The organism is Pseudomonas sp. MWU349, assembly GCF_017947325.1.
Lineage (GTDB): Bacteria > Pseudomonadota > Gammaproteobacteria > Pseudomonadales > Pseudomonadaceae > Aquipseudomonas > Aquipseudomonas protegens.
Window position 1 is genome coordinate 508163 of record NZ_JAFEVP010000002.1, and the last position, 57671, is coordinate 565833.

The window sequence follows — 57671 nt, forward strand, 5'->3', positions numbered from 1 at the left end:
CCGCAGGTAGGCCTTGATGGCGTCTTCCGGGCAACTGTAGTCCGCGGTGGCGTGGACTTCGATCGCCTCCAGTTGTTGGTCTTTCCACAACGCGAAGCGCGCGTTGGTGCCACCGATATCACCGACCAGGGCCAGTTTCACTTGAGCGTCTCCAGGGCAGAGGTAAAGGCGCTGGCGCCCTGCTCTGCCGAGCTGAAGGCCATGCGCATGAAGGCGAAGAGTTCGCGGCCGGTGCCAACGTTGTTGCCCAGCAGGCCCTTGGCCGGTTCCCGGGCGGCGAATTCTGCGGCGTCTACCTTAAGCTCCAGGGTGCCCTTGACGCCATCCACGCGGATGATATCGCCGTCCAGCACCCGGGCCAGCGCGCCACCCACCTGGGCTTCCGGGCTGACATGGATCGCCGCCGGAATCTTGCCCGAAGCGCCGGACATGCGCCCGTCGGTGACCAGCGCCACCTTGAAGCCGCGGTCCTGCAGCACCCCGAGGAACGGGGTCATCTTGTGCAGCTCGGGCATGCCGTTGGAGCGTGGGCCCTGGAAGCGCATCACCGCGACGAAGTCCTTCTCCAGCAGCCCGGCCTTGAAGGCATCGGCCAGGTCCTGCTGGTCCTGGAACACCACGGCCGGGGCCTCGACGATCTGGTGCTCCGGGGCCACGGCGGAAACCTTCATCACGCCGCGACCGAGGTTGCCTTCCATGACCCGCAAGCCGCCTTCCGCAGAGAACGCCCGGGCCACCGGGCGCAGGATGTTTTCGTCCAGGCTTTCGATCGGGCCGTCACGCCACACCAGCTTGCCGTTGTCCAGGAAGGGTTCCTGGGTATAGCGGCTCAGGCCGCGTCCGGCCACGGTATTGACGTCTTCGTGGAGCAGGCCGGCTTCCAGCAGTTCACGGATCAGGAACGACATGCCGCCCGCCGCCTGGAAGTGGTTGATGTCGGCCTTGCCGTTGGGATAGACGTGGGACAGGGTCGGCACCACCTCGGAGAGGTCGGCCATGTCCTGCCAGGTCAGCTGGATGCCCGCCGCCTGGGCGATGGCCGGCATGTGCAGGGTGTGGTTGGTGGAACCGCCCGTGGCGTGCAGGGCAACGATGGAGTTGACCAGCACGCGCTCGTCGACGATCTCGCCGATCGGCATGAAGTTGCCGCTCTGCTTGGTCAGGCGGGTGACCTGCTGCGCCGCCTCATGGGTCAGGGCGTCGCGCAGCGGCGTATTGGGGTTGACGAAAGAGGCGCCCGGCAGGTGCAGGCCCATGACTTCCATCAGCAACTGGTTGGTGTTGGCGGTGCCGTAGAAGGTACAGGTGCCGGGGCTGTGGTAGGACTTCATTTCCGACTCCAGCAGTTCCTCGCGGCTGGCCTTGCCTTCGGCGTAACGCTGGCGCACGTCGGCTTTCTGCTTGTTGGAAATGCCCGAGACCATGGGCCCGCCCGGAACGAAGATGGTCGGCAGGTGACCGAAGCGCAGGGCGCCCATCATCAACCCCGGGACAATCTTGTCGCAGATGCCCAGCATCAGCGCGGCATCGAACATGTTGTGAGAGAGGGCCACCGCCGTAGACAGGGCGATCACTTCACGGCTCGGCAGGCTCAGTTCCATGCCGGCCTCGCCCTGGGTCACGCCATCGCACATGGCCGGGGTGCCGCCGGCGAACTGGCCCACCGAGCCGATCTCGCGCAGGGCACGCTTGATCTGTTCGGGGAAGACCTCGTAAGGCTGGTGCGCCGACAACATGTCGTTATATGACGAAACAATTGCCACGTTGGCCGCGTTCATCATCCGCAGGCTGTGCTTGTCGTCGGCGCCACAACCGGCCACGCCATGGGCGAAGTTCGCACATTGCAGCTTGCCCCGCTGCGGGCCATCGCTGGCGGCATCGCGGATCAGCGCGAGATAGGCCTGGCGAGTGGCGCGACTGCGGGCGATAAGCCGTTCGGTGACCTCAAGAACGCGGGGATGCATGTGTAGAACTCCAGGCTAACGGATGTGGCGACCTGTTTGTCTATGCTGATCAGACGCGCCACCGCTCAGGGACAGCGGAGGATGTTTCTGACCATTTGGACCAGTTGATTCAGGTCACTCGTTGTAGATAAGACAAAATATTGCCATTAAAAAGGCTTGTTTTCTATTTCTATGCGAATAATCTTGTAATTCCAACAACAAATTCAACGACAGGCGTTTGCACATGACTCTTCGAATCGCAATCAATGGTTTTGGCCGTATCGGCCGTAACGTCCTGCGCGCACTTTATACCCAAGGCTATCGCCAGGATCTGCAGATCGTCGCTATCAACGATCTCGGAGACAGCGCTATCAATGCCCACCTGCTCAAATACGACACCGTACACGGCACTTTCGACGCCCAAGTCGAACACGATCAGGAAAGCCTCACCGTGAATGGCGACCGCATCGCCGTCAGCGCCATCCGCAACCCGGCCGAACTGCCCTGGGCCGCGGAGAAGATCGACGTGGTGTTCGAATGCACCGGCCTGTTCACCGACCGCGCCAAGGCTGCCGCCCATCTGACCGCCGGTGCCCGAAAGGTCATCATCTCGGCCCCGGCCAAGGGCGCCGACGCCACCGTGGTCTACGGGGTCAACCACGACATCCTGCGCCAGTCGCACCAGATCATCTCCAACGCCTCGTGCACCACCAACTGCCTGGCCCCGGTGGCCCAGGTGCTGCACCGCGAGCTGGGCATCGACAACGGCCTGATGACCACCATCCACGCCTACACCAACGACCAGAACCTCACCGACGTCTATCACAGCGACCCCTATCGCGCCCGTTCGGCCACCCAGAACATGATCCCGAGCAAGACCGGCGCTGCCGAAGCGGTGGGCCTGGTGCTGCCGGAGCTGGCTGGCAAGCTGACCGGCATGGCCGTGCGAGTACCGGTGATCAACGTGTCCCTGGTGGACCTGACAGTGACCCTCAAGCGCGACACCACCGCCGAAGAGGTCAATGCGTTGCTCAAGAGCGCCAGCCAGCACTCGACGATCCTCGGCTACAACACCCTGCCGCTGGTCTCCAGCGACTTCAACCACAATCCGCTGTCGTCGATCTTCGACGCCAACCACACCAAGGTCAGCGGTGGCCGGTTGCTCAAGGTGCTGGCCTGGTACGACAACGAGTGGGGTTTCTCCAACCGCATGCTGGATAACTGCCTGGCCCTGTGCAACGCGGAATAAAACGGATATTCGTCGATGATCGGTATCAGTTTCACCCACAAGACCATGGCCGCGCGCAAGCGCATCGCCCTGGTCGCCCATGACCACTGCAAGGCGTTCCTCCTGGAGTGGGCCGGGCGGCAAAAGGCGCGCCTGGCCGAGCACGAGCTGGTTGCTACCGGTACCACCGGCCTGTTGCTGAGCAGGCACCTGGGGCTGTCGGTGGAAAGCATGATCAGCGGCCCCCTGGGCGGCGATCAGCAACTGGGGGGCGCAGATTGCCGAGCAACGGGTCGACATGCTGGTGTTCTTCTGGGACCCCTTCGAACCCCAGCCCCATGACCCGGACATCAAGGCTCTGTTGCGGGTCGCGGCGGTGTGGAACATTCCGGTGGCCTGTAACGAGTGCAGCGCCGACTACCTGCTCAGCAGCCCATTGATGAACCAGGCCCATGAGCACCGGATTCCCGACTATCAGGCCTACCTGGCCGGCCGAGGATAATTCACGCAAGGCTTGACCATTGACGTAGATGACAATCATTATCATCTGCTGAAAAAATGGATCAGGCCTTGCTGTGAGTCAATCGCACTTCAACCACGTCTTCCTCACCCAACGCATTTCTCTGCTGCGAACGCTGGAGCGGATGGTCAACAACCACAGCACCGCCGAAGACCTGCTGCAGGAGACCTACCTGCGCGTAACCCGGGCCCTGAGCGAGCGGCCGATCACGCACCTTGAACCCTTTGTCTTCCAGACCGCACGCAACCTCGCCCTGGATCACCTGCGGGCCCGGCGCATCCAGGGCCGCACCCTGCTCGAAGACGTACCGCCGGAGGTGGTGGAGAATGTCGCCGCGCCCGTCAGCAGTGCCGAAGACGCAGCCCACGCCGAGCAGATGCTGGAACGCCTGAACCTCAGCCTCGGCCAGCTCAGCCCGCGCCAGCAGCAGATCTTCATCCTCAGCCGCCTGCACGGCCACAGTTACCAGGAGATCGCCGACGAGCTCGGGGTTTCACTGAGCACGGTGCAAAAGGAATTGAAACTGATCATGGCCATCTGCATTGGCGTCGCCGAACGTCTCGACGGCCAGTGAGTCTCAACCGCTGAGCAGAATGACTGCGGCAGCCCCGAGCCTTTGTTAACCTTGGCCGGCTTTCGCTCTCTCTTGAAAAAACAGCCGCGCACAGACGCAGCCGAGGAACACCCGTGACGGATTTTCACAGCGCCGAGCCGCCCACCCCTGCCGGCGCGCACTCAAGCACCCTGGCCATGGATCAGGCACTGGATTGGCTGATCGAGCTGGAACATCCGAACGAGGAACAAGTGCGCCAGTTTCATCAGTGGCTGGCGGCTTCACCGCTCAACGCCCAGGCCTTCGAAAAGGCCCAGGCGATCTGGAATGGCCCGCAAGTGGCGCAATGCGCCCTGACCCTGGCAGCACCACCGAAAGTCTCGCGCCTGGCGCGCCTGCGCCCCCACTGGAAACCCCTGGCCACCGCCGCGGTGCTGCTACTCGGATTATTCAGCTTCAGCAACCTGCCGCTGCGCCTGCAGGCCGACCACCTGACCCAGGTCGGCGAGCGCCAGCGCCTGCAGCTCGAAGACGGCTCCAAGGTGCTGCTCAACACCAACTCGGCCTTTTCCAGCGACATCAACGATCACCAGCGCGTGGCCCGGCTGTACCAGGGCGAAGCCTTCTTCGAGATCCCCGGCAATCGCGGCCTGCCCCTGGAGCTGGATGCCGGCCCGGTCAAGGCCAGCGTGCGCGACACCACCTTTGCCGTGCGCTACCTGGACGGCGTGGCCCAAGTCCAGGTGCAGCGCGGTGACATCGACCTGCGCGCCACCCACGCCGACCAGCGCCTACGCCTGCGCGCCGGGGAAAGCGTGCGGGTCGGGCCCCAGGGCTTCGACCAGCCGGCCAGGCTCGACGCCGACAAGGAACTGGCCTGGGTCCAGGGCCGCCTGGTGTTCGAGAACTGCCCCCTGAGCCAGGTCCTGGCCGAACTGCGGCGCTATTACCCGGGCTGGATCGTCAACAACAACGAACACCTGGCAAAGGTCGCGGTAACCGGCAACTACCGCCTGGATCAGCCTCTGGACGTGGTGCGTTCCCTGGCCCACATCACGTCGGCACGGCTTTCCGAGTTCCCGGCACTAGTGATTCTCAACTGAGAACAATTATTTTTACGCGATCTCTACGGGTCGTACGTCTCGTTATAGCCAATGCAACTGATTCGCATTTTTAATGTGTATCTGCACCTATAAAAGTTTCGTGCGACCCGGAGCGCTCTCGATGTCCCCTCGCCTCAACAGCCGATCCCCTGTTCCCTGTGCCCGCCTGCAAAACTGCACCTTGTCGCTGCTGACCGCAGCCATCCTGCTGGCCGGCGCCCACGCTGCCCCCGTGATGGCCGCCGATGCCCCGGCCTCCTCCAGCCAGCGCATGGGCAACTACAACTTCGCTATCGCCCAGCAGCCGCTGGTATCGGCGCTCAACGCCTTTACCGCGGTCACCGGCTGGCAAGTGGGCCTGCCAGCGGAGCTGGGCAGCGGGGTGTCGTCCCCGGGCGTGCGCGGCTCGCTGCCACCGGAAAAGGCCCTGGATCGGCTGCTCAGCGGCACCAACCTGAGCTACCGCAAGCTGGGCAACAACAACATCGTTCTGGAAAAGCGCAGCGCAGCCAATGTGGTGAACCTGCAGCAGGTGACCATCAGCGCCACCCGTCAGGAGCAGGACATCAACTCGGTGCCCAGCACCGTGAGCGTGCACACCCGGGAAGAACTCGACCGCCAGAACGTCAACACAATCAAGGAACTGGTGCGCTATGAGCCCGGAGTTTCGGTAGGCGGTGCAGGCCAGCGTGCCGGTATCAGCGGCTACAACATCCGTGGTATCGACAGCGACCGGATCCTCACCCAGGTGGACGGCGTGGAAGTGCCGGATCACTTCTTCAGCGGCCCTTATGCCAAGACCAACCGTAACTACGTCGACCCGGAAATCGTCAAGCGCGTGGAAATCCTGCGTGGCCCGGCCTCGGTGCTCTACGGCAGCAGCGCCATCGGTGGAGCGGTCAGCTACTACACGCTGGACGCCGACGATATCATCAAGCCCGGCCAGGATTTTGGCGCGCGCCTGAAGACCGGCTACAGCTCGGCGGACGAAAGCTGGCTGAAATCCGGCACCTTTGCCGGGCGGGTCGGCGAATTCGACGGCCTGTTGCACTTGAGCCAGCGTGATGGCCACGAGACCGAGTCCTATGGCAGCAACAACGGCACCGGCCTGAACCGCACTGCCGCCAACCCGGAAGACGCCCGGACCACCAACGTACTGGCCAAGCTCGGCTGGAACTATGCGGACGACGCACGCCTGGGCCTGACCTACGAAAAGTACAAGGACGACCGCGACACCAACCAGAAAAGTGCGGTGGGTGGCCTGTTCCTCAATGGCGTTGGCCAGAACTGGTATCGCTCGCGCGTCGGCAACGACACCATCACCCGCGAACGCTTCGGCCTGGAAAACAGCTTTGCCCTGAACTCGCCGATCGCCGACCAGATCAAGTGGAGCCTGAACTACCAGATCGCCAAGACCGACCAGACCACCTCAGAGCGCTACAACCCGGTGTCGATCTTCAGCCCGGTGGCGCGTGACGTGCAGCGTGAGCGGAAAACCCTGTACCAGGAAAAACAATGGGTGTTCGACGCTCAGCTGGACAAGGCCTTCGCCCTGGGTGAAACCGATCACCAGTTGACCTACGGCACCACTCTCAAGCAGCAGAAGGTCACGGGCTCGCGCTATGGCACCGCCCGCTGCCTGGCCGTCGGTGCCGGCTGTACCGCGGTTGGTGCGCCGAGCCCTTCTGCCGGTGACAGCGTGAAGAAGTCCAGCGACTTCCCGGACCCGACCATCAACACCTACAGCCTGTTCGTCCAGGACCAGATCAGCTGGAACGCCTGGACCTTCACACCGGGCCTGCGCTACGACTACACCCGGCTCAAGCCCAAGCTGACTCAGGAGTTTCTCAACGTTGCCAACTCAACCGGTGCCTTCCCGGTCAGCGACGATGAAAAGACCTGGCACCGCGTATCGCCCAAGTTCGGCCTGACCTACGCCTTTGACGAGCATTACACCGGTTACGGCCAATACTCCGAAGGCTTCCGTACCCCCTCGGCCAAGGCACTCTACGGTCGCTTCGAAAACCTTGCGGGCGGCTATGTAGTGGAACCCAACTCCAACCTCAAGCCGGAAACCAGCAAGAGCTACGAAACCGGCCTGCGCGGCAACTTCGACGCGGGCTCCTTCGACGTCTCGGTGTTCTACAACCAGTACCGCGACTTCATCAATGAAGACGCCATTACCGCCGGTGCACTGTTGTCGGTCATCCAGAGCAACAACATCAAGCACGCCACCATCAAGGGCGCGGAAGCCAAGGGCCGCCTCAACCTCGACGCCTTTGGTGCTCCACAAGGGCTGTACAGCATCGGCTCGGTGGCCTACGCATACGGTCGCAACAACGACAACGGCGAACCGATCAACAGCGTCAACCCGCTCAAAGGCGTGTTCGGCCTGGGCTATGACCAGGACAACTACGGCGCCCTGCTGAGCTGGACCCTGGTCAAGCGCAAGGACCGGGTCGACGACAGTACCTTCAAGGCTCCGGACGGGCGTGTTACCAGCAGCCAGTTCAAATCCCCGGGCTTCGGCATTCTCGACCTCAGCGGTTTCTACAAGGTCACCGATGACCTGACCGTGAACGCCGGCCTGTACAACCTGACCGACAAGAAATACTGGAACTGGGACGACGTGCGCGGCTACGACAGCGTCGGTGAAGCCGGCCAGACCGCACCGGCCAACCTCGACCGCCTGACCCAGCCCGGCCGCAACTTGTCGGTCAACCTGGTGTGGGATATCTGACGCCTGGACACCTCACTGCCCTTTTTCATCCAGGGCAGTGAGGATTTTTTACTGTGTCGCGTCTTCTTGTTCGTCTAGTCACTAAGTGCCTCTCATTCTCAAGGACATCTGCATGACCTCCCAGGATTCCTCCCAGCGTCACCACCTGCGCTCCCAACGCCTGAACCAGATCACCCACGAGCCGCATTCCAAGCTCGACGCCCTGGTCAAGGCCCATGCGCCCTTCGAAACCCAGGGTGCATTCGCCCGTTTCGTGGTGGCCCAGTACCTGTTCCAGTCGGAACTGGTGGACCTGTACAACGATGCCGAACTGAACAAGATCGTCCCGGACCTGGCCGAGCGCTGCCGCGCCGAAGCCGCCAAGGCTGACCTGGCCGACCTGGAAACCGAGGTTCCTGCACCAGTGGCCGGTGCCGTCAGCAACCCAAGCCAGGCCGAAGCCCTGGGCTGGATCTTCGTCTCCGAGGGCTCCAAGCTCGGTGCCGCGTTCCTGATCAAGCGCGCCGTGGGCCTGGGCCTGAGCGAAACCTTCGGTGCCCGTCACCTGGGCGAACCGGCCGGTGGCCGCGCCGAAGGCTGGAAAACCTTCACCCGCATCCTCGACAGCCTGGAGTTCACCGCCGAAGAAGAAGCCGCAGCGGAAAAAGGTGCCCTGGATGCCTTCAACCGCTTTACCGTGCTGCTGGAACAGGCTTACTCCGGCGCCGCACAACCGGCCTGACCCGCGTAGTTGCGGGCAGGTGGCGCGCCAAGGCGTGCCCCTGCCCGCAGCGGTATTTTGTCGGCCGGCGCCATTCCCGGATTGAGCCGTACGCCGCGTTACCTCATCATCGAAACCATGACCCCCACTCGCCCCTCCTCGTCGAAGATTTCCCGCCTGCTGTTTGGCGCGCTGGCCTATGTCAGCCTGGCCATCGGCCTGATCGCCATCGTCGTACCCGGCCTGCCAACCACCGAGTTCATCCTGCTGGCTGCCTGGGCCGCTACCAAGAGCTCGCCGCGGCTAAGCGCCTGGATGGAGAACCATCGCCTGTTCGGGCCGATCCTCCACAACTGGCGCAACGGCCGGATCGTCAGCCGCAAGGCCAAGGTCAGCGCCACGGTCAGCATGCTGCTGTGCGCCGGGCTGATGCTGACCCTGCTCAACCATCACTGGACGATGTATGCCGCCATTGCCGGCATGACCCTGGGCAACCTGTGGATCTGGTCACGCCCCGAAGCCCTGCCGCAAACCTCTTGACCTGCGCCCGCTGGCAGCTATGCCATCGCCCCTGAGGCCATATATGTCAAGGGCATGACCGTTCGTCGGCAGCCCCTCACGCAAAGGCCGCCCGAGCCGATGTTCCGGGCATAGCGCTGAATGGACTTGGCGACCGGAGTCATCCGATTCCGTGCTTTCCATCCGTCCTTTCGCGAGATCGCCCCCATGTTCGACTCTCTCTCCATTCGCCTGAAAATAGTGCTGTTATCCGGATTGTGCCTGTTGGGCGTAGTGGCGTTGATCGTCGGCATGAACCTGTACCAGAGCCAGCAGAACAACCAGCTGGTCAACACCTCCAGCACGCGGATGCTCACCGCCGGGGTCCAAGAGTTGCTGCAGGCCAAGGCCGCCGACCAGGCAGTCCGGGTGCAGAAGACCTTCGGTGAAAGCAACCTGGTGATCACCGCCCTGGCGGACCAGGTACGCGACCTGCGTGACATGGCGAGCAAGCGCGGCCTGGGAGCTGCGGCACTGCGCGAAGAGCTCAACCACAGCCTCAAGACTGCCTTCGAGCGCAATCCCAAAGTACTCGGCATCTGGCTGGCCTACGAACCCGACGCCCTGGATGGCAAGGACAGCGACTTTCTCAATGACGCAGCCCGTGCCTCCAACGAACGCGGGCGCTTCGCCACCTACTGGAGCCGATCCGGGGGCCAGCAGTTGAACACCGTGATGGTGGAGGACGACCTGACCAAGACCACCCTCAACCTCAGCGGCACCCCCTACAACGTCTGGTACACCTGCCCCCGCGACAGCCGCCGTACCTGCCTGCTGGACCCCTACGCCGACACCATCGGCGAGGACAAGAAACAGGTGCTGATGACCACCATCTCCCAGCCCTTGCTGGTGGACGGCAAGGTCATCGGGGTGATTGGCGTCGACATCGCCCTGGACTCCCTGCAGGCCGCGGCCGGCGAATCCCAGCGTTTTCTGTTCAACGGTGCCGGGCACATGATGATCGTCGCCGGCAGCGGCTTGCTGGCAGCGGTGGGCGCCGATGCCAGCCAGGTTGGCAAGAACATCAGCGAAACCCTCGGCGCCCAGGGCCAGGATATCCTCGCGGTGCTCGCCGGCAGCCAGAACAAGGTCCTGCAACAGGGTGAACTGATCCGCGCGGTCTACCCCTTCAGCCCGATTGCCGATGCCAAGCCCTGGGGCGTCACCATCGACCTGCCGCAACAGGTGCTGCTGGCAGACTCGGTAAAACTGCAAGGCCTGCTGGATGAAGCCCAGACCAGCGGCACCGTGAAAACCGTACTGGTGGCCGTCGGCGCCGGCCTGCTGGGCCTGCTGCTGATCTGGCTCAGCGCCTCGGGCGTGACCCGGCCGATCAACAGCGTGGCGCAGATGCTCAAGGCCATCGCCAGCGGCGACGGCGACCTGACCCAGCGCCTGGACTACAGCAAGAAAGACGAACTCGGCGAACTGGTGGGCTGGTTCAACCGCTTCCTCGACAAGCTGCAACCGACCATCGCCCAGATCAAGCAAAGCATCACCGAAGCCCGGGGCACCGCCGACCAGTCTTCGGAAATCGCCCGCCAGACCAGTGAAGGCATGCAGGTGCAGTTCCGCGAAATCGATCAAGTGGCCACCGCCTCCAACGAAATGAGCGCTACCGCCCACGATGTCGCCAACAGTGCCTCCAATGCCGCCCAGGCCGCCCGCGGCGCGGACCAGTCGGCCAAGGACGGCATGAGCATCATCGAACGCAGCACCCGGGACATCAGCCTGCTGGCCGACGAGGTGAGCAAGGCGGTGGGGGAAGTCGAAGCCCTGGCGGTGAGCAGCGAACAGATAGGGTCGGTGCTGGAAGTGATCCGCAGCATTGCCGAGCAAACCAACCTGCTGGCCCTCAACGCCGCCATCGAAGCGGCCCGCGCCGGGGAAAGCGGTCGCGGCTTCGCGGTGGTGGCCGATGAAGTGCGCAACCTGGCCAAACGCACCCAGGACTCGGTGGAGGAAATCCGCGTGGTCATCGAGCGCATCCAGAACGGCACCCGGGATGTGGTCAACACCATGCACGCCAGCCAGAGCCAGGCGCAGAACAATGCCGGGCAGATCCAGCAGGCAGTCCAGGCCCTGGGCAAGATCAGCGACGCGGTCACCGTGATCAGCGACATGAACCTGCAGATCGCCAGCGCTGCCGAGCAGCAGAGCGCGGTGGCCGAAGAGGTCAACCGCAACGTCTCGGCAATTCGCAGCGTGACCGAAACCCTCACCGAACAGGCCAGTGAGTCGGCCCAGGTCAGCAGCCAGCTCAATGCCCTGGCCACCCAGCAAATGAAACTCATGGATCAGTTCCGCGTGTAAGCGCAGCTCTGGCGCCAGCCGCGGCCGATGACCAGGGGTGATCGACAGCCGCGGCAGTTTCAGGGTGCAATGCCCTCCTCTGATTCGCGGAGTGGGCCATGACCGAGTTACTCGCATCCATCCAGGCCGCGCTGGGCCTGGCGCCCTCAAGCATCCGGCAAACCGGCCAGGGCGCCCTGCCCTCGGCCTTCGCCGTGACCGACCTGGCCAGCGCCAGCATTGCCGCTGCCGGGCAGGCAGTCGCTGAACTCCTGTACAGCCGGACCGGGCGCCTCCCTGAGGTCAGCGTCGACCGGCGCCTGGCCTCGTTCTGGTTCGCCGGCTCGATCCGCCCCCACGGCTGGAGCCTGCCATCACCCTGGGACCCGATTGCCGGCGACTACCCCAGCCGTGATGGCTGGATTCGCCTGCACACCAATGCCCCCCAGCACCGGGCCGCCGCCGAACGGGTACTGGGAGTGGTGACCGAACGCTCGGCCATGGCCGCCCAGGTGGCCAGCTGGAACGCCCTGGAACTGGAACAGGCGATAGTCGACCAGGGCGGTTGTGCCGCGCAGATGCGCAGCTGGGCACAGTGGCAGGCCCACCCCCAGGGCCAGGCGGTAAACAGCGAACCCCTGGTGCACTGGCTGCCCCAGGCCGATCAGCGGCACAAGACCTGGATGGGGCGCGTCGACCGGCCACTGGCTGGGCTCAAGGTACTGGACCTGACCCGGGTCCTGGCCGGCCCGGTGGCCAGCCGCCTGCTGGCGGGGCTGGGCGCCGAGGTGTTGCGCATCGATCCGCCACACTGGAACGAGCCGGCCCTGGAGCCGGAGGTGACCCTGGGCAAACGCTGCGCGCGCCTCGACCTGCACGACCTTGAACAGCGTGCCCTGTTCGAAGGCCTGTTGGCGCAGGCCGACCTGCTTCTGCATGGCTACCGCGCCGATGCCCTGGAACACCTGGGTTATGACGCCCAGGCACGCCAGAAAATCGCTCCGGGGCTGATCGAAGTCAGCCTCAATGCCTACGGCTGGAGCGGCCCCTGGCGCAACCGCCGGGGCTTCGACAGCCTGGTGCAGATGAGCTGCGGCATCGCCGAAGCCGGCATGGCCTGGAAAGCCGCGGACAGGCCTGTACCACTGCCGGTCCAGGCCCTGGATCACGCCACCGGTTACCTGATGGCAGCCAGCGCCCTGCGGGCACTGACCCGGTCCCTGAGCGGCGAGCAGGGCGCATCGGCGCGCCTGTCCCTGGCCCGCACCGCCCAATTGCTGATTGATCATTCCCCATCAGCGACCGCCGAAACTCCACTGCGCGCCGAAGACGACAAGGACCAGGGGCTGGTGCTGGAACAGACCCCTTGGGGGCCGGCGCGGCGCCTGCGGGTGCCGTTGCACATCAATGGAACGCCGGTGCAGTGGAGTTGCCCGGCCACCGCCCTGGGCGCCCATCGCCCCAGATGGTGGTGAAGGCCCTGGCTGCCAGTTGATCCCGCAGAGACCAGCGAACAGTTTCAGCCCATGGCCGCCCACAAATGCTGCGCCGCATAACCGCGCCACGGCCGCCAGGCCTCGGCTCGGGCCAGCAGTTGGCGGGCATTGGGCCGCAGCCCCTGCAGACGTGCCACAGCGTTGAACAGGCCTACGTCCGCCGCCGGAAAGGCATCGCTCTCGCGCAACTGGCGCAGGGCGATGTAGTGCGCGGTCCAATCGCCGATTCCCGGCAATTGCAACAGGCGCTCCACCCCCTGTTGCAGGCTGGCCCTGGGTTCGAACAGAAGTGGATCGTCGAGCAAGGCCTGGGCCACGGCAGACAAGGTGCGTGCCCGGCTGCGGGGCATCCCCAGGTCGGCCAGGCTGGCAGTGGCCAGCACCTGGGGCGTGGGAAACAGGTGGGTCAGACCGGGCCACTGCGGAGCGGGACTGGCCAGGGGCCGGCCATGCACCGCCACCAGCTTGCCCGCCAGGCGGATCGCGCCCTGCACGGTGATCTGCTGGCCCAGCACGGCGCGAATGGCCAGTTCAAAACCATCCCAGGCCCCGGGTACTCGCAGGCCCGGGCGTGCCGCCAGCAACGGCGCGAGCAGCGGATCACGGGCCAGATGGCGGTTGATCAGGGGCAGGTCCGCGTCCAGATCGAATTGCCGGCGCAAGCGCGCCTGCACCTGGGGCAGCAGGGCCTGCTCGGCCCTCTGCAACTTCACCTGCAAATAGCCGGCAGGCCCCGGGCAGACACTCAAGATGCCTTGCCGCCCCTCCAGCGCGAAGGTGCGGGCATAAGTATCGCCTTGCACCACCTCCAGGCCTTCGATGGCGCGGGCCCTGAGAAAGCCCAGCATCGCCGGCCAGTCGTAGGCGCCCTGGTAGGGCAGGTGCTGAATCACAGCGCCAGCAGGCCGCTGTACAAGCCATAGGCCGCCAACGAGGCGCCGATGACCACGGCCGTGAAGATCAGCTTTTCCAGCGGGGTGAACAACGGCTCGCCCTGCTCATGCTTGGCCTTGGCGAACAGGATCACCCCAGGCGCATACAGCAAGGCCGACAGCAGCAGGTACTTCAAGCCGCCGGCGTACAGCAGCCAGATGGCGTAGCTCAGGGCCACGGTGGCGATGAACAGGTCCTTCTTGCGTTCCCGGGAGGCCTGCTCGTAGGTTTCCCCGCGGCCGCTGAGCAACACCGCATAGGCTGCCGACCACAGGTAGGGCACCAGGATCATCGACGATGCCAGGTAGATCAGGCTGGTGTAGGTGCCGGCCGAGAACAGGGTGATCAGCAGAAAGATCTGGATCATCACGTTGGTCAGCCACAAGGCATTGACCGGCACATGGTTGGCGTTTTCCTTCTTCAGGAAAGCCGGCATGGTCCGGTCCCGGGCAGTGGCGTAAAGGATCTCGGCGCACAGCAAGGCCCAGGACAGCAAGGCCCCCAGCAGGGAAACCGCCAGGCCGATGCTGATCAGCAAGGCGCCCCAGGGGCCGACGATGTGCTCCAGCACTGCAGCCAGGGAAGGGTTCTGCAATTGCGCCAGCTCCGGCTGGCTCATGATCCCCAACGACAGCACGTTGACCAGTACCAGCAGCGCCAGCACCCCGAGAAAACCGATCACCGTGGCCCGCCCGACATCGGCGCGCTTCTGCGCCCGGGCCGAATACACGCTGGCGCCCTCGATGCCGATGAACACGAACACCGTGACCAGCATCATGTTGCGCACCTGGTCCATCACACCGCCGAAATTCGGATTGCTGCGGCCCCAGATATCCCGGGTGAAGATATCCGCCTTGAATGCCACGGCAGCGATGACGATGAACATCACCAGCGGCACGATCTTCGCCACCGTGGTCAGCTGGTTGATGAAGGCCGCCTCCTTGATCCCCCGCAACACGAGGAAATGCACGGCCCACAGCAGGACCGAGGCACAGCCGATGGCCACCGGGGTATTGCCCTGGCCGAACACTGGAAAGAAGTAGCCCAGGGTGCTGAACAACAGGACGAAGTAGCCGACGTTGCCCAGCCAGGCGCTGATCCAGTACCCCCAGGCGGAAGAGAAGCCCATGTAGTCGCCGAACCCGGCCTTGGCATAGGCATAGACCCCGGAATCGAGCTCCGGCTTGCGGTTGGCCAGGGTCTGGAAGACGAAGGCCAGGGTCAGCATCCCCACCGCGGTGATGGCCCAGCCGATCAGCACCGCTCCGGCATCGGCCCGGGCCGCCATATTCTGCGGCAGCGAGAAGATCCCGCCGCCAATCATGGAACCCACCACCAGGGCGATCAATGCACCGAGTTGCAGCTTCTGCGCCGGTTGTGACATCCCTACCTCTTCTTCAGTGAGTCGATCTGGCGACTAAAGCTACACGCTATTAAATAACTTCTACAAATTTGCGTCTAACAGTAACAGTCAATTATTTATCCTTTATGCAACGGGACTCTGGACACCTCGCAGAAGGCCCTGAATAACCGACTGTTTTGTTATGTATATGCACTAAATGCCATCACTACCAAGTGATTAATCAATGCCGCTGAGAGATTTGCACATTCCTCAAAAGGGTCTAGTTTCAAACGTCGTCGGCAATGAGAACCGCTACTGACAAGGAGATCGAAACACGTCTGGAATGCCCCTCTCCGGGCAGCATCCTACCTCCCGTAACAAATCTTAAGTCATTCATTCACAACGGAATGCAGTAATGAACTGATCTGAGTCAGCTGTTCGGATTGCAAGCAGATTTACTCTGACGTCTCTCTTCTCCTGCATTGGAGTCATGCAATGTCTGAATCCCCCGGTAAACTAAGACTGGGCGCCTTAGTCGCCCTGGTAGTGGGTTCCATGATTGGCGGCGGGATCTTCTCCTTACCGCAAAACATGGCCGCCAGCGCCGATGTTGGTGCTGTTCTTATTGGTTGGGCAATTACCGCTGTTGGCATGTTGACCCTGGCCTTCGTCTTCCAAACTCTAGCCAATCGCAAACCGGACCTGGATGGTGGCGTCTACGCCTACGCCAAGGCCGGGTTCGGCGACTACATGGGCTTCTCTTCCGCCTGGGGGTACTGGATCAGTGCCTGGCTGGGCAACGTCGGCTACTTCGTCCTGCTGTTCAGCACCCTGGGCTATTTCTTCCCGATCTTCGGCGAGGGCAACACCCCCGCGGCCGTGATCGGCGCCTCTGTTTTGCTCTGGGCCGTGCACTTCCTGGTGCTGCGCGGCATCAAGGAAGCGGCCTTCATCAACCTGGTGACCACGGTTGCCAAAGTGGTGCCGCTGCTGCTGTTCGTGCTGATCGCCCTGTTCGCCTTCAAGCTGGACATCTTCACCGCCGACATCTGGGGCGTGAAGAATCCGGACCTGGGCAGCGTGATGAACCAGGTGCGCAACATGATGCTGGTCACCGTGTGGGTGTTCATCGGCATCGAGGGCGCGAGCATCTTCTCGTCCCGGGCGGAGAAACGCTCGGATGTGGGCAAGGCCACCGTCATCGGCTTCATCACCGTGCTGCTGTTCCTGGTGCTGGTGAACGTACTGTCCCTGGGGATCATGACCCAGCCGGAACTGGCCAAGCTGCAGAACCCGTCCATGGCGGCAGTGCTGGAACATGTGGTGGGCCACTGGGGCGCGGTACTGATCAGCGTCGGCCTGATCATCTCGCTGCTGGGGGCGCTGCTGTCCTGGGTGCTGCTGTGCGCGGAGATCATGTTCGCCGCGGCCAAGGACCACACCATGCCGGAGTTCCTGCGCCGCGAGAACGCCAACCACGTACCGGCCAACGCCCTCTGGCTGACCAATGCCATGGTGCAGATCTTCCTGGTCATCACCCTGTTCTCGGCCAGTACCTACCTGTCGCTGATCTACCTCGCCACCTCGATGATCCTGGTGCCCTACCTGTGGTCGGCGGCCTACGCAGTACTGCTGGCCGTGCGCGGCGAAAGCTATGAACAGGCCCTGGCCGAACGCAAGAAGGACCTGATCATCGGCAGCATCGCCCTGCTCTATGCGATCTGGCTGCTGTATGCCGGCGGGGTCAAGTACCTGCTGCTCTCGGCCCTGCTCTACGCCCCCGGCGTGGTGCTGTTCGCCAAGGCCAAGATGGAACTGCACAAACCGATTTTCACCAACGTCGAGAAGCTGATTTTTGCCGCAGTAGTCATAGGCGCCCTGGTGGCGGCCTACGGACTCTACGACGGCTTCCTGACCCTATAGCTCTAGCAATACCCCGATTGTTTTGTCTCTGGAGGATCACAGTAATGACCACGGAAAAAGTTAAGTACGGCGTACATTCCGAAGCCGGCAAACTGCGCAAAGTCATGGTTTGTTCCCCAGGCCTGGCCCATCAGCGGCTGACCCCGAACAACTGCGATGAACTGCTGTTTGATGATGTGCTGTGGGTGGCCCAGGCCAAACGCGACCACTTCGACTTCGTCACCAAGATGCGTGAGCGGGATATTGATGTGCTGGAAATGCACAACCTGCTGACCGACATTGTCGCCATCCCCGAAGCCCTGGACTGGATTCTGGAGCGCAAGATCACCGCCAACCAGGTCGGCCTGGGCCTGGTCAACGAAGTCGGTTCCTGGCTGCGCAGCCTGGAGCCGCGCAAGGTCGCCGAGTACCTGATCGGCGGTGTATCGGCCGATGACCTGCCCACCAGCTTCGGTGGCAAGACCATCGAGATGTTCCGCGACTTCCTCGGCCACTCCAGCTTCATCCTGCCGCCGCTGCCCAACACCCAGTTCACCCGCGATACCACCTGCTGGATCTACGGTGGCGTGACCCTGAACCCGATGTACTGGCCGGCGCGACGTCAGGAAACCCTGCTGACCACCGCCATCTACAAGTTCCACCCCGAGTTCACCAACGCCGACTTCCAGATCTGGTACGGCGACCCGGACCAGGAACACGGCAACGCCACCCTCGAAGGCGGCGACGTGATGCCCATCGGCAACGGCGTGGTCCTGATCGGCATGGGCGAGCGCTCGTCGCGCCAGGCCATCGGCCAACTGGCGCTGAACCTGTTCAAGCACAAGGCCGTGGAACGGGTAATCGTCGCCGGCCTGCCAAAATCCCGCGCGGCGATGCACCTGGACACCGTGTTCAGCTTCTGCGACCGCGACCTGGTCACGGTCTTCCCGGAAGTGGTGAGCCAGATCGTCGCCTTCAGCCTGCGCCCTGACGAAAGCAAGCCCGGCGGCATCGATGTGCGCCGCGAGGAGGGCAGCTTCCTCGATACCGTGGCCAAGGCCCTCAACCTCAAGGCCCTGCGCGTGGTGGAAACCGGTGGCAACGCCTTCGCCGCCGAGCGCGAGCAATGGGACGACGGCAACAACGTGGTGGCCGTGGAGCCCGGCGTGGTCATCGGCTACGACCGCAACACCTACACCAACACCCTGCTGCGCAAGGCCGGGGTCGAGGTCATCACCATCAGCGCCGGCGAGCTGGGCCGGGGCCGTGGCGGCGGCCACTGCATGACCTGCCCGATCATCCGCGACCCGATCGACTACTAAGCCTTTAGACGACCAGCAGTCCGACCGCGCCTATCCGGCGCCGGTCGGGCCGATTACCGAATCCAAGGAGAATCATCATGGCGTTCAACATCCACAACCGTAACCTGCTGAGCCTGGAACACCACACCCCACGTGAGCTGCGCTACCTGCTGGACCTGTCCCGCGACCTCAAGCGCGCCAAGTACACCGGCACCGAGCAGCAGCACCTCAAGGGCAACAACATCGCCCTGATCTTCGAAAAGACTTCGACTCGTACCCGTTGCGCCTTCGAAGTGGCGGCCTATGACCAGGGCGCCAACGTCACCTACATCGACCCCAACTCCTCGCAGATCGGCCACAAGGAAAGCATGAAGGACACCGCCCGAGTGCTGGGGCGCATGTACGACGCCATCGAGTACCGCGGCTTCAAGCAGGAAATCGTCGAAGAACTGGCGAAATTCGCCGGGGTTCCGGTATTCAATGGCCTGACCGATGAATACCACCCGACCCAGATGATCGCCGACGTGCTGACCATGCGTGAGCACGCCGACAAGCCGATCCACGAGATCAGCTACGCCTACCTGGGCGACGCGCGCAACAACATGGGCAACTCTTTGCTGCTGGTGGGCGCCAAGCTCGGCATGGACGTGCGCATCTGCGCGCCCAAGGCCCTGTGGCCCCATGACGACCTGGTACAGCGCTGCAAGAAATACGCAGAAGAAAGCGGTGCCCGTCTGACCCTCACCGAAGATCCGAAAGCCGCGGTCAAGGGCGTGGACTTCATTCACACCGACGTCTGGGTCTCCATGGGCGAACCGGTGGAAGCCTGGGCCGAGCGTATCGAGCAACTGCTGCCCTACCAGGTCAACGCCCAGCTGATGAAAGCCACCGGCAACCCGCGGACCAAGTTCATGCACTGCCTGCCGGCTTTCCACAACAGCGATACCAAGGTCGGCAAGCAGATCGCCGAGCAGTATCCGCACCTGGCCAACGGCATTGAAGTGACCGACGACGTGTTCGAGTCGCCCGCCTGCATCGCCTTCGAGCAGGCGGAAAACCGCATGCACACCATCAAGGCGATCCTGGTTTCGACCCTGGCCGACCTGTAATCCCCCTCCAGTACCGGCGCCGCCCAGGCGGCGCCGGCACCGGACTCTAGAAGGACTGCATTATGCGTATCGTCGTTGCACTGGGCGGTAACGCCCTGCTCCGCCGTGGTGAACCCATGACCGCGGACAACCAGCGCGCCAACATCCGCATCGCCACCGAGCAGATCGCCAAGATCCACCCCGGCAACCAACTGGTAATTGCCCACGGCAATGGCCCACAGGTCGGCCTGCTGTCGTTGCAGGCAGCGGCCTACACCCAGGTTTCGCCCTACCCGCTGGACGTGCTCGGTGCCGAGACCGAAGGCATGATCGGCTACATCATCGAACAGGAACTGGGCAACCTGCTGGACTTCGAGGTGCCGTTCGCCACCTTGCTGACCCAGGTGGAAGTGGACGCCAAGGACCCGGCATTCAAGAACCCGACCAAGCCCATCGGCCCGGTCTACAGCAAGGAAGAAGCCGAGAAGCTGGCCAAGGAAAAAGGCTGGGCCATTGCCCCGGATGGCGACAAGTACCGCCGGGTGGTGGCCAGCCCGAAACCCAAGCGCATCTTCGAGATCCGTCCGATCAAGTGGCTGCTGGAGAAAAGCAGCATCGTGATCTGCGCCGGCGGTGGCGGCATCCCCACCCTGTACGGCGAGGACGGCAAGCTCAAGGGCATCGAGGCGGTGATCGACAAGGACCTGTGTTCGGCGCTGCTGGCCGAGCAGCTGGAGGCGGACCTGCTGGTGATCGCCACCGACGTCAACGCGGCGTTCATCGACTTCGGCAAGCCAACCCAGAAGGCCATCGGCCAGGCCCACCCGGACGAAATGGAGAAGCTGGGCTTTGCCGCCGGCTCCATGGGGCCGAAGGTCCAGGCCGCCTGCGAATTTGCCCGGCACACTGGCAAAACCGCCGTGATCGGTTCACTCTCGGACATCGAAGCGATCGTCCAGGGCAAGGCCGGCACCCGCATCAGCACCGCGCAACCTGGCATCCGTTACCTGTAAGACGCTTGCAGTGAAAACTCGGGGCAGGCCCGGCGCCTGCCCTCCTTTCAAAGCCCTGGAGGAGAGAAGCCTATGGCCATGTTTGAGCCCGGTCACCTGCACATCGAGCGCCATGCGCTGAACAAGGACGACTTCAGCTACAACCTGTGCATTGACTACGAAGTGGCCCACGACCCCAAGGAGGGCAAGGGCATGCTGTTCACCCTGCACGGCACCATCGAAGACAAGTCCCTGAAGGAGCAGTTCTTCCTGGCCAAGGACCTGGCCTTCGACTTCGCCCGCCACGCCACCCGTATCGCCCAGCAGCACGGCCTGCCCAAGAGCGCCAGCATTGCCTCGATGCACAAGTACTACGACGAAATGTTCGAGGACGTACGCAAGCAACTGGACGTCAAGCCCGGCGACCCGGTGAAACCCGAGCACCTTGCGTAACCCCCGATCCCGTGCCGGCGAACTGACCACGGCCCTGCATCGCTGCCCGGCCCGCCTTCGCCGGCTAGCCGGCTCCTGCGGCATGCGTGACGATTTCGACTAAGCCCCCGCCCCAAGGCATACTGGCCACCCTCCGCTTTGCAGAACCGTCAGTCACCCCATGCGTATCCACGTCAGCTTCATCGACCGCGTCGGCATCACCCAGGAAGTCCTGGCCCTGTTGGGCGGGCGCAACCTCAACCTGGATGCGGTGGAAATGGTGCCGCCCAACGTCTATATCGATGCCCCGACCTTGAGCCCCCAGGTGCTGGAAGAACTGCGCGATGCGCTGTTCAACGTACGTGGCGTGCAGGCGGTGACGGTGGTGGACATCCTTCCCGGGCAACGTCGGCACCTGCAACTGGACGCCCTGCTGGCGGCCATGACCGATCCGGTGCTGGCCCTGGACAGTGCCGGCAAAGTGCTGCTGGCCAACCCGGCGCTGATCGCCCTGTATGGCCGCGAACCGGCCGGGGAAAGCGTTGCCGAGCTGTTTGCCGACCCCGCACTGCTGGAGGCCCTGCTGGAAAACGGCTTTCGCCTGCCGCTGCGGGAGATCACCGTCAATGGCCAGACCCTGCTGCTGGACGCCACCCCCATTACCGACGCCGGCGCCCTGCTGACCCTGTACCCGCCCAACCGCATCGGTGAACGGCTCTCGGCCCTGCATCACGACCACGCCGAAGGCTTCGATGCCCTGCTCGGCGAATCACCGGCGATCCGCACCCTCAAGGCCCGGGCGCAGCGGGTCGCAGCGCTGGACGCGCCGCTGTTGATCCAGGGCGAAACCGGCACCGGCAAGGAACTGGTGGCCCGCGCCTGCCATGCCATCAGCGCCCGCCATAGCGCACCGTTCCTGGCCCTGAACTGCGCGGCACTGCCGGAAAACCTGGCCGAGAGCGAACTGTTCGGCTATGCCCCCGGCGCCTTTACCGGCGCCCAGCGCGGCGGCAAGCCGGGGCTGATGGAACTGGCCAACCAGGGCACGGTGTTCCTCGATGAGATCGGCGAGATGTCGCCCTACCTGCAGGCCAAGCTCCTGCGCTTTCTCAATGACGGCAGCTTTCGCCGGGTCGGTGGGGATCGCGAGATCAAGGTCAATGTGCGCATCCTCAGCGCCACCCACCGCGACCTGGAGAAAATGGTCAACGAAGGCACCTTCCGCGAAGACCTGTTCTATCGCCTCAACGTGCTGAACGTGGAAGTGCCACCGCTGCGCGAACGCGGCCAGGACATCCTGCTGCTGGCCCGCTACTTCATGCAGCAGGCCTGCGCGCAGATCCAGCGCCCCGTGTGCCGGCTGACGCCGGGGACCTACCCGGCGCTGCTGGGCAACCGCTGGCCGGGCAACGTGCGGCAATTGCAGAACGTGATCTTCCGTGCGGCGGCGATCTGCGAGAGCAACCTGGTGGACATCGGTGACCTGGACATTGCCGGCACCTCGGTAGCCCGCCAGAACGATGCCGAAGTCGCCAGCCTGGAACAGGCCGTGGAAGCCTTCGAAAAGGAACTGCTGGAAAACCTCTACGTCAGCTACCCCTCGACCCGGCAATTGGCCAACCGCTTGCAGACCTCCCATACCGCGATAGCCCATCGCCTGCGCAAATACGGCATTCCCAACAAGGCCTGAGCTTGCGCCTGCCGCCCTGAAAGCGACCTCCATCTGTACTGAAAGCGCTACAGTGGAACGATTTCGCTACAACGCCTTGCAATCGCTGCCGTGCAAGGCTTTGATCCTCAAAGCCTTTTTTCCGCACCCCGCGCTGTAGCGTTTTCGCTACGGTCGTGACATTCCATCCTCTACAAAAAAACCTCAACCCCTTGATTTACAACGGCCAAATAAATATTGGCCGTGTTCTTGCTATGGACATTGCCATTCGGCTCGGCGCTGTCCGAGCCTTCAATCGCGTCCACCAGACGAGTCTGGCCCCTGAGGAGTTTCCATGAGCGAGTTGCGTTTTACTGAAGATCACGAATGGCTGCGTACCGAAGCGGATGGCAGTGTCACCGTCGGCATTACGGCTTTCGCCCAGAACGCCCTGGGCGATGTGGTGTTTGTGCAACTGCCGGAGCTGCAGGGCTACGACAAGGGCGCCGAAGCCGCCACCGTGGAATCGGTGAAAGCCGCCAGCGGCGTGTACATGCCCCTGGACGGTGAAGTGATCGCCACCAACCCGGCCCTGGAAGACAGCCCGGAACTGGTCAACGAAGACCCGCTGGGCGAAGGCTGGTTCTTCCGCTTCATCCCTGCCGATGCCGCTGCCGTTGGCCAATTGCTGGACCAGGACGCCTACGACCGCCTGATCAAAGCCAGCGCCGAAGCCTGAGGAGCCGCCATGACCGTCAACCTGAGCACCGCCAACGAATTCATCGCGCGCCACATCGGCCCGCGCCAGGGCGATGAGCAAGCCATGCTCAATAGCCTGGGCTTCGATTCCCTGGAAGCCCTGAGCGCCAGCGTGATTCCCGAGAGCATCAAGGGCACCAGCGTGCTGGAGCTGGGCCAGGGCCTGAGCGAAGCCCAGGCCCTGGCCTCGATCAAGGCCATCGCCGCCAGGAACCAGCTGTTCAAGACCTATATCGGCCAGGGCTACTACAACTGCCATACGCCATCGCCAATCCTGCGCAACCTCTTGGAAAACCCGGCCTGGTACACCGCCTACACCCCGTACCAGCCGGAAATCTCCCAGGGTCGCCTGGAAGCCCTGCTGAATTTCCAGACCCTGATCAGCGACCTGAGCGGCCTGCCGATCGCCAACGCCTCGCTGCTGGACGAAGGCACCGCCGCCGCCGAAGCCATGACCTTCTGCAAGCGCCTGAGCAAGAACAAGGGCAGCCACGCCTTCTTCGCCTCGCAGCATTGCCACCCACAGACCCTCGATGTGCTGCGCACCCGTGCCGAGCCCCTGGGGATCAACGTGGTGGTGGGCGATGAGCGCAAGCTGACCGACGTCAGCCCGTTCTTCGGCGCCCTGCTGCAATACCCGGCAAGCAACGGTGACCTGTTCGACTACCGCGAGCTGACCGAGCGTTTCCACGCTGCCAACGCCCTGGTGGCCGTGGCCGCCGACCTGCTGGCCCTGACCCTGCTGACCCCGCCGGGCGAGTTCGGCGCCGACGTGGCCATCGGCAGTGCCCAGCGCTTCGGTGTGCCCCTGGGCTTTGGTGGCCCGCATGCGGCCTACTTCGCCACCCGCGATGCCTTCAAGCGCGACATGCCCGGCCGCCTGGTGGGCGTCTCGGTGGACCGTTTCGGCAAGCCGGCCCTGCGCCTGGCCATGCAGACCCGCGAGCAGCATATCCGCCGCGAGAAGGCCACCAGCAACATCTGCACCGCCCAGGTCCTGTTGGCCAACATCGCCAGCATGTATGCCGTGTACCACGGTCCCAAGGGCCTGACCCAGATCGCCCAGCGCATCCACCACCTGACCGCGATCCTGGCCAAGGGCCTGGTCCAGCTGGGCCTGACCGTGGAGCAGGAAAGCTTCTTCGACACCCTGAGCCTGCACACCGCTGGCCGCACCGCTGCGCTGCACGACAAGGCTCGCGCCCAGGGCATCAACCTGCGGGTGATAGACGCCGAGCGCCTGGGCCTGTCCCTGGACGAAACCACCACTCAAGCCGACGTTGAAACCCTGTGGAGCCTGCTGGCCGACGGCAAGCCCGCGCCGGACTTCGCGGCACTCGCGGCGGCGGTCACCAGCGCCATCCCCGCTGCCCTGGCACGCCAGTCGGCGATCCTCAGCCACCCGGTATTCAACCGCTATCACTCGGAAACCGAGCTGATGCGCTACCTGCGCAAGCTGGCGGACAAGGACCTGGCCCTGGATCGCACCATGATCCCGCTGGGCTCCTGCACCATGAAGCTCAACGCCGCCAGCGAAATGATCCCCATCACCTGGGCCGAGTTCGGCGCGCTGCACCCCTTCGCCCCCGCCGAGCAAAGCGCCGGCTACCAGCAACTGACCACCGAACTTGAAGCCATGCTGTGCGCTGCCACCGGCTACGACGCGGTGTCGCTGCAGCCCAACGCCGGTTCCCAGGGCGAGTACGCCGGCCTGCTGGCCATTCGTGCCTATCACCAGAGCCGTGGCGACGAGCGCCGCGATATCTGCCTGATTCCCTCCTCGGCCCACGGCACCAACCCGGCCACTGCCAACATGGCCGGCATGCGCGTGGTGGTCACCGCCTGCGACGCCCGCGGCAACGTCGACATCGAGGACCTGCGGGCCAAGGCCATCGAGCACCGCGAGCACCTCGCCGCACTGATGATCACCTACCCGTCCACCCACGGCGTGTTCGAAGAAGGCATCCGCGAAATCTGCGGCATCATTCACGACAACGGCGGCCAGGTGTACATCGACGGCGCCAACATGAACGCCATGGTCGGCCTCTGCGCCCCGGGCAAGTTCGGTGGCGACGTGTCCCACCTGAACCTGCACAAGACCTTCTGCATTCCCCATGGCGGTGGCGGCCCGGGCGTCGGCCCGATCGGCGTCAAGTCGCACCTGGCGCCCTTCCTGCCCGGCCACGCCGCGCTGGAAAACAAGAAAGGCGCGGTCTGTGCCGCTCCGTTCGGCAGCGCCAGCATCCTGCCGATCACCTGGATGTACATCAGCATGATGGGCGGCGCCGGCCTCAAGCGCGCCTCGCAGTTGGCGATCCTCAATGCCAACTACATCTCGCGCCGCCTGGAAGAGCACTACCCGGTGCTCTACACCGGCAGCAACGGCCTGGTGGCCCACGAATGCATCCTCGACCTGCGTCCGCTGAAAGACAGCAGCGGCATCAGCGTGGACGACGTGGCCAAGCGCCTGATCGATTTTGGCTTCCATGCGCCAACCATGTCCTTCCCGGTGGCCGGCACCCTGATGATCGAGCCCACCGAAAGCGAATCCAAGGAAGAGCTGGACCGCTTCTGCGACGCCATGATCCGCATCCGCGAAGAAATCCGCGCGGTGGAAAACGGCAGCCTGGACAAGGACGACAACCCGCTTAAGAACGCCCCGCACACCGCGGCCGAACTGGTGGGCGAGTGGTCCCATCCGTACAGCCGTGAACAGGCGGTATACCCAGTGGCGTCCCTGGTGGAAGGCAAGTACTGGCCACCAGTGGGCCGGGTCGACAACGTGTTCGGCGACCGCAACCTGGTGTGCGCCTGCCCGTCGATCGAAAGCTACGCCTAAGGTAGCCGCAAGCTAGTAGCCTCAAGCTGCAAGAAAGAGCCGATCGGCTTCCGACTTGCAGCTTGTGGCTTGCCGCTGCCTCCATAACAAGAAACCGGAGAACCAACATGTCCCTGAGCGTGTTCGACCTGTTCAAGATTGGCATCGGCCCCTCCAGCTCCCACACCGTCGGCCCGATGCGCGCCGCCGCGCGCTTTGTCGAAGGCCTGCGCCGTGAAGACCTGCTGAAGGCCACCACCTGCGTCAAGGTCGAGCTGTACGGCTCGCTGGGCGCCACCGGTAAAGGTCACGGCAGCGACAAGGCGGTGCTGCTGGGCCTGGAAGGCGAGCACCCGGACACCGTGAATACCGAAAACATCGCCGCACGCCTGCAGGAAATACGCAGCAGCGCGCGCCTCAACTTGCTCGGCGAACACAGCATTGCGTTCAACGAGAAAGAACACCTGGCCATGATCCGAAAGCCCCTGGCCTATCACCCCAATGGCATGATCTTTCGTGCCTTCGACAACGCCGGTTTGCAGATCCGCAGCCGCGAGTACTACTCCGTTGGCGGTGGTTTCGTGGTTGACGAAGATGCCGCCGGAGCCGATCGCATCGTTGAAGACACCACTCGCCTGACCTTCCCCTTCAAGACCGCCAAGGAACTGCTGCAACATTGCGCTACCTATGGCCTGTCCATCAGCCAGGTGATGCTGACCAATGAAAGTGCCTGGCGCCCGGAAGCGGAAACCCGCGCCGGCCTGCTGAAGATCTGGCAGGTGATGCAGGACTGCGTGGATGCCGGCTGCCGCAACGAAGGCATCCTGCCCGGCGGGCTCAAGGTCAAGCGCCGTGCCGCGGCCCTGCACCGCCAGTTGTGCAAGCACCCGGAAGCGGCACTGCGCGATGCCCTGTCGGTGCTGGACTGGGTCAACCTCTATGCCCTGGCGGTGAATGAAGAAAACGCCAACGGCGGACGGGTGGTCACCGCCCCCACCAATGGTGCGGCCGGCATCATTCCGGCGGTGCTGCACTACTACATGCGCTTCATTCCCGGGGCCAGCGAAGACGGGGTGGTGCGTTTTCTCCTCACCGCCGCAGCCATCGGCATCCTCTACAAGGAAAACGCCTCGATCTCCGGCGCCGAAGTCGGCTGCCAGGGCGAAGTGGGCGTGGCCTGCTCGATGGCGGCCGGGGCCTTGTGCGAGGTCCTCGGCGGCAGCGTGCAGCAAGTGGAGAACGCCGCGGAAATCGGCATGGAACACAACCTCGGGCTGACCTGTGACCCCATTGGCGGGTTGGTGCAGGTGCCCTGCATCGAACGCAACGCCATGGGCTCGGTCAAGGCCATCAATGCGGTGCGCATGGCCCTGCGTGGCGACGGGCAGCACTTCGTCTCCCTCGACAAGGTCATCCGCACCATGCGCCAGACCGGCGCCGACATGAAAAGCAAATACAAGGAAACCGCCCGTGGCGGTCTGGCCGTGAACATTATCGAGTGCTGATACGCAGCCTGTATCCGCACGTTTTTTTTCAGGAGTTGCCCATGTCCACCGAAACACTATTGAAAACCCCGTTGCACAGCCTGCACCTGGAACTCGGCGCCCGCATGGTGCCGTTCGCCGGCTACGACATGCCGGTGCAGTACCCGCTGGGAGTGATGAAGGAGCACCAGCACACCCGTGAACAGGCCGGGCTGTTCGATGTGTCCCACATGGGGCAGATCCTGCTGCGCGGCGCCAACGCCGCCCAGGCCCTGGAGACCCTGGTGCCGGTGGATATCATCGACTTGCCGGTGGGCATGCAGCGCTACGCCATGTTCACCAACGAACAGGGCGGCATCCTCGATGACCTGATGGTGGCCAACCTGGGGGACGAACAGCTGTTCCTGGTGGTCAACGCCGCCTGCAAGGACCAGGACCTGGCCCACCTGCGCCGTCACCTGGGTGAGCAATGCGACATTCAACCGCTGTTCGAGGAACGGGCCCTGCTGGCCCTGCAAGGCCCGGCTGCAGTCACGGTGCTGGCGCGCCTGGCGCCGGAGGTGGCGCAGATGACCTTCATGCAGTTCAAGCCGGTGACCCTGCTGGGCGTGGGCTGCTTTGTCAGCCGTTCGGGCTACACCGGCGAAGACGGTTTCGAAATCTCGGTGCCGGCGGCCCAGGCGGAAAAACTCGCCCGTGCCCTGCTGGCCGAGCCGGAAGTAGCGGCCATCGGCCTCGGCGCCCGCGACTCCCTGCGCCTGGAAGCCGGCCTGTGCCTCTATGGCCATGACATGAACAGCGACACCACGCCGATCCAGGCCAGCCTGCTGTGGGCCATCTCCAAGGCACGTCGTGCCGATGGCGCCCGCGCCGGCGGCTTCCCCGGTGCCGAGGTGATCTTTGCCCAGCAGCAAGGCGGTGTCAGCCGCAAACGCGTCGGCCTGCTGCCCCAGGAACGCACACCGGTACGTGAAGGTGCAGAGATCGTCGACGCCGAAGGCAAGGTTATCGGCAGCGTGTGCAGCGGCGGTTTTGGACCGACCCTGGGCGGCCCTCTGGCCATGGGCTACCTCGACATCGAGCACTGCGCACTCGATACGCCAGTTGCAGCAATAGTTCGTGGGAAAAAGGTACCAATGCTTGTAAGCAAAATGCCATTCGTGCCACAACGCTACTACCGCGGCTGAGGGACTGTTTCTATAAGTAACGCGGTTGCGTTAAAAGTGCACTAATCTGTAACGCAACCGCCATAAAACAGTGCACATTTTCGATACTGAACTTCACTTATAACGCCCGAAAACAATTGAACAACTCTATCGAATAAGCCCCGCACGCTAGTTCCGCCAAACCTCGGCAAGCTGAGTAAAACCGGGGCTTCGCGGGGCTTGTTTTTTCTCCCATAGTTGGCGTAGAGTTTCCCCACTGTGTTTGCATGGGTCGCTTGGAATCGTGACCTGGGCAGTAGCTAACAAGTTTGCTACAACCCGTTCGACGTCTCTTACTTTCCTGCAACCCAGCCCAGTACTCTTTCATGGGAAAGAGACTGTCATTAATTTTTTAGCGTCAAAGGAAATAAGAAATGTCCCAACGTCAGAGCGGTACCGTCAAGTGGTTTAACGACGAGAAAGGTTTTGGTTTTATCACTCCAGAAAGCGGTCCGGATCTGTTCGTACACTTCCGCGCTATTCAGGGCAACGGCTTCAAGAGCCTGAAAGAAGGCCAAAAAGTGACCTTCATCGCTGTGCAAGGCCAGAAAGGCATGCAGGCTGACGAAGTACAAGCAGAAGCTTAATCGTCTGTAACGAAAAAGCCCCTGATGCTGACATCAGGGGCTTTTTTGTGCGCGCAATTCCGTAAAATGGCTTCTTTTTTCAGTCGAGAGCCTGTCATGTCGAAACATCTGCTAAGCCCCCAAGGCGAGTTCCCCGCCGCCGGCCTGGGTCGTCGCCTGGCAGCGATGTTCTATGATTTCCTGCTGTGCGTTGCCCTGCTGATTGTCACGGGCGGCGTCTACAAGCTGATCCAGATGCAGATCATCGGCGAGGCGCGGATGCGTACCCTGACCGAATCCGGCGCCCTGGATGGGGACCCGTTGTACTCCACGGTGCTGCTGTTCGTGCTGTTCGGTTTCTTCGCCAAGTTCTGGACCCATTCCGGCCAGACCCTGGGCATGCAGGTCTGGGGTATCCGGGTGCAGAACGCCGACGGCAGCCGTATCAGCCTGTGGCAGGCGCTGTTGCGCTTCATGGTGTCGATCGCGTCCTGGCTGTGCGCCGGCCTGGGCTTCTTCTGGGTGCTGGTGGACAAGCAGAAACGCAGTTGGCACGACATCTACTCCAACAGCCAGCTGGTGCGCATTCCCAAGCAGAAGAAGTAAGCCCGCCGCCTGCAAAAACGCCCCGACAGATCGGGGCGTTTTTTTTAAGCGAGCAGAAGAGCCGATCAGGCGTTGCCCGCCAGTTTCATCCGCGCCGCCTGGGTGAAATCCAGCATGCGCTTCAGCGGGCGGAGCGCATTGGGGATCAGCGCCGGGTCGACGCTGATCTCGTTGCTGCCATCCTTCAGGCACTGCAGGGTACGCTCCAGGGTGTTCATGGCCATCCACGGGCAATGGGCACAACTGCGGCACGCCGCACCATTGCCGGCCGTCGGCGCCTCGATGAACACTTTGTCCGGGCACAGCTGCTGCATCTTGTAGAAGATGCCGCGGTCGGTGGCGACGATGAAGGTCTTGTTCGGCAGGCGCTGCGCGGCAGCAATCAGCTGACTGGTGGAGCCCACCGCGTCGGCCAGTTCGATCACCGAGCTGGGGGACTCCGGGTGCACCAGAATGGCCGCATCCGGATACAGCGCCTTCATGTCTTCCAGCTGCTTGGACTTGAACTCCTCGTGAACGATGCAGGCACCGTCCCAGAGCAGCATGTCGGCACCGGTCTGGCGCTGGATGTAGGTGCCCAGGTGCTTGTCGGGGCCCCAGATGATCTTCTCGCCGTTATCCATCAGGCTTTCGACGATTTCCAGGGCGCAACTGGAGGTCACCACCCAGTCGGCACGGGCTTTGACCGCCGCCGACGTGTTGGCATAGACCACCACGGTGCGCTCGGGATGCTGGTCGCAGAAGGCCGAGAACTCCTCCACCGGGCAGCCAAGGTCAAGGGAGCAGGTGGCTTCCAGGGTCGGCATCAACACCCGTTTTTCAGGGTTGAGAATCTTCGCCGTCTCACCCATGAAGCGGACCCCGGCAACCAGCACGGTCTTGGCCGGATGGGCATTGCCGAAGCGGGCCATTTCCAGGGAGTCGGATACGCAGCCGCCGGTTTCTTCGGCCAGGGCCTGAATCACCGGATCACAGTAGAAGTGGGCAACCAGCACCGCATCCTGAGCCTTGAGCTCGGCAGCGATGGCGGTACGCAGATGGGCCTCTTGCGCAGCGCTCAAGGGTTTGGGCTGCTTGGCATCGAGGTGGGCTTGAACCAGAAGGCGTTCAGAAATTTGCGTCATGTTCGCAAGACCTGCAGGCGCTTGAGGCGCGAAAGTCGAGTATACCACCGGCTCCGGACCGCTTAAGGCCCCGCCGGGAGAGTGAGTTCATCAGGTACGGACAACATTGGAGCCGCGCAAGGCTACAGAATATCCAGGGTATTCAAAAGCCTATTCTGCCCAACAGCTGCGCCCTACCCTGCCGGCGGCGCCTGCACCCGGGCAAAAGCCACCGTCACACACAACCCGCGTTTGGCCCGTTGGTCGGAGTAATCCAGCCAGACCCGGCCGGCATGCCGATCGGCAATGGCCTTGACGATGGCGAGCCCCAGCCCGGAGCCCACTTCATCGCTGCCCAGCCCGCGATGGAAAGGATCGAACACACGCTCGCGCTCAGCCATGGCAATACCCGGCCCCGAGTCGCTGACCTGCAGCAGGATCTCGTCCTGCACCTGGGCCACCGACAGGTCCACCCGCCCACCTGGCGGGGTATAGCGGATGGCGTTGTCCACCAGGTTTTTCACCAGGGTCAGCAGGTCCTCCTGGCTGATCAGCACCTGCCTGTCCGGCCCACCTTCCAGGCCGATGTCGATCCCCTTGTCCTCCGCCAGGGGCAGCAGGTCCTCCAGCACCCGGCGATACACCCCGTGCACCGAAACCGGCTCCACCCGGCCATTGATGGCCGATTGTGCAGACGCCAGCCCGAGCAACTGGTCGATCAGCTTTCTGCCGCGCTCGATCCCCTGGCGCAACAGCTGCAGGCGCTCCCGAGCCAGGCCGGGCATCTCCACCGATGCCAGGCGCTCGGCCTGCAGGGACAAGGCCGTCAGCGGCGAGCGCAATTCATGGGCGGCATCCGCCACGAAACGCCGCTGCGCCGTCATGGACTGAGTCACCCGCAGCAACAGGCGATTGATGGCCCGCACGAAAGGCCGCACCTCGGTCGGCAGATGGCGCTCGTCGATCGGGTGCAATTCCTGCTCGTCACGCAGGTCGATCTCGGCCGCCAACTGCTCGATGGGACGAAACAGTTTGCGCACCAGATCGGCAATCACCAGCAACAGCACGGGAAACAGGATCAGGAAGGGCAACAGGCCGCGCCAGGCGCTTTCCCGTGCATCCCTGTCACGAGCGCCGGTTTCCTGGGCCACGGCAATACGCAGGCCGGCGCTGGTGGTCTTGACCAGCACCCGAAACGGCTCGCCGCCCACCGTCAGGGTCGACAGACCGTCTGCCAGGGTGGTGGGCAACGGCAGGGGGATATCGGCATCACTGTCCGCCGCCGCCCTGGCGCCATCGGCCAGATATTGAACGACCACCCTGGATTCCTCGTTATCGTCGGCGACGACCTGCCCCGGCTGCGGGTAGGCCAGGGTCATGTGCTGGCGCTCGAACAGCGCGGCCACCTGGCGCAGGGTGTTGTCCTGCATCTCCAGGGCCTCGTCGAAGGCCGAGACATAAGCAAAGACTCCGGCCAGCAGCGCAACGATCAGCACCGCCACTGACAAGGCAATGGACAGCCTGAGCTGGACCGACTCGCTCAGACGTCTTTTGAAACCATCCATCCCATCCCCCTGACGTTCTTGATCACCTGGCTTCCCAGCTTGCGGCGCAAGGCATGGATCAGGAACTCCACCGCATTGCTTTCCACCTCCTCGCCCCAGCCGTAGATGCGGTCTTCCAGTTCGCTACGGGAAAGAATCGCCCCCGGGCGGATCAACAGCGCCTGCAACAGGGCGAATTCGCGGTTCGACAGCTGCACCGCAGGCTGCTCGAACGAGCTTGCCTGTTTCGATACCGGGTCCAGCGAGACCACGCCATTGCCCAGCAGCGGCGCCGCGCTACCACCTTTGCGACGCATGACCGCACGCATTCGCGCCAGCAGCTCGGCCATGGCGAAGGGCTTGAGCAGATAGTCGTCCGCGCCACCGTCCAGGCCTCGCAGCCGGTCATCGAGGCTGTCACGGGCGGTAATGATCAACAGCGGCACCGGGTTGTTACGGCGGCGAATGCTGTCGAGCACCTGCAACCCGTCCTTGCCGGGCAGGCCGAGGTCGAGCAGCACCTGGTCGTAATGCTGGCTGTCCAGAGCAGCCAGGGCGGTCACCCCATCGCTGACCCAGTCGGCGGCGTAGCCTGCATCCTTGAGGGCACCCTGTATCGCCTCGGCGATCATACCGTCGTCCTCCACCAGCAAGATCCGCATAGTGCCTCCGTAGTGAAACAGGCCCGGCCTGCGCTTGAGCAAGGCCGGGCCCGGGTCGAGTCCCCCCAAGGGTAATCACTCGCCTGCCGATCTGCTGGAAAAGATGAGGGTCAGGCCTTGCCTTGCAAGCGACTGAACGTTGCCAGCAGATCGTCCATCGCCGACTTGCACTCGGCCTGTTGCGGGGTACTGGCGCGCAGGGCGTCCAGTGCGCGGTCGATGCCCTTGTCCAACACATGCCAGTCACCGGCGGCACGGGGCTTCAAGCCGGCTTCGGCAGAGTCCCAGGCAACTTCCAGATCCTTGATCCGGCGCTTCGCCCCCGCCAGGTCCTGCTTGTCCACCAAGCCGGCAACATCACGGGCAATGGCCTGGAACTCGGCCAGGTCGCCCAGCTTGGAGGCCGTGGCCCCAGCAGCCTGGGCTGAGGCGACAGTACCGGGCTTGGGCGCATCGGCAGGCTTGGAACACCCCGCGGCCAGCCCCAGCAGGGCAATCATGGAAAGGGTTGTGGTGTAGCGAATGGCAGAGCGGATAAAGGCCATGATGAGTCCTTGAGTGAGGGTCGGATAATCAGTGGGAAAGGCGCTGACGGTTGTTGACGTTGAGCTGCGCGACGCTCACCAGCAAAAGAATCACGCAGAGGAAGATCGCGCTGGTCCAGGTGGCGCCCAGGCCCAGGCCACCGTAGGTCTTGGCTTGTGTCAGCAGGTCGCCGAGGGCGGCGCCAAACGGTCGGGTGAGGATGTAGGCGACCCAGAAGGTCAGCACCGCATTGCCCCCCAGGCGCCAGGCCACCAGGGTCACGGCAATCAGTGCGGCAAAGATCAGCGCTCCCAGGGTAAAGCCGAGCCCCAGCGCCTCGGTGGCCAGGTCCCCGGCGGCGGTTCCCAGGGCGAAGGTGCAGAGCACGGTGGCCCAGTAGAACAGCTCGCGTCGCGGGGTAACGATCTGGCGGATCGACAGGTTGTGTTCAACGGCGTACCAGACAGCGAAATTGACCGCCAGCAAACCTGCAAACACTGCGGTGCTCAGGTACAGGCTGATGCCCAGCTGATCGGTGAGCACATCGGTGATCTGGGTCCCGACGATGCTCACCAGGACCACGCTCAGCCAGTAGATCCATGGCGTGTAGGCCCGGCTACGGAACTGCGCGAACAGCGCCACCCCCAGCAACAGCGCCATGCCGATGCTGGTCACACCCTGCCCCAGGCCGGCGTCGACGGCCAGGTAGTCGGCACAGGTTTCGCCCACGGTGGTGGACATGATCTTGATGATCCAGAAGGACAGCGTCACCTCCGGAACCTTGTTCAGCCAATCGGTCTTACTCAGCGGCTTCATCGGGTGCCTCTCCATAACGGCGCGTGTATTGGCGCGAAGCAGAGGCTACGAGGGAAAACTTAGCTGGAACTGAGGGCCCCCCGAACGGGCCGGCTTCGATCACCAAGCAATGCGCTGCAAGGCCTCAGGGTCCAGCAGCCAGGTGAGTACGTCGGGGCTGTTGATCACCGAGCCATGGTGGCGCTGCTCGTCCCGCCAGTAGCGATTGTCCTGGGCCGGATCGAGCCCCAGGCCCGGGGCCAGCCCCTCGATACTGCGCCCGGCGGACAACAGCACATCCACCGCGCGCCCCTTCAGCGGCACCGCCTGCCATTGGGACAGCAGCAGGATATTGCCGTGCACGCACTCGCGATTGACCAACTGCGCGTCCACCAGGTCATCGACGTAGGCATACTGCGGATCAGCCGCCAAACGCCGGGCAATGGCGTCGGGGGCCAACCCTCGAAGCTCGGCCAGCAGCGGCGGGTCCACCAGCAGCAGCGGCCTGGCGGGCGCCGTGCTGCGGGCCACGCAACAGGCCGCCACGTAAGCGCCGAAGGAGTAACCGAGCACCGCATCCAGGGGCGTCAGCTCATGCTCTTGGGCAATCTGCCGGGCCAGGTCTTCGACACTGGAATAGGGCCAGTAGTCGCTGTAGTTGACCTGCACCAGCGACGCTCGCCCCTTGAGTGCCCGGCCCAGGGCAGAAAAACAGATCGGATGGCCGACGAAGTCGGGAAAGCAGATCAGTTTCATTGACGTTGCCCCGCCGCGACAAAGGATTCGAGAAATGCCCGGGCCTGCGGCTCGGGCAGATAGCTGTTGAGCAGCACTTCGCAGCCCAGCGCCGACTTGACCACCGTCAGGTCGAGCAGGGTCTTGGGCCACTCGCTAACCGAGTTGGCAATCCGCGTTTGCAACCACCGGGCATCACTGGCCGGCAGCTCGACGAAATTGCACAGGAACGCCGGAGCAAAGCCGTACAAGCCCAGGGCCGCGAGTATTTCCTCGTAACCCAAGGCCGCCCGGGCCAGCTTGGCATTCAGGTAATCCATGCAGGCCTGTGGCTCGCAACCTTCGGCGAAGCGCCCGGGAGCCAGGGGCACGGGCACCGTGTAACTGGAGAACCCGCTGATCACCGAACGCTCAGCCCAGGCGAACAGCAGATTGACGATCGGCGCCTCGATCCCCAAGCCCTCGGCACAGCCCTGGCGAAACGCCTGCAACAGGTGAAACAGACGCTGCGGCGAGGCCAGCTTCATCGGATCCATGGCCAGTGCCGCGCGCAACTGCAGTGCCTGGGCATTGGCCGCCGGTGCCGGGACATCGGCCAACGGCGCGTACTCCTCGGCCTCTTGCTCCCAGGCCTCGGTGCCGGCCTCTGCCAGACGCTCATATTCCTCGGCCTGCATCAGGTTGTTACCGACAAAGGAAAAATCCGCCACCGGCGGCGACTGCACGCCCAGCGCCAACTGTTCCACGCTGCGCAGCAGGCTCAACTGGCCGACATGGTTGCCAAGGATGTGATGCAGCCACAGCCCCAGGTGCAAGGTGCCGTCGATGCGCACCTTGAACAGGCTGCACAGGTCCTGCTCGAACAGTGATAGCGGCCGCTCAAGGAAATGCTCCACGCAGGCCTGCTGGCTGGGAAACTCCGCCACAGGCTCCAGCCACAGGCGCGCCGGCGGCTCGGGGGCCAGATCAAAACAGTACTCGCCCTCGACCCGCGCCACCCGACAGCCCGCCAGTGGATAGCGCTGCTTCAAGCCCTCGGCCAGCGCCTGCAGGTCCAGCCCGGCGGCCGGCAACTGCTCGGGCCGGAACAGGTAGAGCACGTTGTTGGCCCGTAGATCCTTGTTGAACAGTTCGGCATACACCATCGACAACTGGCTCTTGTTCAAGCCGATCCAGCGGCTGTCGCCGGCAGCCGGCAACCGCCCGGGACCGTTGCGCAGCGCCTCCCTGGCGTGGCGGGCGGAGGTGGCGCGGACCACGGCAAAACGCCCCAGGTGAGTATTGATCGAAAACCCTGCATGGGCGGCGGGCAAGGACTCCTGCTCCGACTCGATCACGTAGTACTCCTGCGCACCGTTTTCCAGCAGGGACGCCAGGCCGGGTTGGGCCTGTAGCCAGTCCAGCAACTGGCCCAGGGTGGCCATGCGGTAGAACTGCTCCAGGCCCAGGCCTTCCCAGCCCAGGTGACGGTTCACCGTGCCCACCAGCTTGATCGCCGCCAGCGAGTTGCCGCCGCTGTCGAAGAAGCTGCGCTGCAGGTCATGAGCCGACACGCCGAAACGCGCGAGAAAACGCCCTGCCGGCGAGTCGTCCGTTTCAGTGGCCGGCTGCCCGAGACACAGGCGCTGCTTGAGCTCAGCAATATCCAGCTTGCCGGAAGAGCGCAGGGCAAAGCGCTCAACCTCGACAAATCGCGACGGCACCATGAACGGCGGCAGGCTTTGCCGGCCATATTCGGCCAGCACCCGGGGCTCGACCCCAGGCGCCTTAAGGTACACCAGCAGCAACTGCGCTTCGGTTCCCTGGTCATCCAGCAACACCACACAATCGAGCATTCCCGGGTAACACTTGAAGGCGGCGGCGACCTCGGTCAGCGACAGGCGCTGGCCACGCAGCTTGATCTGGTCATCGCTGCGGCCATGGAAGTGATAGAGCCCCTGGCCATCCCGGGAAACCAGGTCGCCACTGCGGTAGCAACGCAGCGTCCGGCCCTGCCATGGCAGGTCGATGAAACGCTCCCGGGTCAGCTCGGCATCCCCCAGATATCCCGGGGACAAGCCGCCCCCGGCGATCAGCAGCTCGCCGGGTTCATCCACCTCGCACGGCTGTCCGTCAGGGCGCAGCAGCAACAGGGTGGCATCGTCCACGGCCTGGCCGATGGGAATGTCCCGGGTGCTGTCGAAGCGGCGGGGAATGGCATAGACACAGGTACCCATGGTGTTTTCCGTGGGGCCATAACCGTTGTAGAGAACCAGCCCATCGGCGGCCGCATAGGCCTGGCGGACATGCCCTGCGGACAGGACCTCGCCGCCGACCATCAGCCGCTTGATACCCCGCAGCCAGCCGCGGTCGATATCGACGAAGGTGTTGAACAGGGTCGAGGTCAGCCACAGGCTGTCGACCCCGGCCTCGTGGATGTAACGATGCAGGTGTTCCAGGGTCAGGGCGCCGGGAACATGGATATGCAATTCGCCGCCATTGAGCAGCGCGGTCCAGATCTCGAACTGCGAGGCGTCGAAGGTCAGGTTCGAGGCGTACAGCATGCGAAAGCCCGGCTGCAGCGGAAAATGTCGCGGCCGGTCGCAGAACCCCAACACCCCGCGATGGGTACAGGGAATGATCTTCGGCGCGCCGGTGGTGCCGCTGGAAAAGTTCACGTACACCGGCTCGGCACCGCATAGCGGCGGCCAGCACGCAGCCTCGTCCGTGGGCGCGAGCAACTCATCCAGCGCCAGATACCCCGGGCCACCGGCAACCTCCGGCGTGACCCGCCAGCGCACGCCACTGCGTTCACACACCGACTGGTTCCACTGGGGCGGGTTGTTGCGGTCCAGATAGCAGTACGACAGGCCGGCCCGCACCATGCCCACCAGCAGCACCAGTTGTTCAATCGAGCGCTCCACCTCCAGGCCCAGGGTGCTGCCAGGCGTCAGGCCCAAGCCCAGCAAGCGGGCCGCCACCTGTGCCGAACGCTGTTCCAGCTCCCGGTAGCTGAGCCGTGCGCCGTTGCAGCTCAGCGCGGTATCCGTGGCATGCCGGGCGAAGACGTCGTCCAGGCACGAAGCAATAGATAGATGAGCCATGCCGTCACGCTTCCCTGTGTTTGATCAGGTTGATTCCAGGGGCGAAGAACGCCGCGCCGTTGTAGTGCGCCAACGCCTGCCCCAGGTCCATCTCGACCCGCTGCAAGTGCTCCAGCCAATCCTTGCCGGCCACCAGGCAGTCGAGGCAACGAGCGATGTTGCGCTCCACCGTGGCTTCCCCTGCCGGGCACTGCACGCTCTTGCGCCCGTGATGGTAGGCATCGTCGCGGTAACCGTTACCGCAGCGGGACACGTTGATGATGTCGATGTTGCCCATTTGCGGCGAGAGCTCCAGGGTCAGGCTGACCCGCCCGACATTCACCAGCCGCGAGCGGCCAGCCCCGTTGCCCTGCGGATTGAGCAGGGCCAGCAACCGCGGGAACAAGGCACTGATATCAGCATCGATGCACAGGAAGATCCGGGTGAACTGCCCGGCCATCGCCCCCGGCTCGGCCAGCAGGTCGAGCACCTGCACCGGCAGGCCCGGGTCGATGGCGGCGGGGTTGAGGTCCGCGACCCAGATCCGCGCACCATGACAGGCCGCCACCAGGCTCAGCATCTTGCCCACCAGGCCCATGCCCACCACCAGGATCTGCTCCCCCGCCTGCAATTGCGCACGGTCCACCGCATGCACCGCAGTGGCACCCAGGGTGGCGAGAATCGCCTGGTCCTGGGTCAGTGACGGCGGCACCTTGCACACCAGCCGCTGGGGCACCTGGATCCAGTTGGAATGGGTAGCAATCTTCCAGCCCATGGCCACCACCCGGTCTCCCGGCTGCACGCCTTCCACCTCGGGCCCCACGGCGCTAACCACCCCGGCCGCGCAATAGCCCAGCGGCAGTTGCTCGCCAGTCTCGCGTACCTGCTGCAGGTAATGACGCTCGGTGCCCGGGCTGACCATGGAGTAGTCCACCGCCACCTGCACTTCAGTGGCCGCTAGAGCGGCCAGAGGTTCATGCACGGCGATCACGCCATCGGCGCCACAGGCGGTGAGTGTGTATCGGCTGCTGCTCATCAGGCCTCCCGTCCGGTCAGGCGATCCAGGCACTGGGCAAACCCTGGAAATGAAGTCTGGTAGCAATGCCCTTCGAGGATGGTGGCCTGCAGCCCGTGAGCCAGCAGCAGGACGTGGGCGGTCATTGACAGGCGATGGTCACCGAAAGTCGGGATCGCCCCTTGCACACTGGGTACCTGCCCGCCTTCCACCCGCACGTCGTAGCCGTCGACCTGGTAGTCCAGGCCCAGGGCATTGAGCATGCTGCGGGTGGCGGCGATCCGGTCCGATTCCTTGAAGGTCAGTTCGTAGAGGTCACTGAAGGTCGCGCTGCCGGGCAGCACGCAGCTGATGGCCAGGGCCAGCGGCACTTCGTCGATCATTGCGTGGAACTGGTGCTTGTCGCGCAAGTCGTGAGCCCTGGGCTGGCCACCCCCGCGCAGCAGCAGGCGGCCCACCGGCTCGCCATGACGAATGCTGTCCACCTCCAGGGTCAGGTTGAAACCACAGGCCAGCAGCCAGTTGAAAAAGCCCAGGCGCGTAGGGTTCAGGCACACATTGTCGAAGCTCAGGCGCTGCTGCTCCTGGTGGCGGTTGCACAGCAGGAACAACGCCGCCGGATAGGCAATGGCCGAGGGGTCGCGAGGGATGCTGATCTCCTCGGGAATCGCGCAGTCCCGTGGCTGGTAGTGGATCTGCAACTGCTCGTCCTGCAGCCGGTCGCCAAAACTGTTGATGATGCGCTGGGTGTGATCCCGGGCCACCACCGGGTACCGGATCGACATCGGCTTGCGTGCCGCCACCCCGGCAAACAGCAAGGTGCTGATGGCCTGGGCGCTGCCGATGTGGATCTGCGCCGCGCCGCCGCGGAATGCAGCCTGGTGGATACGGATCGGCAGCGCGCCCGGGCGCCCCAGGTACTCCAGGCGGGCGCCCATCTGGTTCAGGGGCTCGACGATCCAGTCGAAGGGGCGGTTGCGCAGGGTTTCGTCGCCATCGACGATGCACGGCACATTGAGCCCCACCAGCATCCCGATCAGTAACCGCGCGGCCGCGCTGGAGGGCCCCAGGTCGACCCGCCGCTCGTGGGTCGCCTGGGCGAAATCACCGCTGATCTCCAGGGTCTGGGGCGTCTGCCCTGGCGTCACCTCAAGGCCCAGTTGCTGCAGGGCATCGAGCAACAGGGTCACCGCCTTGCCGCGGTTCAGGTCCCGCAGGCGCACCGGATGCCGGGCCAGGGCGGCAAACAGGATCATCCGATGGCTGATGGACTTGTCCGATGGCAGGTAGCCGTCGATGTTGGCCCAGACCTGCTGGTGGCGGCCAAGGGTGAAATCGATGGGCCGGTCCGGGTAATCGATCATGGGCGACTCCTGTATTTGGCGGGGTTGATCAGTTCGGCGTCGTCCACCAGCGCTTCGTCCTCGAAGTGGTCGCCCACCCCGGGGCCCGCGGGCAACACCAGCGGCTGGGTTTCATAGAAGCGCCGACGGTTCTTCTTGCGTTCAAGGCCGAGGTTGAAGCCCCCAAGGTCCACTCCCCAGCTTTCCAGCCGGCCATGGGTGATGGCGCTGTCCACCAGGGCCTGGCCCATCGCGGTGCGGATCAGCGCGCGGCCGTGTTTCTGTTCTTGGGAACCGTTGAGGCTGGCTTCGAAGATGTTGGGGTCGCCGTCACATACGCTGACGTCGGCCAGCCCGCTCATCCAGTCACCGCAACTGAGGCAGCGAAAGGTCTTGTTGTCCTTGAGCTTGCCGAGGATCTCCCAGAAATCGATGCCAAAGGTCTGGCTGTCCAGCAAGGTGATTTGCAGCCGGCCGGGGTAATCGCCTTCGCGGTACTTGATATCGCGCACCTGCTGCGGGTCTTGCCCCAGCACCTCGCTGATGATGCTGTGGGTGCCGGCCGGCAGGGTGTTGGAGGAGCAGGCGGTCTCGATCACGCAGATGATCCGGCTGCGGGCCCAGTGGCCGATGGCCGTGTCCCGGCGCTGCAGCTTGCGGATCGCCTGGACGTGGCAGGCCAGCCCCACCACGGCGATGCGCGCGTCCGGCTGCTGTTCGTAGCATTCGCGCAGGGCATTGAGGTAAGGCGCCAGCTGGTAGGTGGACTGGGCGTTGTTGATGATCGCCGCCGCATCACTGCCCAGCTGCGGCGCGCTGCGCCAGCCCTGCCCCGGATGACGGCCCATGGTCAGGGTCAGGTCCACGTCAAAGTGCTCCCGGGCGGTCAGCAGCAAAGTGGTGGCGGTGCCGCCACTGGCCGAGCGCCGGACTATCTGCGGATCGGTGGAACGCGCACCAATGGCCTGGCGGCTGATCCCCAGCCAGCGCTCTTCGGCGCGGCGGGTACGGCCGAACAGTTCCAGCTCGGAGCGATCGGTATCCGGCTGCAGCCCCGGGCACACCGCCAGGCACTCGGTGCAGCTTTCACAACTGTCGCCGATGCCCTCCAGCAGCGGCACCACCCGGTCCGGGTCGAAAACGATCACCTGCTGTGGGCACACCAGGGCGCAGGCGCCGCACCCGGCGCACAGATTCTGATCGAGCACCGTCAATTTCAATAACATCCCTGTCATCTTGGATAAGCCTCGTGTGCCGTTTTCCGGGTGCAGCCGGCCGCGCCCCCGCGAACCGGGGACGGGCAAGACCTGCTGTGCTGAAGTGGCCGCTGACGGTCAGCTCAAAGCGGGCGTTCCATCTTGATGATCTCGATGGACACCGGGCTGTTGCCGCGGCTGAAAGTGCCCTCGCCGATCTTCTGGAAGCCGTGGTAGGCATAGAAGCCTTCGGCCGTCAGGGTCGCCTCCAGGTAGGCCGAGCTGGCACCGCTGGCCCGCAGCCGAGCCAGCGCCACCTCCAGCAGACGGCTGCCCAGGCCACGCCTGGCCACATCGCCACGGATGAACAGTTTGCTGACCTCATTGCCGTCGAGTTCGACGAACCCTTCGATCTGCTCGCCCTCGGCCAGCCACAGCGAGCCCTTTTCCACGGCTTCGCGGTAGGTTTCCGGGGAGCGCCCATCGAGCCACATGCGGATCTGCTGATCGCTGTATTCAGAGGTGCACAGGCGCTCTACCGAGTTGCGGTGGGCCTCGAAAATACCGATCAGATCGTCCGTGGTGGCCTGGCGTATCCGTACATTGCTCATTCAGCTGAACTCCACTTTCTTGGGGGCGGGTTGGTAGCGAAACTTGAAATTGATCAGGCTGCCCAGCATTACCAGGGCACTGCCGAGCATCAGGTGCAGGCTCAAGGGCGTTTCCCCCAGCCACACCGACAGGTAGCTGGCGCCGATGGGGTACAGCACGCCGACGTAGCCGGCGTTCTCGGCGCCCATACGCTTGATCAGGTCGATGAACAGCACGAACACCAGCGCCGAGCACACCACCCCCAGATACAGCAGGATGCCGAGGTCGGCCAGGGTGCCCGGCAGTTGCAAGCCATGGCCGCCCAGCAACAGGCTGACGGCGTATAGAGCGCAGGCCCAGCCCGCCGCCACCTTGTTGATGTGCAAGGTGCCAAGCTGGCAGGTCTTCTGGATGTGCTCCGAAAGCACCGATCCGATGGCCACCGCCAGAAAGGAAGTCAGCCCCAGGGCCCCCCCCGCCAGCGACAGCGGCCGCCCCGGATCGCCGAGCATGAACAGCCCCAGACCGGCGATGCTCACCAGTGCGCCGAGCACGTTGTGCAAGGCGACCGGCACATGCAGGAACAGGCGCTTGATGCCGATGATGTAGAAAATCACAAAGGCGCTGAGGCAGGCCATCTGCGCACTGCCCAGGTAAGCGGTGGCCAGGTAGGCCAGGCCGATGCCGGCATAGAAGTACACCGCCCCCACCCCGGCCATCAGCAGGTAGGCCTTGCGGGTTACCGGCTGCTGCGGGCCGGCGAACAACCGTTGCCACAGCCACAGCACCCCGTAGGCAATGAGGAAGCGCAGCATCAGCGAAGAGCCGACGTCGCTGTGTTCCACCTGCAGCGAAATGGCGATCCAGTTGGTGGACCAGATCAGCAGGCAGCCGAGAAAAATCAGCACGGCGACCAGTGAACGGGGTTTCTTGTTGTTATCGGGTAAGGCGTTCATGGAGGTTTCCCTAGCTCAAGGCAGCGGTGATCCCGGTCAGCAGCGACTCCAAGCGTTCTTCGCCGAAGACCTGCGGGTCATAGTCGATTTTCAGCAGCAACTGGCCCGCGGCCAGGTAGCCGGTGAACTCCAGGTGATGGCTGGGGCTGCCCTGCATCAGTTGCAGGCTCAAGGGGTGCACGCCGACCCGGGCCCCGGGCGGGTTCTCCACGGCGCCCAGGAAGTTGTAGCTGTAGCCGCAATCGAACAGGCCCTTGAGGCGCTCGGCCTCGGGCGTGGCGAAATAACGATTGCCGAAGCTGTGGGCAATGCCCTGGCTAGCTTGCTGGCCGGCCTTGATTTCCCTGGCGATCTGCTCCAGGTCCAGGCTGGCAACTTGCAGCACCAGGGGATAGATCACCGTCAGCCAGCCGAACACGCTGTTGAGCTCGGCGCCGCTCTTGTCCAGGGCCCGCCCATGGTCGAGCAAATGGACTTTCTGGAACGGGTTGTCCTCGCTCTGGCTCATGGCGCGCAGGATGGCCGCCAGCAGCAACTGGCTGGTCTCGGCCACACCCTGTGCCCACTGCGGCAGGTCGCGGACCGGCCCCAGGCACAGTTCGGCTCGCCGAAAGGCCTCGCGCCGGGGAAACTCGGGGCGCTGCCCGGTCAACTGCGCGCAGCGGCCCCAGGGCAGTGCTTCCCAGAACGCTTCATGGGTCGCCGCGGCATGCTCGCGCTGGTAGGCCTGCTGCCACTCCTCGAAGGCCGTCGGCCGCGGCCAGCCTTGCATGCACTCCAGGCCCTGCCCCAGGCATTCGTCCAGCTCGGAAACCAGCAGCATCCAGGAGTAGCGGTCGACCTGGAACTGGTGCCCGGCAATGATCAGGTGATGGCCCGCGGCGTCCTGTTGCTGGCTGAGGCAGAAGAGTTGTCCCTGGCTCAGGGAGATGGCTGCGCAGGTCCGCTGCACCGCTTGCTGCAGATCCGTCCCGGCGGGCTGCAGCCCCTGATCCTGAACGCCCGCCTCGATAAAGTGATGGTGGAAAATTGCCCGCAGCGCCTGGCCGACTCGCTGTGGCTCCTGGCCGGGGGCTATGTCCAGCACCAGGGCCTGGTTCCAGTGATCCAGGTCGCTGATGCCGCGGCTCAGCAGGAAGCGACGATTGGGCAGGCCCTCGACCTGCGGCCGGAAAACCCCGGGCCGGGCCTTGGCCGCCGCCGCGTGCACCGGCAATTGCCCCAGGGCCTGATCCGACAGCAACTCTTCCAGGTCCAGCACCAGGCCTTTTCTCTTCAGCGTGGCCACCACCTGCAAGGCCCGCAGCGAATCGCCGCCATTGTCGATAAAGCTCTTGGCCCGGTCCGGGCTCTGCCCGCCAAGTACCTGGCCGATGGCTTGCCAGAAAGGCTCCGGTGCGGCCTGTGCCGGCTCCGGCGCCGCCATGGCGCGGGCAGCCAGTTGCGCCAACGCCTGCCGGTCGATCTTGTTGTTGCGGTTCAAGGCAAAACGCTCCACCAGCATAAAGCGCGCCGGCACCCGGTGCGCCGGCAGTGCGGCCCTGGCGGCCTGACGCAGGAGGTCTTCGCCAAGGCTGGCGTCACGGGCAATGACAAAGGCCACCAGGGCCACGTTGTCCCCGGCCTGATGGGCGATCACACAGGCTTCCCGTACCTGGGCCAGAGCCTTGAGCTCGGATTCCACCTGGACCAGGCTGACCTTCTGCCCGTTGATCTTGACGATGGAATCCTTGCGCCCCAACAGGCGTATAGCGCCATCGGCCTGGCGGCACGCCAGATCACCGGTGGCGTAGCATTGGCGCTGCGAGTCCTGGGGGCTGGGCTGGGTCAGCTCGACGATCAGCCCGCTGGCCGGGTCCAGGCGCCGGGCCACCAGGGAAGAATAGAGCAGCAGTTCACCCACCCCATCGCCGTAGGGCTGCCCCGCTTCCTTGGCAATGTCCAGGGTGACGCCTTCCACCGGCCGGTCCAGGGCCCAGGTCGGGTCCTGCAGCGTCTGCCCCTGGTCGATGCGGGCGTAGAGCGCGGTGGTGCATTCGGTCGGCCCGTAGGCGTTGAACAGCTGCGAGCCTGGGGCAAAGGCGTGGTTGAAGCGCTGGATGTCCGAGGGGTGGATGATCTCGCCGCCGATCACCAGTTGCTTGGGCCGGGCATAGATGGCGCTCGCATCGCTGTAGAAGGCCCGTAGATAGGGCACCGTCATATGCAACACATCGATGTCATGTTCGGCGATCAGCGCCTCGACTGCGGCGAAGTCATGCTCCCGGGGGTTGAGGCTGCACAGGGTGGCGCCAGTCTTCAGGCTGGCGAAGATGTCCATCAGGCCGGCGTCCCACCCCGCGGAAGCCAGTTGCAGCACACGCTGCCCGGGGCCGATTCCGACATAGCCGATGTAGTTGTCGATGTGCCGGCCCAGGGCCTCGATGCGTTGCACTATGGCCTTGGGCTCACCTGTGGAGCCGCTGGTGAAGATCACGTAGTCCTGGCAACGCAACGGATATTCCCGTCCGAGGGGCACGGGCCGGGGTTGCAGGTGCTGCAGGTCGAGCACCGGCAAGGAACGGGTCAGTTGCGAGCCAGGCCGGGCAGTGCCATTGAGGACCAGGTTCACGCCCAGGTGCTGGAGCACCGGCATCAACTCGTCGAGGTTGCTCGCCGGGTCGATGAACACCACTCGCCGGGCGGCGGACAAGGCCGCGATCAACGCCGCATACATGGCCCGGCCATGGCTGGCATACAGCGCCAGCACCGGCTCCGGCAGCCCTTGCAGCTCGGCGCTGACCCCCTCGCGCAACTGATCGAGCGCGGCAAAGCCAAGGCTGCCCTGGACATCGATGACACCCGCAACATCGGTACCCGCCATGCGGGTAAAAGCCTGCAACATGATATCCCTGCCTTGTTGTTATTAGAGGGAGCGACAAACGCCCTGCAGCGTCTGCATGAATGCCTGGATTTCCTGCTGGGAGATGCTCAGTGGCGGGGTCAGCTTGACCGTCGCCGGATTGCGCCCGCCGGTGCGCACGATCACCCCGTGCTCCAGCAGCCGGTTGCGCAGCGCCAGTACATCAGCGCCCTGGCCCTCGAAATCGAAGGCGAGCATCATGCCGCGGCCGCGCACATTGACCACTCGTGCGTCCTGGGCCCCCAGGCCTTCCAGGGCCTGGCGCAGGTACGCGCCGTTGCTCGCCGCCCACTGCCAGGGTTGTTCCTGGTGGTAGATATCCAGCACCTTGGAAGCCACGGCACAGGCCAGCGGCATCAGGGTGAAGGTGGAGGAATGCTCGGCATAGCCCAGGCAGTCCACCAGTTCCGGGCGGCCTACCACCGCGGAAATCGGCAAGCCATTGCCCAGGGCCTTGCCCAGCACCAACAGGTCCGGCAGCAGTTGCGGGTTGCTGAAAAACGGCGTCCCGGTGCGGCCAAAACCGGTGTAGATCTCATCGAAGATGGTGATCACGCCGAAGGTCCTGCCCAGTTCGACAATCGCTTCGAGCAACGCCAGAGGCACCGGATACATGCCCTCCGCTGCCTGGATCGGCTCGATGATCAGCGCCGCGGGCAAGCAATTGGCCTGCTGCGCCTGGCGCAGATCCTCAGCCAGTTGCTCACGCCACAAGGCGGCCAGGGCCGGGTCCTGGTCGGCGGCGTAATCCAGGGCCAGGGCGGTCAGTTGCAGGCTGTCGCCACCGGCCAGGTGCTTGCGAAAACCGCGGTTGGAGGTCACCGACAGGGCGCCCTGGGTCTTGCCATGGAAGGAATTGTGGAAATACACCACGCCCTGGCGTCCGGTAGCGGCGCGGGCGATTTTCAGCGCCACCTCGATCGCCTCGGCACCGGTGACCGCGCCAAACACCGAAGCCTGCGCATAGGGCACCAGCCCCTCCAGCTTGGCGACCACTTCATGGCGCTGCGGGTTGTCGATGTTCCAACCGGTATGGATCAGCAGTTCGGATTGACGCTTGAGGACTTCGACCAGGTCATCGCGCTGATAACCCAGGTTAGCGGCACCGCTGCCACCGGACATGTCGAGGAAGGATTTGCCCTGCTCATCGTAGAGAAAGCACCCCTTGCCACGAATGACGGAAGGGCTGGAGGGGGCACTGCGCCTAATGGATATTGCAACTGCTTCTGTGAACATCCTGTCACCTTGAGTAAGCCGGGCTTTTGACTCACGCACAGACTCAGGGACAGATTCGTACAGGCAGGGCAAAGCCCTGCTGACTGCGAAGTTACCGACCCTGGTATCTGTTCTCCTTGCCAGGGACGCAACCCCTGTTGGCAATGGCGGCAAGATTTACGCGGGAGGCATTTGCGCTGTCAACGAGCCCCGCACTTATTCTGAATTTAAAGCGATAACCCCTGAAAAAAAGGGGGAATTCAGATAAAGCCCCTGAATTTATCAAGGTTTTTAGAGATGAGCCCGGCTACCGGCAAAAGGCCAGCCTCTGCAGAAGAGTTGATATTCAAGCAGTGAGAAGAAGGCAAGCTGAGCAGCTGAGTGGCGGGATCAAGGTTTTTTCAAGGCAAAAAAAAACCCGGAAATCCTCACTTTCGTGGGCCTTCCGGATTTTCTAAACCGCCAAATATGGTGGGTCGTGTGGGATTCGAACCTACGACCAATTGGTTAAAAGCCAACTGCTCTACCAACTGAGCTAACGACCCGCTGTGTGGTGGCGCGTATAATACTGATTTCTAACGGGAATTCAACACCCTATATGAAAAAAATCAAAAATAAGGTGTTGGATCACTGATTCCGGCTGCATTGAAGCCCTCCGCACGCAGGCGGCAGCTGTCACATTTGCCGCACGCGTGGCCGCTATCGTCTGCCTGATAGCAGGAAACCGTCAGCCCGTAATCAACCCCCAGGCGCACACCGGCCTGGATGATCTCGGCCTTGCTGAGGTTCTGCAGCGGCGCCTGGATACGAAAGCCCTGTCCTTCGACACCGGCCTTGGTCGCCAGGTTGGCCATGCGCTCGAAGGCTTCGACGAACTCGGGACGGCAATCCGGGTAACCGGAATAATCCACCGCATTGACACCGATGAAGATATCCCGCGCGTGCAGGACTTCCGCCCAGCCCAGGGCCAGGGACAGGAAGACGGTGTTGCGTGCCGGCACATAGGTGACAGGAATGCCCTCCCCCGGCGCCTCTGGCACCTCGATGGAGCTATCAGTCAGTGCCGAGCCGCCAATACCGTTGAGGTTCAGGCCGATCACCTTGTGCTCCACCACACCGAGGTCCCGGGCCACGCGCTCGGCGGCGAGCAACTCGGCTCGATGGCGCTGGCCGTAATCGAAGCTCATGGTGTAGCAGCGGTAGCCTTCGGCGCGAGCCATGGCCACCACGGTGGCAGAGTCCAGGCCGCCGGACAGCAGGATCACGGCACGCTTTTCACTCGCAGATGGGTTCTGTGCTTGTTCAGTCATGTCAGCGCCCCGGCTCATCATTCCAAAGGTATTTATGCAACTGCAGTTGCAGACGTACTGGCAGGTTGTCGGCGACGATCCAGTCCGCCAGGTCTCGTGCATTCAAGTCATGGTGGCTGGGCGAAAACAGCACTTCGCCGGCGCGACGCTCAAGACCGTACTGGATCAGCTTGGACACCGCCCAGTCATAGTCCTCGCGAGAGCAGATGACAAACTTGACCTGATCATTGGCGGTCAGCAGCTCGATATTCTCGTAGCGGTTGCGGTGCGCTTCCTTGGAGCCGGGAGTCTTGAGATCAAGGATCCGGCTGACGCGCGGGTCCACCGCAGAGATGTCCAGCGCACCGCTGGTTTCCAGCGAGACCTCGTAGCCGGCATCGCACAAGTGCTGGAGCAAGGGAATGGCATTGGGCTGGGCCAGAGGCTCGCCACCAGTGACGCAGACGTAGCGAGGGCGGAAACCGGCAACCTGCTCCAGCAGGCTGTCGAGGGTCCGCAGGCTACCGCCGCTGAACGCGTAGGCACTGTCGCAGTATTGGCAACGCAACGGGCAACCGGTCAGGCGCACAAAAACCGTGGGCAGCCCGGCAGTCCGAGTTTCCCCCTGCAACGAGTAGAAAACTTCGGTGATTCTCAATGTGTCTTGCATAGTCGCCACGGGCGTAACAGCTAAACAGGCTGTCCGCCTCCGTCAGGCACTTCAAGGAACCCCGCCATCGCGCAGATCCCAGGAAGCGTGTTTCAGAAAAAGGGCATGGATTCTAACGAAAAAACCCGCGAAAAGCGCGGGTTTCTTGTAACGGGGGGCCAACGCACTTACATGCGCTGCAGGTCCCGTTGGGCCAACTGAGCGGCGGAAGTGCCCGGATACTGGGCCACCACCTGCTGCAGGATGCCCTTGACCCGGTCGGTGTGACCGAGGCGACGCTCTACGTCAGCCAGCTTGTACAGCGAATCCGGCACCTTGGCGTGCTTGGGATACAGCTGGGAAACCTTGGCAAATGCCTGGCCCGCGCCTTGCAGGTCGCCTTTGGCCAGGTTCACTTCACCCAACCAGTACTGGGCATTGCCGGCGTACTGGCTGTTGGGGTACTTGCGCAGGAATGCCGAGAAGGCCTGGCTGGCCTTGTCGAAATCCTTGGCCTTGATCAGGTCGAAGGCAGCATCGTAGTAGAGCTTTTCCTTGGCCGGATCACCCGGTTCGCTACTGGCGGCTGGCGCCTGAGCAGCGGCACCGGCAGCACTGTTATCGCCACCGGCAGAAGAATTCTCAGGAGTTGCGGCAGGTGCGACACCGCTTCCTATGCGTCGATCAAGATCCTGGTAACGCTCCAGGCTTTCTTGCTTCATCCGCGCTACATCATTTTGCAGAACTTCGATCACACCCTGTTGGCGTGCAATCTGCTCCTGCATTTGCTGTAGTTGCTGGAACAGCTCGCCCTGTGCCGAGACAGGGGTCGAAACCCCTCCCCCGGCATAGGCGCCGTTCGTGCCATAACCCGCTGGCGGATAACTGCTGCCGCTATTGTTATAGCCGGAGTTGTTATCGACCACAGGAACCGCAGACCACGCCGCAAGCGGCGTGAGACTGAGAGCCAAAATAGTTACAGCACGACGGCACGTTCGCATGACGAATTACTTACGCAGTTCGACGCGACGGTTTTGAGCCCAGGACTGCTCGTCGTGGCCAGTAGCAACTGGACGCTCTTTACCGTAGGAAACCAGCTCCAGCTGTGCAGGGGAAACGCCCTGCAGAACCAGGTAGCGCTGAACGGCTTTCGCACGACGCTCGCCCAGAGCCATGTTGTACTCACGAGTACCACGTTCGTCGGTGTTGCCTTCCAGAACAACGCGAGCGCCGTTTGCTTTCAGGTCTTTGGCGTGAACATCCAGAGCGCGCATGGCTTCTGGCTTCAGGTCCGAGCTGTCGTATTCGAAGTAGAAGGTGGTGATTGCGCGCAGAGCAGCTTCTTCGCTCAGGGAGCCATCAACAGCACCGGTGTTAGCGCCGTAACCAGCGTTTGGATCAACAGCGCCTTCACCGGCATTGTCGCCGCCTTTGGAGGAGCAACCTACAGCCACAGCCATGGCCAGAGCCAGCGCAGCAAACTTACCAAACTTCAACATTTCCATCGTGAAACTCCTAATGAACCCCAGTGTGTTAAGTGAAACATTGTAGCGCCGCGTCAGTTCAGGTAAGGGGACCAGGACGGTTCTCTGACTTCGCCTTGAGCGGTAGGAAGCGGGAGCCTCACACGTCCATTAATGGACACGAGCATCAAGACTCCCCGGCCCTGCTGGCGGGTGGCGTAGATTACCATGGTGCCGTTGGGCGCAACAGTAGCTGACTCATCAAGGTTGGTGTCTGTAAGGATTTTTACGCTACCGCGCTGCAAATCCTGAGCCGCTACCCGGAAGTTGGTGAAACCATCCTGGCGGTGAATCATTACCAGGGTCTTTTCGTCAGCAGAAAGTTTCGGGTTGGCGTTGTAGTTACCAATAAAGGTCACACGCTCAGCGCCACCGCCATTGATATTGCTTTTATAGACTTGCGGCTTGCCGCCACGGTCGGAGGTGAAATAGATGGTGGAACCATCCTTGCCCCAGAACGGCTCGGTGTTGATGCCCGGGCCACTGGTGACGCGGCTGATCTGCCGGGACGCCATGTTCATCACATAGATATCCGGGTTGCCGTCCTTGGACAGCACGAACGCGAGGCGGGTGCCATCTGGCGACCAGGCTGGAGCACCGTTCAGGCCTTCGAAGTTGGTGATCTGCTCACGACGACCCGTGTCGATGTGCTGCACAAAGATCCGCGGACGCTTCTGCTCGAACGACACATAGGCGATGCGCTTGCCATCGGGTGCAAAACGCGGCGACAGGATCGGCTCGCGGGACTGCAGCAGGGTAACTGCACGCGCACCGTCGTAGTCCGAACGCTGCAGGGTGTAACGGGTGTTGTTCACCGAGAAACGCTCAGCCGTCACATACAGCAGGCGCGTAGAGAACGCGCCCTTGATGCCGGTGAGTTTTTCAAAGGACTGGTCGGAAATGTAGTGCGACATGTCCCGCAGTTGATCAACGCTACCCGACACGCTGCCGGTCAGCACTTGCTGCTCGGTAGCGACGTTGAACAGCGCGTACTGCACCTGCAGGCGACCGCCGGCTGGAACAATGCTGCCGACCATCACGTATTGGGCGCCCAGGGCTTTCCAGTCGCGGAAAATGACTTCGCTGGCCTGGGTCGGCAAGCTGATCATGTTCTGCTTTGGAATCGGTGCGTAGTAACCCGAGTTGCGCAGGTCATCACCGATGATCTGCGCCATGTCGTCCGGCAGCACGCTGCCGCCTTGCCAACCGAACGGCACTACCGCGATGGGAGTTGCCCGGTCACTGCCACTGGTGACCAGAATGTTTTTTTCATCCGCTGCCGCTATCCCTGCCATACAGCAAATAACGACAAGCATTCCTCGAAGAAGGTTTCTCACAAGGCTAGATCCTCAGGTGTGAATGTCATCTTGAATGAACGATAGGGAGCAAAATCCTTCGGACTCAACCCCTGCATTTCTGTCAAACGCCCAATGTTCTTGACTGCCGCTACCGCCGAGGCATCGAACGGACCATCACCACTGGACTTGATCACGCTGACCGTGGTCACCGTGCCATCCGGCAACATGCCGATCCGCAGTTCCACTGTCATGCCCTTGCGTGCCGAAGGAGGACGAGCCCAGCCTTCCGCTGCACGGATACGAATCAGGTCATCGAAACTGCCCGAGACACTGTCACCGACCTCATCCGACTTAGTGGCTTCACGCTCCGGCTTGTCGGACAGCAAGTCCGCCAGGGCCTGAGCCTTCTTCTCTTCGGCAGATTTACGCGCTGCTTCCTGGGCCTTTTTCTTCGCGGCATCGGCAGCAGCTTTCTTCTTCGCGTCTTCGGCGATCTTTTTCTTCGCCTCTTCAGCTTCAGCTTTCTTCTTCGCGTCTTCCGCGGCTTTCTTCTTCGCGTCTTCGACGATTTTCTTCTTGGCCTCTTCAGCGGCCTTTTTCTTGGCCTCTTCTTCAGCGGCTTTCTTGGCTTCTTCTTCGGCTTTCTTCTTGGCTACATCAGCCAATTGCTTCTCTTCGGCCTTCTTGGCTTCCGCAGCTTTCTTGGCTTCATCAGCCTTCTTCGCCTCGTCAGCTTTCTTGGCCTCATCGGCCTTTTTCGCTTCCGCGGCTTTTTGGGCAGCCTCTTCTTTCTTTTGTTCCGCGGCCTTGATCTCTTCCTGCTCGACCTTCTTCTGCTCCAGCTGTTCGGCTTCGGTCTGGCGCGCGGCGGATTTCTTCGCCTCACCCGCAATCTTGTGATTGGTCTGGGTGGTTGCCGGACTCTTGGATTTGAGCTGGTACAGGGTCGCCTGAACGATCGGCTTGGCAGGGGGCAGTTCCGGGGTCATGGCAAAGCTGACGAACAGCATGCCAAACACCAGCACGTGCAGGGCAATTGCCCAGACACTAGGCCAGAAGTAGCTTTCCGAGGCGGACGGCTCTCGCTGTTGGTGCATCAGGGCGCCTCGGTAATCAGGCCAACGTTACCGACTCCGGCTTTCTGCAGGCCGCCCATGGCACCCATCACGGCGCCGTAGTCGACGGATTTATCACCGCGAATGAACACCTGGGTGTGCTTGCCGCCTTCATTGCCGGCACGGATGATCTTGGTCACCGCGTCAGTCATCTGTGGCAAGGTCATCGCCTTGTCCTGTTGCTTTTCGGTGTCGACTTCGCTGCCAAGGTTCCAGTAGTAGGTCTTGTCAGCCTTGATCGAGATGGTCAGTACCTGGGTGTTGTTGTCCTGGGGCAAGGCTTCGCTGGAAACCTTGGGCAGGTCAACTTTCACGCCCTGGTTGAGCATCGGCGCGGTCACCATGAAGATAACCAGCAGTACCAACATCACGTCGATGTAGGGCACCACGTTCATCTCGGCAACCGGCTTGCGTTTGTGGCGAACTCGGGCCATGGGTTTTACCTGCTCACTCTTCGCTGGTGTGCACTTTACGGTGCAGGATCGCCTGGAACTCGTCGGCGAAGGTGTAGTAACGGCTGATCAGCGTCTCGCCACGAGCGGCGAAGCGGTTGTAGGCGATAACCGCCGGAATGGCCGCGAACAGACCGATGGCCGTGGCGATCAGTGCTTCAGCGATGCCCGGGGCTACGGTAGCCAGGGTCGCTTGCTGGGCCTGAGCCAGGCCGCGGAAGGAGTTCATGATCCCCCAGACGGTACCGAACAGACCGATGTACGGGCTGACGGAGCCGACGGTGGCGAGGAACGGCAGGCTCTGCTCGAGCTTTTCTTCTTCGCGGGAAATCGCTACGCGCATGGCGCGGGCCACGCCTTCCATGACGGCTTCAGGATCGACACCCGGTTGCTGACGCAGGCGGGAGAACTCCTTGAAACCGGCGCGGAAGATCTGCTCGACGCCAGAATCCGGGTCGGGGTTGCTGCCCGCCTGGCGGTACAGCTTGGACAGGTCGATGCCGGACCAGAAGCGCTCTTCGAAGCTCTCCAGGGCACGTCGACCGGCACGCAGCAGGTTGCTGCGCTGAAAGATCATGATCCATGAAGTCACCGATGCGGCAACCAGGGTCAGCATTACCAACTGCACTACAACGCTGGCATTGCTGACCAGGCTCCACATGGAGGAATGGTCGACGACGTTAGCTTCCACGCTTTATCTCCTGCTCTGAGTGTGTACCCGCGCTGCTCTCGTCGGCAAAGGCCGTACGCAGAGCGTCTGGAATGGCGCGGGGTTTGAAATTGTCGGCGCGCACACAGGCCACCAGGAACTGCCCTTCACAGAGCAGCGCATTGTCTTTGGCTCGCCTGACCTGCTGAGTGAAGCGCAGGCTGACCCGGTTCAATTCGGTAACTTGGGCACTGACCAGAAGTTCATCGTCCAGTCGCGCCGGCGCGTGATAACGCGCTTCGCTGGAATGCACGACAAATAACAGGTTCTCCCCCACCAGCTGCGACTGGGCGAAGCCCAGGTGTCGTAGCCGCTCGGTTCGAGCCCGCTCCATAAACTTAAGGTAATTAACGTAATACACGATGCCGCCGGCATCGGTGTCCTCGTAATAAACGCGACAACGATGTGCGAACGGCTCAAGCCCGTTTTGCGCGCGCATACTCTAGTGCTTACTCCTCAGGTTGCCAATCCGGCCAGGCAACTGTTTTTTCATTCTTGAACGACTTTTCGTGATGTTTTAACCATGCCAGTCCCTAGGACAGCACAAACCCCGAATAAATCGACAAAGAGCGGGTTATTAATCGTCCACGGCATCGAGGAATTCGTCTACCACGGGCATGTCCCCCATTCGTGACGGAATGTTAAGACCGAAGTGCAGGTAGGCATGCCGGGTCACCACGCGGCCACGGGGTGTGCGCATGATGTAACCCTGCTGGATCAGGTACGGCTCCAGCACATCCTCGATGGTATGGCGTTCTTCACTGATGGCCGCGGCCAGGCTGTCGACCCCCACCGGCCCGCCATCGAACTTCTCGATCATGGTCAGCAATAGACGTCGGTCCTGGTGGTCGAAGCCACGTTCATCGACGTCCAGCAGGTTCAGCGCCAGGTCGGCGATCGGTTTGGTGATATGCCCCTTGGCCCGTACCTCTGCGAAATCCCGCACCCGACGCAGCAGGCGGTTGGCGATCCGCGGAGTGCCCCGGGCACGGCGCGCGACCTCGAAGGCCCCATCCGGGTCCAGCGGCAGACCTAGAATGCCGGCGGAACGGCTGACAATGGTTGCCAGGTCCGCCGTGCTGTAGAACTCCAGGCGCTGGACGATGCCGAAGCGGTCCCGCAGCGGGTTGGTCAGCATCCCCGCACGGGTGGTTGCCCCCACCAGGGTGAACGGCGGCAGATCGAGCTTGATCGAGCGCGCCGCAGGGCCTTCGCCGATCATGATGTCGAGCTGGAAATCTTCCATGGCCGGGTACAGCACTTCTTCGACAATCGGCGAAAGCCGGTGAATCTCGTCGATGAACAGTACGTCGTGAGGCTCAAGATTGGTCAGCAAGGCCGCCAGATCACCCGGGCGCTCCAGCACCGGACCGGACGTACTCTTGATCGACACCCCCATTTCCTCGGCGATGATGTTGGCCAGGGTGGTCTTGCCCAGGCCCGGGGGACCGAAGATCAGGGTGTGGTCCAGGGATTCGTTGCGCCCACGGGCGGCCTGGATGAACAGTTCCATCTGCTCGCGCACGCTAGGCTGGCCGATGTAGTCGGCCAGGCTGACCGGACGAATCGCCCGATCCTGGATTTCCTCGCGCTCACGGGGGCCCGTGGCGGCGATCAGACGGTCGGCTTCAATCACTTAAATCATTCCCTTCAGGGCTCGGCGGATCATGTCTTCACTGCTCAAGCCTTTGTCTTTGATCGCGGAGACGGCCTTGCTGGCTTCCTGCGGCTTGTAGCCCAGGGAGATCAGCGCGCTGACCGCATCCGACTCGGCGCTGGCCACTGGCGCCGGCGCATCCGGCTGGTTCGGCACCAGGGCGAACATGCTCGGCACGGCTTCCCAGGCCTTGAAACGGTCCTTGAGCTCGACCAGCAGGCGCTCGGCGGTCTTCTTGCCGACTCCGGGCACCTTGGTCAGGGCCGAGGTGTCCTGGGCCTGCACACAACGCACCAGTTCATCCACCTCAAGGCTGGACATCAACGCCAGGGCCAGTTTCGGGCCCACACCATTGAGACGGATCAACTCGCGGAAAAAGTCTCGCTCGCGCTTGCTGGCAAAACCGTAGAGTAACTGCGCATCCTCGCGGACGACCAAATGGGTGTGCAGGGTCAGGGGCTCGCCGACCGACGGCAGGCGATACAGGGTGGTCATCGGCACTTCGACTTCATAACCCAGCCCGTTTACATCAAGAATCAGGTGCGGCGGCTGCTTCTCAGCCAGGGTGCCGCGCAAGCGTCCAATCACGTTTCAGATCCTTAGGCGATGGCCAGCCCGCAGCTGGCGACTCGTTGGGCGAGCGTCTGCGCCGGCTACCCAGGCGCAAAACGCTCAACCCCTAAAATGACTGCGCTGATGCTATCAGAGACGCAGGCGGCCGCCACGACTGCGTGCTGTCCCCAGGCCATGGGGCAGCAGGCTGGAACGGGTATGAGCGTGACAGATGGCAATGGCCAGGGCGTCCGAGGCATCGATCTGTGGCTTGGTGGTCAGCTTGAGCAGGTGCATGACCATCATCTGCACCTGTTCCTTGTTGGCCCCGCCAGTGCCGGCCACGGCCTGCTTGACCTGGGTGGCAGTGTACTCGGCAATCTCCAGCCCCTCTTCGGCACCGGCAACGATCGCTGCCCCCCGCGCCTGGCCGAGCTTGAGCGCCGAGTCGGCGTTACGCGCCATGAACACCTTCTCGATCCCCATGGTCACCGGGCCGTAGGTCTGGATCACTTCACGCACCCCGCGATAGACGATCTGCAGCCGGTCGGGCAGCTCGCCAGCCCCGGTACGG

General features: G+C 63.2%; 50 protein-coding genes, 1 tRNA gene and 1 pseudogene (2 of these 52 running past the window's edge). 21 read left to right on the forward strand and 31 right to left on the reverse strand.

Going from position 1 to position 57671, the window contains the following annotated elements; genetic code table 11:
• Together KCG88_RS09555 and edd are read right to left on the reverse strand one after the other, a co-directional pair.
• On the reverse strand, positions 1-141 hold the 5' portion of the coding sequence (locus tag KCG88_RS09555; RefSeq protein WP_210712282.1) for a glucokinase. It extends 816 nt beyond the left edge of the window; only the first 141 of its 957 coding nucleotides appear in the window; it begins with the start codon at positions 139-141; the stop codon falls past the left edge of the window.
• A complete protein-coding gene (gene edd / locus KCG88_RS09560) occupies positions 138-1964 on the reverse strand; it encodes a phosphogluconate dehydratase (protein ID WP_047288679.1) in 1827 nt (608 codons plus the stop codon). Before edd ends, KCG88_RS09555 begins: the two co-directional genes overlap by 4 nt.
• 223 nt (positions 1965-2187) lie before the next feature.
• On the opposite strand from edd, the gene gap reads away from it, so the two are divergent.
• The 9 genes and pseudogenes from gap (at position 2188) to KCG88_RS09605 (ending at position 13112) form a co-directional block, all read left to right on the forward strand.
• Positions 2188-3192 carry a type I glyceraldehyde-3-phosphate dehydrogenase gene (gap, locus tag KCG88_RS09565; RefSeq protein WP_011062877.1) on the forward strand — a complete coding sequence of 335 codons (1005 nt, stop codon included), beginning with the start codon at positions 2188-2190 and terminating at the stop codon, positions 3190-3192.
• A gap of 15 nt (positions 3193-3207) precedes the next feature.
• Positions 3208-3673 (forward strand): annotated as a pseudogene (locus KCG88_RS09570) (methylglyoxal synthase).
• Between the two features lie 73 nt (positions 3674-3746).
• Complete coding sequence (locus tag KCG88_RS09575; protein WP_011062879.1) at positions 3747-4265, forward strand: RNA polymerase sigma factor; 519 nt, start codon at positions 3747-3749, stop codon at positions 4263-4265.
• Between the two features lie 113 nt (positions 4266-4378).
• A complete protein-coding gene (locus KCG88_RS09580; RefSeq protein WP_047337619.1) occupies positions 4379-5347 on the forward strand; it encodes a FecR domain-containing protein in 969 nt (322 codons plus the stop codon).
• A gap of 121 nt (positions 5348-5468) precedes the next feature.
• Positions 5469-8087, forward strand: a complete 2619-nt coding sequence (locus KCG88_RS09585; RefSeq protein WP_210712283.1) for a TonB-dependent receptor — start codon at positions 5469-5471, stop codon at positions 8085-8087.
• Positions 8088-8199: 112 nt separating this feature from the next.
• Positions 8200-8808, forward strand: a complete 609-nt coding sequence (locus tag KCG88_RS09590; RefSeq protein ID WP_047337621.1) for a biliverdin-producing heme oxygenase — start codon at positions 8200-8202, stop codon at positions 8806-8808.
• Between the two features lie 117 nt (positions 8809-8925).
• The gene (locus tag KCG88_RS09595; protein ID WP_047288689.1) at positions 8926-9327 is read left to right on the forward strand and encodes a YbaN family protein; all 402 of its coding nucleotides are present in this window, start codon (positions 8926-8928) and stop codon (positions 9325-9327) included.
• 186 nt (positions 9328-9513) lie between these two features.
• The gene (locus tag KCG88_RS09600) at positions 9514-11658 is read left to right on the forward strand and encodes a methyl-accepting chemotaxis protein (RefSeq protein ID WP_210712284.1); all 2145 of its coding nucleotides are present in this window, start codon (positions 9514-9516) and stop codon (positions 11656-11658) included.
• A gap of 98 nt (positions 11659-11756) precedes the next feature.
• Positions 11757-13112: a CoA transferase gene (locus KCG88_RS09605; protein WP_210712285.1), complete on the forward strand. Its 1356-nt coding sequence runs from the start codon at positions 11757-11759 to the stop codon at positions 13110-13112.
• Between the two features lie 44 nt (positions 13113-13156).
• On the opposite strand, the gene KCG88_RS09610 is transcribed toward KCG88_RS09605, so the two are convergent.
• Entirely contained in the window at positions 13157-14026 is an 870-nt protein-coding gene (locus KCG88_RS09610) for a DNA-3-methyladenine glycosylase (RefSeq protein ID WP_210712286.1), read from the reverse strand.
• Positions 14023-15450, reverse strand: coding sequence for an arginine-ornithine antiporter (gene arcD, locus KCG88_RS09615; RefSeq protein ID WP_047337625.1), 1428 nt, complete (start codon positions 15448-15450; stop codon positions 14023-14025). The genes KCG88_RS09610 and arcD (KCG88_RS09615) overlap by 4 nt, the downstream gene beginning before the upstream one ends.
• 453 nt (positions 15451-15903) lie before the next feature.
• Here arcD (KCG88_RS09615) and arcD (KCG88_RS09620) point away from each other — a divergent pair, with 453 nt between their 5' ends.
• The 12 genes from arcD (KCG88_RS09620) to KCG88_RS09675 all read left to right on the forward strand — a co-directional run bounded on the left by arcD (KCG88_RS09620) (position 15904) and on the right by KCG88_RS09675 (position 30209).
• Positions 15904-17331, forward strand: coding sequence for an arginine-ornithine antiporter (gene arcD, locus KCG88_RS09620; RefSeq protein ID WP_011062888.1), 1428 nt, complete (start codon positions 15904-15906; stop codon positions 17329-17331).
• A 44-nt stretch (positions 17332-17375) separates the two neighbouring features.
• The gene (arcA, locus tag KCG88_RS09625; RefSeq protein ID WP_047288700.1) at positions 17376-18632 is read left to right on the forward strand and encodes an arginine deiminase; all 1257 of its coding nucleotides are present in this window, start codon (positions 17376-17378) and stop codon (positions 18630-18632) included.
• Between the two features lie 77 nt (positions 18633-18709).
• Positions 18710-19720 (forward strand): ornithine carbamoyltransferase, encoded by a 1011-nt coding sequence (locus KCG88_RS09630; RefSeq protein ID WP_047288702.1) that lies wholly within the window; start codon positions 18710-18712, stop codon positions 19718-19720.
• Between the two features lie 62 nt (positions 19721-19782).
• Positions 19783-20712: a carbamate kinase gene (gene arcC / locus KCG88_RS09635; RefSeq protein WP_047337627.1), complete on the forward strand. Its 930-nt coding sequence runs from the start codon at positions 19783-19785 to the stop codon at positions 20710-20712.
• Positions 20713-20784: 72 nt separating this feature from the next.
• Positions 20785-21144, forward strand: a complete 360-nt coding sequence (locus tag KCG88_RS09640) for a DUF5064 family protein (protein WP_047337628.1) — start codon at positions 20785-20787, stop codon at positions 21142-21144.
• A 160-nt stretch (positions 21145-21304) separates the two neighbouring features.
• The gene (locus KCG88_RS09645; protein ID WP_047288707.1) at positions 21305-22813 is read left to right on the forward strand and encodes a sigma-54-dependent transcriptional regulator; all 1509 of its coding nucleotides are present in this window, start codon (positions 21305-21307) and stop codon (positions 22811-22813) included.
• Positions 22814-23126: 313 nt separating this feature from the next.
• Complete coding sequence (gene gcvH / locus KCG88_RS09650) at positions 23127-23510, forward strand: glycine cleavage system protein GcvH (RefSeq protein ID WP_047288709.1); 384 nt, start codon at positions 23127-23129, stop codon at positions 23508-23510.
• 9 nt (positions 23511-23519) lie between these two features.
• A complete protein-coding gene (gcvP, locus tag KCG88_RS09655; RefSeq protein ID WP_210712287.1) occupies positions 23520-26369 on the forward strand; it encodes an aminomethyl-transferring glycine dehydrogenase in 2850 nt (949 codons plus the stop codon).
• A gap of 107 nt (positions 26370-26476) precedes the next feature.
• On the forward strand, positions 26477-27853 hold the full coding sequence (locus tag KCG88_RS09660) for an L-serine ammonia-lyase (protein ID WP_210712288.1): 1377 nt from the start codon (positions 26477-26479) through the stop codon (positions 27851-27853).
• Positions 27854-27894: 41 nt separating this feature from the next.
• A complete protein-coding gene (gcvT, locus tag KCG88_RS09665) occupies positions 27895-29019 on the forward strand; it encodes a glycine cleavage system aminomethyltransferase GcvT (protein ID WP_047288715.1) in 1125 nt (374 codons plus the stop codon).
• A 392-nt stretch (positions 29020-29411) separates the two neighbouring features.
• Positions 29412-29624: a cold-shock protein gene (locus tag KCG88_RS09670; RefSeq protein WP_007977299.1), complete on the forward strand. Its 213-nt coding sequence runs from the start codon at positions 29412-29414 to the stop codon at positions 29622-29624.
• A gap of 96 nt (positions 29625-29720) precedes the next feature.
• Positions 29721-30209, forward strand: a complete 489-nt coding sequence (locus KCG88_RS09675; RefSeq protein WP_011062898.1) for an RDD family protein — start codon at positions 29721-29723, stop codon at positions 30207-30209.
• 65 nt (positions 30210-30274) lie between these two features.
• Here KCG88_RS09675 and nadA read toward each other — a convergent pair whose 3' ends face one another.
• From nadA to ruvC, 27 genes are all read right to left on the reverse strand, one after another.
• Entirely contained in the window at positions 30275-31333 is a 1059-nt protein-coding gene (gene nadA, locus KCG88_RS09680; protein WP_047288717.1) for a quinolinate synthase NadA, read from the reverse strand.
• A 173-nt stretch (positions 31334-31506) separates the two neighbouring features.
• Complete coding sequence (locus KCG88_RS09685; RefSeq protein ID WP_210712289.1) at positions 31507-32877, reverse strand: ATP-binding protein; 1371 nt, start codon at positions 32875-32877, stop codon at positions 31507-31509.
• Positions 32853-33518 carry a response regulator gene (locus tag KCG88_RS09690; RefSeq protein WP_019094554.1) on the reverse strand — a complete coding sequence of 222 codons (666 nt, stop codon included), beginning with the start codon at positions 33516-33518 and terminating at the stop codon, positions 32853-32855. Before KCG88_RS09690 ends, KCG88_RS09685 begins: the two co-directional genes overlap by 25 nt.
• Positions 33519-33628: 110 nt before the next feature.
• Positions 33629-34063, reverse strand: a complete 435-nt coding sequence (locus tag KCG88_RS09695; RefSeq protein ID WP_047337632.1) for a hypothetical protein — start codon at positions 34061-34063, stop codon at positions 33629-33631.
• A 28-nt stretch (positions 34064-34091) separates the two neighbouring features.
• Positions 34092-34859, reverse strand: coding sequence for a membrane protein (locus KCG88_RS09700; protein WP_047288723.1), 768 nt, complete (start codon positions 34857-34859; stop codon positions 34092-34094).
• Positions 34860-34958: 99 nt separating this feature from the next.
• Entirely contained in the window at positions 34959-35594 is a 636-nt protein-coding gene (locus KCG88_RS09705) for a thioesterase domain-containing protein (RefSeq protein ID WP_210712290.1), read from the reverse strand.
• Positions 35591-38656 (reverse strand): non-ribosomal peptide synthetase, encoded by a 3066-nt coding sequence (locus KCG88_RS09710; RefSeq protein WP_210712291.1) that lies wholly within the window; start codon positions 38654-38656, stop codon positions 35591-35593. Before KCG88_RS09710 ends, KCG88_RS09705 begins: the two co-directional genes overlap by 4 nt.
• A gap of 4 nt (positions 38657-38660) precedes the next feature.
• Positions 38661-39671, reverse strand: coding sequence for a zinc-binding alcohol dehydrogenase (locus KCG88_RS09715; RefSeq protein ID WP_210712292.1), 1011 nt, complete (start codon positions 39669-39671; stop codon positions 38661-38663).
• A complete protein-coding gene (locus tag KCG88_RS09720; RefSeq protein ID WP_210712293.1) occupies positions 39671-41014 on the reverse strand; it encodes a 3-phosphoshikimate 1-carboxyvinyltransferase in 1344 nt (447 codons plus the stop codon). The genes KCG88_RS09715 and KCG88_RS09720 overlap by 1 nt, the downstream gene beginning before the upstream one ends.
• Positions 41011-42219 carry a Coenzyme F420 hydrogenase/dehydrogenase, beta subunit C-terminal domain gene (locus KCG88_RS09725; protein ID WP_246882633.1) on the reverse strand — a complete coding sequence of 403 codons (1209 nt, stop codon included), beginning with the start codon at positions 42217-42219 and terminating at the stop codon, positions 41011-41013. The genes KCG88_RS09720 and KCG88_RS09725 overlap by 4 nt, the downstream gene beginning before the upstream one ends.
• 113 nt (positions 42220-42332) lie before the next feature.
• On the reverse strand, positions 42333-42800 hold the full coding sequence (locus KCG88_RS09730) for a GNAT family N-acetyltransferase (protein ID WP_019094547.1): 468 nt from the start codon (positions 42798-42800) through the stop codon (positions 42333-42335).
• Positions 42801-43736, reverse strand: a complete 936-nt coding sequence (locus KCG88_RS09735; protein ID WP_210712295.1) for a DMT family transporter — start codon at positions 43734-43736, stop codon at positions 42801-42803.
• Between the two features lie 10 nt (positions 43737-43746).
• Complete coding sequence (locus KCG88_RS09740) at positions 43747-46620, reverse strand: AMP-binding protein (RefSeq protein WP_210712296.1); 2874 nt, start codon at positions 46618-46620, stop codon at positions 43747-43749.
• Between the two features lie 21 nt (positions 46621-46641).
• Positions 46642-47874, reverse strand: coding sequence for an aspartate aminotransferase family protein (locus KCG88_RS09745; protein WP_210712297.1), 1233 nt, complete (start codon positions 47872-47874; stop codon positions 46642-46644).
• Between the two features lie 448 nt (positions 47875-48322).
• A tRNA-Lys gene (locus KCG88_RS09750) sits at positions 48323-48398 on the reverse strand.
• A gap of 63 nt (positions 48399-48461) precedes the next feature.
• Positions 48462-49163: a 7-cyano-7-deazaguanine synthase QueC gene (queC, locus tag KCG88_RS09755; protein WP_210712298.1), complete on the reverse strand. Its 702-nt coding sequence runs from the start codon at positions 49161-49163 to the stop codon at positions 48462-48464.
• Position 49164: 1 nt separating this feature from the next.
• Entirely contained in the window at positions 49165-49812 is a 648-nt protein-coding gene (gene queE, locus KCG88_RS09760) for a 7-carboxy-7-deazaguanine synthase QueE (protein ID WP_210712299.1), read from the reverse strand.
• A 167-nt stretch (positions 49813-49979) separates the two neighbouring features.
• A complete protein-coding gene (ybgF, locus tag KCG88_RS09765) occupies positions 49980-50792 on the reverse strand; it encodes a tol-pal system protein YbgF (protein ID WP_011063012.1) in 813 nt (270 codons plus the stop codon).
• A 6-nt stretch (positions 50793-50798) separates the two neighbouring features.
• The gene (gene pal, locus KCG88_RS09770; RefSeq protein ID WP_003227510.1) at positions 50799-51296 is read right to left on the reverse strand and encodes a peptidoglycan-associated lipoprotein Pal; all 498 of its coding nucleotides are present in this window, start codon (positions 51294-51296) and stop codon (positions 50799-50801) included.
• Positions 51297-51349: 53 nt separating this feature from the next.
• On the reverse strand, positions 51350-52630 hold the full coding sequence (gene tolB, locus KCG88_RS09775; protein ID WP_015636767.1) for a Tol-Pal system beta propeller repeat protein TolB: 1281 nt from the start codon (positions 52628-52630) through the stop codon (positions 51350-51352).
• 17 nt (positions 52631-52647) lie between these two features.
• Positions 52648-53709 carry a cell envelope integrity protein TolA gene (tolA, locus tag KCG88_RS09780; RefSeq protein WP_047305813.1) on the reverse strand — a complete coding sequence of 354 codons (1062 nt, stop codon included), beginning with the start codon at positions 53707-53709 and terminating at the stop codon, positions 52648-52650.
• Positions 53709-54161 (reverse strand): protein TolR, encoded by a 453-nt coding sequence (gene tolR, locus KCG88_RS09785; RefSeq protein WP_011063015.1) that lies wholly within the window; start codon positions 54159-54161, stop codon positions 53709-53711. Before tolR ends, tolA begins: the two co-directional genes overlap by 1 nt.
• A gap of 13 nt (positions 54162-54174) precedes the next feature.
• On the reverse strand, positions 54175-54870 hold the full coding sequence (gene tolQ, locus KCG88_RS09790; protein ID WP_011063016.1) for a protein TolQ: 696 nt from the start codon (positions 54868-54870) through the stop codon (positions 54175-54177).
• Complete coding sequence (gene ybgC, locus KCG88_RS09795) at positions 54860-55327, reverse strand: tol-pal system-associated acyl-CoA thioesterase (RefSeq protein WP_011063017.1); 468 nt, start codon at positions 55325-55327, stop codon at positions 54860-54862. Before ybgC ends, tolQ begins: the two co-directional genes overlap by 11 nt.
• A 138-nt stretch (positions 55328-55465) precedes the next feature.
• Positions 55466-56524 carry a Holliday junction branch migration DNA helicase RuvB gene (gene ruvB, locus KCG88_RS09800; protein WP_210712300.1) on the reverse strand — a complete coding sequence of 353 codons (1059 nt, stop codon included), beginning with the start codon at positions 56522-56524 and terminating at the stop codon, positions 55466-55468.
• On the reverse strand, positions 56525-57133 hold the full coding sequence (gene ruvA, locus KCG88_RS09805) for a Holliday junction branch migration protein RuvA (protein WP_011063019.1): 609 nt from the start codon (positions 57131-57133) through the stop codon (positions 56525-56527).
• Between the two features lie 114 nt (positions 57134-57247).
• Positions 57248-57671, reverse strand: the 3' portion of a protein-coding gene (gene ruvC / locus KCG88_RS09810; RefSeq protein ID WP_011063020.1) for a crossover junction endodeoxyribonuclease RuvC. 101 nt of this gene lie beyond the right edge of the window; only the last 424 of its 525 coding nucleotides appear in the window; its start codon lies beyond the right edge, outside the window; its stop codon occupies positions 57248-57250.

What these genes read in the sequence shown, in the direction of transcription:
- KCG88_RS09735 (WP_210712295.1), bottom strand. Translation starts at nt 43,736, where the DNA reads ATGAACGCCTTACCCGATAACAACAAGAAACCCCGTTCACTGGTCGCC.
- KCG88_RS09630 (WP_047288702.1), top strand. Translation starts at nt 18,710, where the DNA reads ATGGCGTTCAACATCCACAACCGTAACCTGCTGAGCCTGGAACACCAC.
- KCG88_RS09715 (WP_210712292.1), bottom strand. Translation starts at nt 39,671, where the DNA reads ATGAGCAGCAGCCGATACACACTCACCGCCTGTGGCGCCGATGGCGTG.
- gcvT (WP_047288715.1), top strand. Translation starts at nt 27,895, where the DNA reads ATGTCCACCGAAACACTATTGAAAACCCCGTTGCACAGCCTGCACCTG.
- KCG88_RS09690 (WP_019094554.1), bottom strand. Translation starts at nt 33,518, where the DNA reads ATGCGGATCTTGCTGGTGGAGGACGACGGTATGATCGCCGAGGCGATA.
- KCG88_RS09700 (WP_047288723.1), bottom strand. Translation starts at nt 34,859, where the DNA reads ATGAAGCCGCTGAGTAAGACCGATTGGCTGAACAAGGTTCCGGAGGTG.
- gap (WP_011062877.1), top strand. Translation starts at nt 2,188, where the DNA reads ATGACTCTTCGAATCGCAATCAATGGTTTTGGCCGTATCGGCCGTAAC.
- KCG88_RS09685 (WP_210712289.1), bottom strand. Translation starts at nt 32,877, where the DNA reads ATGGATGGTTTCAAAAGACGTCTGAGCGAGTCGGTCCAGCTCAGGCTG.
- KCG88_RS09740 (WP_210712296.1), bottom strand. Translation starts at nt 46,620, where the DNA reads ATGTTGCAGGCTTTTACCCGCATGGCGGGTACCGATGTTGCGGGTGTC.
- edd (WP_047288679.1), bottom strand. Translation starts at nt 1,964, where the DNA reads ATGCATCCCCGCGTTCTTGAGGTCACCGAACGGCTTATCGCCCGCAGT.
- KCG88_RS09640 (WP_047337628.1), top strand. Translation starts at nt 20,785, where the DNA reads ATGGCCATGTTTGAGCCCGGTCACCTGCACATCGAGCGCCATGCGCTG.
- queE (WP_210712299.1), bottom strand. Translation starts at nt 49,812, where the DNA reads ATGCAAGACACATTGAGAATCACCGAAGTTTTCTACTCGTTGCAGGGG.
- KCG88_RS09645 (WP_047288707.1), top strand. Translation starts at nt 21,305, where the DNA reads ATGCGTATCCACGTCAGCTTCATCGACCGCGTCGGCATCACCCAGGAA.
- nadA (WP_047288717.1), bottom strand. Translation starts at nt 31,333, where the DNA reads ATGACGCAAATTTCTGAACGCCTTCTGGTTCAAGCCCACCTCGATGCC.
- ybgC (WP_011063017.1), bottom strand. Translation starts at nt 55,327, where the DNA reads ATGCGCGCGCAAAACGGGCTTGAGCCGTTCGCACATCGTTGTCGCGTT.
- KCG88_RS09725 (WP_246882633.1), bottom strand. Translation starts at nt 42,219, where the DNA reads ATGTTATTGAAATTGACGGTGCTCGATCAGAATCTGTGCGCCGGGTGC.
- tolR (WP_011063015.1), bottom strand. Translation starts at nt 54,161, where the DNA reads ATGGCCCGAGTTCGCCACAAACGCAAGCCGGTTGCCGAGATGAACGTG.
- KCG88_RS09730 (WP_019094547.1), bottom strand. Translation starts at nt 42,800, where the DNA reads ATGAGCAATGTACGGATACGCCAGGCCACCACGGACGATCTGATCGGT.
- KCG88_RS09585 (WP_210712283.1), top strand. Translation starts at nt 5,469, where the DNA reads ATGTCCCCTCGCCTCAACAGCCGATCCCCTGTTCCCTGTGCCCGCCTG.
- arcD (WP_011062888.1), top strand. Translation starts at nt 15,904, where the DNA reads ATGTCTGAATCCCCCGGTAAACTAAGACTGGGCGCCTTAGTCGCCCTG.
- KCG88_RS09720 (WP_210712293.1), bottom strand. Translation starts at nt 41,014, where the DNA reads ATGATCGATTACCCGGACCGGCCCATCGATTTCACCCTTGGCCGCCAC.
- tolA (WP_047305813.1), bottom strand. Translation starts at nt 53,709, where the DNA reads ATGCACCAACAGCGAGAGCCGTCCGCCTCGGAAAGCTACTTCTGGCCT.
- KCG88_RS09660 (WP_210712288.1), top strand. Translation starts at nt 26,477, where the DNA reads ATGTCCCTGAGCGTGTTCGACCTGTTCAAGATTGGCATCGGCCCCTCC.
- KCG88_RS09600 (WP_210712284.1), top strand. Translation starts at nt 9,514, where the DNA reads ATGTTCGACTCTCTCTCCATTCGCCTGAAAATAGTGCTGTTATCCGGA.
- ybgF (WP_011063012.1), bottom strand. Translation starts at nt 50,792, where the DNA reads ATGCGAACGTGCCGTCGTGCTGTAACTATTTTGGCTCTCAGTCTCACG.
- KCG88_RS09605 (WP_210712285.1), top strand. Translation starts at nt 11,757, where the DNA reads ATGACCGAGTTACTCGCATCCATCCAGGCCGCGCTGGGCCTGGCGCCC.
- KCG88_RS09695 (WP_047337632.1), bottom strand. Translation starts at nt 34,063, where the DNA reads ATGGCCTTTATCCGCTCTGCCATTCGCTACACCACAACCCTTTCCATG.
- arcC (WP_047337627.1), top strand. Translation starts at nt 19,783, where the DNA reads ATGCGTATCGTCGTTGCACTGGGCGGTAACGCCCTGCTCCGCCGTGGT.
- KCG88_RS09705 (WP_210712290.1), bottom strand. Translation starts at nt 35,594, where the DNA reads ATGAAACTGATCTGCTTTCCCGACTTCGTCGGCCATCCGATCTGTTTT.
- KCG88_RS09675 (WP_011062898.1), top strand. Translation starts at nt 29,721, where the DNA reads ATGTCGAAACATCTGCTAAGCCCCCAAGGCGAGTTCCCCGCCGCCGGC.
- KCG88_RS09590 (WP_047337621.1), top strand. Translation starts at nt 8,200, where the DNA reads ATGACCTCCCAGGATTCCTCCCAGCGTCACCACCTGCGCTCCCAACGC.
- KCG88_RS09745 (WP_210712297.1), bottom strand. Translation starts at nt 47,874, where the DNA reads ATGTTCACAGAAGCAGTTGCAATATCCATTAGGCGCAGTGCCCCCTCC.
- gcvH (WP_047288709.1), top strand. Translation starts at nt 23,127, where the DNA reads ATGAGCGAGTTGCGTTTTACTGAAGATCACGAATGGCTGCGTACCGAA.
- KCG88_RS09710 (WP_210712291.1), bottom strand. Translation starts at nt 38,656, where the DNA reads ATGGCTCATCTATCTATTGCTTCGTGCCTGGACGACGTCTTCGCCCGG.
- queC (WP_210712298.1), bottom strand. Translation starts at nt 49,163, where the DNA reads ATGACTGAACAAGCACAGAACCCATCTGCGAGTGAAAAGCGTGCCGTG.
- tolB (WP_015636767.1), bottom strand. Translation starts at nt 52,630, where the DNA reads ATGCTTGTCGTTATTTGCTGTATGGCAGGGATAGCGGCAGCGGATGAA.
- pal (WP_003227510.1), bottom strand. Translation starts at nt 51,296, where the DNA reads ATGGAAATGTTGAAGTTTGGTAAGTTTGCTGCGCTGGCTCTGGCCATG.
- KCG88_RS09670 (WP_007977299.1), top strand. Translation starts at nt 29,412, where the DNA reads ATGTCCCAACGTCAGAGCGGTACCGTCAAGTGGTTTAACGACGAGAAA.
- arcA (WP_047288700.1), top strand. Translation starts at nt 17,376, where the DNA reads ATGACCACGGAAAAAGTTAAGTACGGCGTACATTCCGAAGCCGGCAAA.
- gcvP (WP_210712287.1), top strand. Translation starts at nt 23,520, where the DNA reads ATGACCGTCAACCTGAGCACCGCCAACGAATTCATCGCGCGCCACATC.
- KCG88_RS09595 (WP_047288689.1), top strand. Translation starts at nt 8,926, where the DNA reads ATGACCCCCACTCGCCCCTCCTCGTCGAAGATTTCCCGCCTGCTGTTT.
- arcD (WP_047337625.1), bottom strand. Translation starts at nt 15,450, where the DNA reads ATGTCACAACCGGCGCAGAAGCTGCAACTCGGTGCATTGATCGCCCTG.